Here is a 42,896-nt window from a genome sequence, read left to right on the forward strand (position 1 = left end):
CCGCTCGCCCCCGCCGAGGGGTTCCCGATCGGGGAGCCGGCGTCGCTGCTGACGCTCGCCCGCGCACGATCCGCCATCGCCGCCGCCGGATCCGTGCGGTGGTCGGGTGTCAAGTTCGGCTGGGCCGACCACGACGCCGCTGTCGCGCCGCGTCTCGCGATGATCGCGGCGGCCGCCCGGCTGTTCTCCGCCGGCCCGGGGTGACCGGGCTTTGGGGAGGAGAACTCCCGTTCGGGCGGAGATTTCACGGCTGAGGATCCGCCCCACCCGGAGTTCTCCTCCCCAGCGTGCGCCCCGAGTGAGAGCCCCGAGCGTGCGCGGGCGCCTCAGATCACGGCGAGGGCGTCGATCTCGACGAGCATCTCCTCGCGAGGCAGGCCCGTGAACACGGTGGTGCGCGCGGGCAGCACACCGCTCGTCGTGTGCTTCCGCACGAACTCGCCGTACGCGTCGTTCATGATCGGGAAGTCCGAGCGCTTCGTGAGATACACGCGCAGCATCACGACATCGTCGAACGTCGCCCCCGACGCCTCCACGATCGCGCGCACGTTCTCGAGCGTGCGCAGGGTCTGCGCGGCGACATCGTCGGGGAACAGGTACTCCCCGGTCTCGGGATCGACCGGACCCTGGCCGGACACCTGCACGATCGGGCCTTTGCGCACCCCCCTGCGAGAAGACGTGCGCGGGCGCGGGGGCGCCGGTCGTGAAGACGCGGGTCTTGGGCGTCGAAGTCATCGTGCGTCCTCTCGCTGGGCGGCGGGGCGCGCGGCCCAGCCCAGATCTGCGGACGCGCCGCCGGTCGCGTTCATGAGCTGCGGCAGCAGTGCGAGCACCTCGTGGGCGGGCAGCGACAGCGTCGGCACCGACACGGACGCGGCGGCGACCACAGCCCCGCCGCCGTCGCGGATCGGCGCCGCGATGCAGTTGATGAACGTCTCGTGCTCGCCGCTGTCGCGGGCGAAGCCGTCGGCGCGCACCCGCTCGAGCTCGGCGAGGAAGTCGGCGGCGTTGCGGATCGTGCGCTCGGTGAACGGCGCGTAGTCGATGCCCTCCGCGATCTCGCGGCGTACGGACGCCGGCAGGTCGGCGAGCAGCACCTTCGCGACCGCGGTGCAGTGCAGCGGCGCGCGCAGGCCCACGCGCGAGTACATCCGGATCCCGGAGCGCGCCTCGAGCTTGTCGATGTAGACGACGTCGCCCGATTCGTACGCGGCGAGGTGCACGGTCTGACCGGTGCGCTCGTTCAAGGCCTCCAGATGCGGGCGGGCGACCTCGCGCACGTCGCGCTGGGCGAGCGCGGCGCCGGCCAGCTCGAACAGGCGGCTGCCGAGCCGGTAGCGGTGCTGGGCGTCGTGGGTGACGAAGCGCTGCGCTTCGAGGGTCTGCAGCAGGCGCAGGATCGTGGACTTGTGCACGTCGAGCCGTGCGGCGCATTCGTCCAGGCTCTGCGCCCCGTCCTGGAGGGCGGTGAGCAGGTCGAGGGCGCGCGTGACGGTCTGGTTCATCGGCCGATCCCGGCGGCGACGCGGACGGTGGGTGCGGACAGGGCCATGCGATGAGACTATCCAGGGTCGCGCCACGCTGCAACGTCGATTGCGGACTGTGCAATCAGGGTGACATCATGGGCGGGTGGATGTCTCAACGCGTGCTGCCCGTCCGCCCTCCGTGCCGTTGCTGTCCGCGCGGGAGAAGTCGTTCCCCCCGGCCGCGCACGGGCGCTCGCTCGAGAGCTTCCTGGCGGGCGATCCCCGGCGTTCCGACTTCGCGACCCCGCTGCTGACGCTCGACCGCGGGGCGATGCAGCACAACGTCGCCCTGATGGCGGAGTGGGCGCGCGCGGCGGGCGTGCGGCTCGCCCCGCACGGCAAGACAACGATGGCGCCCGATCTGTGGCGCGCGCTGATCGATGCCGGCGCCTGGGGGCTCACGTTCGCCACGGCTTGGCAGGCGCAGGCGGCGCGAGCGCACGGCGTGCGCCGGATCCTGATCGCGAACGAGGTGGTGGATCCGATCGCCCTGCGCTGGATCGCCGACGAGCTGTCCGCCGACCCTGAGGTGGAGATCCTGTGCTGGGCCGACGGCGTGGACGCGGTCCACGCGATGGACGCGGCGATCGGCGATACGGCACGGCCGCTGCAGGTGCTGGTGGAACTCGGCGGCGCCGGCGGGCGCACCGGAGCCCGCGACCGCGCCACAGCCGGTGCGATCGCGGAGGCGATCGTCGCATCGCCCGTGCTCGAGCTCGCCGGTGTCGGCGGCTATGAAGGCGCCCTGGCGCACGACCGCGCGCCCGCGTCGATCGCCCGGATCGATGCCTACCTCGTCGCTCTCGCCGAGCTGCATCGCGAGCTGGTGGATGCCGGGATGTACCCCGAGGGGGTGCGTCCGGTCGTGAGCGCCGGCGGCAGCGCGTACTTCGACCGGGTGGGCGTGGTGCTGCCCCAGCTGTGCGCCGGCGCCGACGTGGTCGTGCGCTCCGGCGCGTTCCAGATCCACGACGACGGCTTCTACTCCGGCATCAGCCCGATGGGCCGCGAGATCGGCGACGAGCCGTTCCGCTCCGCGATGCATGTCTGGGCGCGGGTCCTGTCGCGTCCCGAACCCGGCCTCGCGCTGCTGGACTGCGGTCGCCGCGACGCCTCCTTCGACGAAGGCCTGCCCGTGGCGCAGCGACTTGCCGGGCGTCCCGGGGACGACGCTGTCCTGGTCGGCAGCGTCGTGACCGCGATGAACGACCAGCACCTGTTCCTGCGGCTCTCCGACGACGTCGCCGCCGCGGGCGGCGCGGATCGGCTGCGCGTCGGCGACGTCGTGCGCCTGGGGCTCTCGCACCCGTGCACGGCGCTGGACAAGTGGCGGCTGATCCCCGTCGTGGCCGACGCCGACGCCGACGATCCGGTCGTGGTCGCCGCCGTCGAGACCTGGTTCTGAGCGTGCCGGCGCGCAGCGGGTCGGGGTGGCGCCCATGGGCGAAGCCAGCGTGTCGCGGAGGAAAGCAACGGGCCCACGGGCCACAGGAGAGGGAGCACGATGACCGCTGATGTGATGGAGCTGCTGCGTCAGGATGCGGCGCTCGCGCTGCCCCGGCTGGCCCGGATCCCGGATCCCGTGCCGCTGCTGGCCGCGCTCGCCGCGGGCGGGATCCACGTGGTCGAGTTCGCGTTCACCACTCCCGATGTCACGGGGCTGATCGCCGCGAGCGCCGACGTCGACGGGGTGCGGGTCGGTGCAGGCACGGTCACGACGGCCGCGGACGCCCGCGACGCGATCGCCGCGGGGGCCGCGTTCCTGGTGACGCCCGGCGTGGTCGACGAGGTGGCCGAGGTGGCCCGCGCGCACGATGTCCCGGTCGTGATGGGTGCCCTCACTCCCACCGAGGCCATGGCCGGGCTGCGCCTCGGCGCGGCGGCGGTGAAGATCTTCCCCGCCGACACGGTCGGTGCGGGCTACTTCCGCCACCTCGCGGGGCCGTTCCCGCAGATGCCGCTGGTGGCTTCAGGCGGGTTGAACGAGCAGAACGCCGGGGAGTACGTGCGGGCCGGCGCGATCGCCGTCACCGCAGGGTCCAGCGTCGTCTCGGCTGCCGACGTCGCCGATGAGCGCTGGGATGCGGTCACCGCCCGCGCCAGGGCGTTCGTGACGGCCGCGCTGCGGGGGCGTTGAACGCGCAGCGACGAAGGAGCAGCGAGACGAAACGGGGTGACCACCGCGAGACGGCACTCCTGAAGTACGTTGCGTCACATGCAATCAGATTGCATCACAGGCGCAAGCCACTGCCGGCGCTGCCGGGCTGGGCCCATGAGCCACTGGCGTCCTGCACTCCGTGCGCTCGCGCATAATGAGCTTGTCGGCATGAGTGGAGGTGCGCGTGGTCGTGGACGGTGATCTGCCGCGCGCCCTGAACATCCGTGACGTGGCCCGCGAGGCCGGTGTCTCGTACCAGACCGTGTCGCGGGTGCTGAACGGCAGCGACCGGATCCGGGAGTCGACGCGAGAGCACGTGCAGAGCGTCATCGACCGCCTCGGCTATCGCCCGAACCCGGTCGCGCGGGCGCTGTCGACGAACCGCTCCCGGACGATCGGCGTCGTCACCGCGCAGAGCGCCCTGTACGGTCCCGCGACGGCGGTCGCTGCGATCGAGTTCGCCGCCCGCGACGCCGGCTACCGGCTCTCCATCGCGAACCTGCGCTCCGGAGACCCGGGGGAGGTGCGCTCGAGCATCGACGACCTGCGCAGTCACGCCGTCGAGGCCATCATCGTGATCGCGCCGCAGCAGCAGGTGCTGTCGGAGGTGGCCGAGATGAGCGTGGACGTGCCGATCGTCGCCCTCGGTCCGAGCGGCGAGCGCAACTCGATGGCGATGGACCAGATCGCCGGGGCGCGTGCCGCGGTGGCGCACCTCGCCGACCTCGGGCATGAGTTCATCGTGCACCTCGCCGGGCCCCAGGACTGGACCGAGGCCGAGGCGCGCATGGCCGGTTACCTGCGTGAGCTGGACGCCCGCGACCTGCGCGTGCGGGCCCCGCTGCTGGGCGACTGGAGCTCGCAGTTCGGCTACGACGCGGGGCTGAGCCTGCTGCGCATGCCGGACTTCACCGCCGTGTTCGCGGGCAACGACTCGATGGCGCTCGGCTTCCTGCACGCCTGCCGGGACCGGGGGGCGCGGGTGCCGGAGGACATCAGCGTCGTGGGCTTCGACGACATCCCGGACGCGGCGCACTTCTTCCCGCCCCTGACCACCGTGCACCAGGATTTCGTCGAACTCGGCCGCCGCACGATCGGCATGCTCCTGGCTCAGTTGAATGGCACCGAGACAACGGAAGAACCCCTGGTCCCGCGCCTGATCGTTCGGGAGTCCACGGCGGCGCCCCGCCCGTTCTGAACCGACCGCGGAACATGCCCCGGCGACGTTCTCGAAGATGCCGCTTGACAAATGTGACCGGTTCGCCACAAAATTTCTCCAGCGGGTGTGATCGGTCACACCCACCGCGACAAGGAAGTCCGGATCCCCCGAACCCCTTGCCGTCTGACAGCTCGACACCGGCCCGCCGGCGCCGAGCCCAAGAGATCCCAGCACCGACGCCCGCAGCGATGCGGTCGTCTCCTCCATGCCCCCCGTTCCGCGGGGCGCGTGTCCCGAACGGGCCGCCCGACTGTGCCACGGGCGTGCCCGCGCAGTGCTGAGTGCGCCATGGCGGCGTGCTCGACGAAAGGAATCGCATGAAGTTCAAGAGACTGGTCGTCGGCGTCGCAGCCGTCGCGCTCGCCCTGACCATGACCGCCTGCGCGGGAACCCGCGGCGGCGGAGGATCCGGCAGCACCGCAGAGGCCGGGGCGGCCAAGGGCTCGCTCGTCGGCGTCGCGATGCCGACGAAGACCTCGACCCGCTGGATCCACGACGGCGACGCCGTCAAGTCGGGTCTGGAGAAGCTCGGCTACAAGGTCGATCTCGAGTACGCGGACGACGACATCCCCACCCAGGTGCAGCAGATCTCGAACATGCTCACCAAGGGCGCGAAGGTGCTCATCATCGCGTCGGTCGACGGCACCGCGCTTTCCAGCCAGCTCGACCAGGCCGCCTCGAAGGGCGTCAAGGTCATCGCCTACGACCGCCTCATCAACGGCAACAAGAACGTCGACTACTACACGACGTTCGACAACTACAAGGTCGGCGTGCAGCAGGCGACCAGCCTGCTCGAGGGCCTCGGCGTGCTGGACAAGAACGGCAAGGACACCGGCAACGCCGGCCCGTTCAACATCGAGCTGTTCGCGGGAAGCCCCGACGACAACAACGCCACGTTCTTCTTCAACGGCGCGATGGCCACCCTCAAGCCCTACCTCGACAAGGGCGTGCTGAAGGTCGGCAGTGGCCAGACCGGATTCACCCAGGTCGCCACGCAGGGCTGGCAGGCCGACCTCGCCAAGAAGCGCATGCAGGACCTCATCGCGTCCACCTACTCGAACGGGCAGACCGTGAACGGCGTGCTCTCGCCCTATGACGGCCTCTCGATCGGCATCATCTCGGCGCTCACCGGCGCCGGCTATGCGACCGACAAGCTCCCGACCATCACCGGTCAGGACGCCGAGATCCCGAGCGTGAAGTCGATCATCGCGGGGCAGCAGTACTCGACGATCTACAAGGACACCCGCAAGCTCGCGGGTGAGGCCGTGAAGATGGCCGACGACGTGCTGAACGGCAAGACGCCCGAGGTCAACGACACCAAGTCGTACGACAACAAGACCAAGGTCGTCCCGACGTTCCTGTTCGAGCCGGTCGTGGTGACGAAGGACAACTACAAGGCGGCGGTCATCGACACCGGGTATTACACCGAGTCCGACCTGAAGTAGGCCCATCTTCCCCGGGGTGGTCGCGGACGCTCCCGCGACCACCCCCTTCGGCTCCGGAAGGAGTGCAAGATGAGCGACAACATCCTCGAGATGCGCGGGATCACCAAGACGTTCCCGGGCGTCAAGGCGCTGCAGGACGTCGCGATCACCGTGCAGCGCGGTCACGTGCACGCGATCTGCGGCGAGAACGGCGCCGGCAAGTCCACCCTGATGAAGGTGCTGAGCGGCGTCTACCCGCACGGGAGCTACGACGGGGAGATCCTGCTCGACGGCGAACCCGTGGCCTTCAAGAGCATCAACGAATCCGAGCACGCGGGTGTCGTGATCATCCACCAGGAGCTGGCGCTGAGTCCGTACCTGTCGATCGCGGAGAACATCTTCCTCGGCAACGAGCGGCAGTCCGGCGGGTGGATCGACTGGAACACCACGAACCAGGAGGCCGCCGCGCTGCTGGAGAAGGTCGGGCTCCGCGAGAACCCGGCCACCAAGATCGCCGACATCGGCGTGGGCAAGCAGCAGCTCGTGGAGATCGCGAAGGCGCTGTCCAAGAGCGTGCGGCTGCTGATCCTGGACGAGCCGACCGCCGCCCTCAACGACGACGACTCCGCGCACATGCTGGAGCTGATCACCCACCTCCGGGACGAGGGCATCACCTCGATCATCATCAGCCACAAGCTCAACGAGATCCGCGCGATCGCCGACGAGGTCACGGTCATCCGCGACGGGCGCAACATCGAGACGCTCGAGATGGCCCGCGACGACGTCAGCGAGGACAGGATCATCCGCGGCATGGTGGGCCGCGATCTCGCCAGCCGGTTCCCCGACCACACGCCGAAGATCGGCGCGGAGCTGCTGCGGATCGAGAACTGGACCGTGCACCACCCGCTCGATCACGAGCGCAAGGTCGTCGACGGCGCGAACCTGTTCGTCCGCGAGGGCGAGATCGTCGGGATCGCCGGGATCATGGGCGCCGGGCGCACCGAGCTCGCGATGAGCGTGTTCGGGCGCAGCTACGGCGTGAACATCTCCGGCACCGTGTACAAGCGCGGCCAGGAGATCTCCACCAAGACCGTCTCCGACGCGATCGCCCATGGCCTCGCCTACGCGACCGAGGACCGCAAGCGCTTCGGGCTGAACCTCATCGACGACGTCGAGCGGAACATCACGATCGCGGCCCTGGATCGGATCGCGAAGGTCGGCTGGGTCAACGAGAGCCGGGAGCGCATCGTCGCCGAGTCGTACCGCAAGAGCATGAACATCAAGACCAGCTCGGTCGAGGCCGTGGTCGGCAAGCTCTCCGGCGGCAACCAGCAGAAGGTCGTGCTGTCGAAGTGGATGAACACGTCGCCCGACGTGCTCATCCTCGACGAGCCCACCCGGGGCATCGACGTCGGCGCCAAGTACGAGATCTACGGCATCATCAACAGGCTCGCGAGCGAGGGCAAGGGCGTCATCGTCATCTCCAGCGAGCTGCCAGAGCTGATCGGTCTCTGCGACCGGATCTACACCCTCGCCGAGGGCCGCATCACCGCGGACGTGCCGCGGGCCCAGGCCACGGCGGAGAACCTCATGCGTTACATGACCCAGGAGAAGGAGGTTGGCACCGCATGAGCGGAACATCCATCACACCGAAGACCACGTCGTTCCGCGGTGCGGTCGACTTCCTCACCGGCCAGCTCCGGCAGATCGGCCTGTTCATCGCGCTGATCGTCATCGTGATCTTCTTCCAGATCACGACCGGCGGCATCACGCTCGCCCCGATCAACGTGTCCAACCTGATCATCCAGAACAGCTACATCCTGATCCTCGCGATCGGCATGGTCATGGTGATCATCGCGGGCCACATCGACCTGTCGGTGGGATCCGTCGTCGCCTTCATCGGCGCCGCGGCCGGGGTGCTGATCACCAAGATGGGCGTGCCCTGGCCGATCGCGGTCGTGCTCTGCCTGGTGCTGGGCGCGCTGATCGGCGCCTGGCAGGGGTTCTGGGTCGCGTACTTCAAGATCCCCGCGTTCATCGTGACGCTGGCCGGCATGCTCACGTTCCGCGGCCTCACCCAGATCACGCTGCAGAACACCGCGATCTCGCCGTTCCCGGACGGCTTCCGCGCGATCGGCGCCGGCTTCCTGCCCGATCTCGGCGGCGGCCAGACGGTGGTGGAGCCGCTCACGATCATCCTCGCGATCCTGGTCATCCTCTCCATGATCGGATTCGGGATCCGCGGGCGGATGACGCGGAGCAGGTTCGCCGTCGAGGACGAGCCGCTGTGGTGGTTCGTCGTCAAACTCGCCTTCACCAGCCTGCTGATCGCCCTGGTGGCGTACCTGCTCGCGAGCTACAACGGCACCCCGATCGCCCTCGTGATCCTGGGTGTGCTGACCGTGGTCTACTCCGCGATCATGGCCCGGAGCGTCTGGGGCCGGCACATCTACGCGATCGGCGGCAACCCGCTCGCCGCCTCCCTGTCGGGCGTGAAGACGCCGCGTGTCACGTTCACGCTGTTCATCAACATGGGCGTGCTGTCGGCTCTGGCCGGACTCGTGTTCACGTCGCAGCTGAACCTCGCCAGCCCCCGCAACGGCGACGGGTTCGAACTCGACGCGATCGCCGCCGTGTTCATCGGCGGGGCGGCCGTGACCGGTGGGATCGGCAAGATCACCGGTGCGATCATCGGCGGTCTGATCATCGGGATCCTGAACAACGGCATGTCGATCCTCGGAGTCGGCACGGAGTACCAGGCGCTCATCAAGGGCCTCGTGCTGCTCGCCGCCGTCGCGTTCGACGTGTTCAACAAGCGCCGTTCGGGGCGCTGAGCAGTCGTCTCACCGGCAGGGCCCCGGCGCGCGCGGAAGCGTGAGCCGGGGCCTTCGTCGTATGCCGGGCGGCGGATCCGGGGTGTCGCCGGCGGCTCACGACGCGCCGAGCTGCTCCGAGAGTGCGGCGGCGGCGTCTGCGACGTAGCGGCCGAGCGTCGCCAGGCGCTCGCCCATCCGGGTCTTCGGCGCACTCACATTGATCGCGGCGATGATGCGGCCGTTGAGGTCGAACACCGGCGCGGACGCCCCCACGACGCCCCCCTCCAGCTCCTCGTCGAGCAGCGCGTAGCCGCTCGCGCGGATCCGGGAGATCTCCTCGAGCAGCGACTCGAAGTCGGTGATCACCGCCTTGTCGGCGGGCGGGCTCGGCAGCACCGAGAACCCGGCCTCCGTCATCAGCGGATCCGCAGGTCCCACGATCGCGCGATCCTGCCCGTGCTCGGCGTACCAGCGCTCGAGAGAACCGCGATCCCAGTCGCTGAGCAGCACCCGCCCCGAGGGCGTGCGCCAGGCGGCGGTGGTGACGCCCTCCCAGCCGGTGGTGCGGAACTCGTGCGGGCTGAGCTCGCTCATGATCGTCAGCACGTTCCCGCCGCGCAGCACGCACAGGTGCGTGGTCTCCCTGGTCGACTGCGCGACGCGACGCAGGTAGGGGCGGCAGATCGCGACCATGCGGCTCTCCACCGTGCGCGCGGCGAGGGCGTACAGGCGGCCGCCGAGGCGGTACTGCGCGGTGGACTCGTCGCGATCGATCAGCCCGGATTCGGCCAGGGTCGCGAGCGCTCGTGAGATCGCGGCCTTGTCGCGCCCGGTGAGCTGGGCGACCCGCAGCACTCCGAGTCCGCCGTCGCGCATCGCCTCGGCGCCGCCCAGCAGCTCCAGGATCTCGACGTCGCGGACGAGGCCGGAGGAGTTCCGGCGGGGTTCGGGCTTGTCTGGCATGACGCGACTATAGACGTCAAGTTGCCATATACACAACATGGCTTGTGTGAATGACATCATGCGACCTAGCTTGGGGCTACCCGAACAGAGCCGCACTTCTCGACGAAGAGAAAGGATGCCGATGGATACGAGCTTCAGCTGGACGCGCTTCGTGAACTTCCTCGCGCAGCGCACGAACGAGATCCTGCAATTGGCGGGGGAGCACCTCGCCGTGGTGCTGATCTCGCTGGCGATCGCTCTCGTGGTCGGCATCGGGATCGGCGCGCTGGTATGGAATCGCCCGATCGGACGGGCCACGGCCCTGACCGCCGCAGGCATCGCGATCACGATCCCGTCGCTCGCGGTGCTCGCGCTCCTCTCGCCGATCCTGGGCCTCGGCTGGGGTCCGAGCATCGTCGCACTCGTCTTCTACGCGCTGCTGCCGATCATCCGCAACACGGTCGTGGGGCTGCGCGAGGTGCCGGCGCAGATCGTCGAGTCGGCGCGGGGGATGGGGATGGGCCGCACGCGCATCCTCGTCACCACCCAGCTGCCCATCGCGTGGCCGGTCATCATGACGGGCGTGCGGGTGTCGGCGCAGATGACGGTCGGCATCGCGGCGATCGCGGCCTACGTCGCCGGCCCCGGCCTCGGTCAGTACATCTTCACCGGGCTGAGCTCGATGGGTTCGTTCAACTCGGTCAACTACGCGCTGACCGGGACCGTGGCCACCATCATCCTGGCGCTGCTCATCGATGCCGCCTTCATCTTCGTGGCCCGCGCCACCACCTCGAAAGGGCTCCGCGCCTGATGTCCGACACCGTGCCCTCCCCGTCCGCGTCCACCGACACCGGCTTCCTCCGCGCGATCTCGTCGCAGTCCGCCGGGGTGTCCCTCGAGCTCGACGGCGTCACCAAGCAGTACCCCGGGCAGTCCGCCCCCGCCGTCGACGACTTCTCGATGCGCATCGAACCCGGTGAGCTGGTCATGTTCGTCGGCCCGTCCGGCTGCGGCAAGACGACCACGATGAAGATGGTCAACCGTCTCATCGAGCCCACCTCGGGCAGCATCCGCATCGACGGCAAGGACATCCTCTCGCTCAACCCGAACGACCTGCGCCGCCACGTCGGCTACGTGATCCAGCAGATCGGCCTGTTCCCGCACCGCACGATCGCGGAGAACATCGCGACCGTGCCGAAGATGCTCGGCTGGAAGAAGGATCGGATCGCCGAGCGCGTCGACGAGCTGCTGCGCACCGTGCAGCTGGATCCCGGGACGTTCGCGAACCGCTTCCCACGTCAGCTCTCCGGCGGGCAGCAGCAGCGCGCCGGCGTCGCGCGCGCCCTGGCCGCCGACCCGCCCGTCATGCTCATGGACGAGCCGTTCGGCGCGACGGATCCGATCACCCGGGAGAAGCTGCAGGCCGAGTTCCTGCGGCTGCAGGCCGACATCGGCAAGACGATCATCTTCGTGACGCACGACTTCGACGAGGCCGTCCGGCTCGGGGATCGGATCGCGGTGCTCAGCGACCGCAGCCGGATCGAGCAGTTCGACACCCCCGCCAACATCCTCGCCGCTCCCGCCAACGAGTACGTGGCCTCCTTCATCGGTCAGGGCGCCGCGATCAAGCGGCTCGCGCTCATGCCCGTCACCGCCGCCGCGCTCGGCCCGACCGCGGACGCCGCGGGCCCGCGGCTGCCGGTGACCGGCACGCTGCGCGACGCCCTCGACCTCATCGTGCTGACCGGCGCAGCCCGCATCACGGTGACCGACGACCAGGGCACGCCGGTCGGCACCCTCGACCACGCGGCGATCTCGCGCGCGCTCGGCACCACGGCGCTGCCGGCCGGAACCCCGACGGTGACGCCATGACCGCGACCATCGCCCTGCCCTCGGCCCAGACCCTCCGCACCCGGGCACGCGTGAACGCGGTGCTGCGGTACGCTGCCGCGCCCGTCCTGGTGGTGCTCGCGGTCTCGCTGCTGTTCTGGTGGATCTCGACCCTGCCGCTGGACTCCATCGAACAGCGCACGCTCAACCCCACCTACATCGAGGCGCGGATCAAGGAGCACCTGCTGCTCACGTTCGTGGCGTCGGTCCTGGTCGCGGTGCTCGCGATCCCCGCCGGGATCCTCGTCTACCGGGCGCGCTCCGCCTGGCTGCGCGGAATCTTCCTCACGCTCGGCAACATCGGCCAGGCCACCCCCGCCGTCGGCGTGGTGATCCTGCTCGCGATCGTCTGGCAGACCGGTTTCGCCACCGCGCTCGTCGCCCTGGTCGCCTACTCGTTCCTGCCCGTGCTGCGCAACACCATGGTCGGGCTCGAACAGGTGGGCGAGGACGTCAAGGAGGCGGCGCGCGGGATGGGCATGACGCGCAACCAGATCCTCGGACGCATCGAGCTGCCGCTGGCGTCGCCCACCATCCTGGCCGGCCTGCGCACCGCGCTCGTGTTCGCCGTCGGCACCGCGACCGTGGCGACCTTCATCAACGCCGGCGGGCTCGGCGACATGATCGTCAACGGCCTGAAGCTGCAGCGCTATCCGGTGCTGCTCACCGGCGCCGTCCTGGTGGCCGCCATCGCCGTCCTCATCGACTGGCTCGCCGGGATCGTCGAAGACCTCGTCCGGCCGCGGGGGCTGTGAGCCCGCTCGCACCCGTCCGCACTCCCCAGCTCGTACCCGCACACCCGCGTCTGCACCCGCACCCTGCACTGATCCGAAGGAGAATCATGTTCACCAAACGACACCTCGCCGCGACCGCCGCGATCCTGGTCACCACCGCCCTGCTCGCCACCGGCTGCTCGGGAGGCGGCGGCGCCGCCGCGAGCGGCACCAAGAGCGATGAGCTCAAGGGGCTCACCGGCGTGATCGGATCCAAGGACTTCTCCGAGCAGTACATCCTCGCCTACCTGACCAGCGATCTGCTCAACGCGCACGGCGCGAACCTGACCACGAACACCAAGCTCGTCGGATCCGCGAACACCCGGCAGGCGCTCATCGACAAGCAGTTCCTCGGGTACTGGGAGTACACCGGCACGGCCTGGATCACGTACCTCGGCAACACCAAGCCGATCACCGGCCCGAAGCAGCAGTTCACCGCGGTCGCCGACGCCGACCTGCAGAAGAACAGCGTCAAGTGGCTCGACCCGGCACCGCTGAACAACACCTACGCGTTCGCGATCCGCTCGGCGCAGGCCAAGAAGCTCGGCGTGAAGACCCTGAGCGACGTCGCGGCCCTGCCCAAGAGCGAGCAGACGTTCTGCATCGAGAGCGAGTTCTCGACCCGTGACGACGGCTGGCCCGGGCTGGCGAAGGCGTACGGCATCGACGTGCCCGCCTCGAACGTGAAGCTGCTCGACACCGGCGTCATCTACACCGCGACCCAGAAGGGCAACGACTGCAACTTCGGCGAGGTGTTCCAGACCGACGGCCGCATCAAGGCGCTCGATCTGACGGTCATGAAGGACGACAAGCAGTTCTTCCCCGTCTACCAGGGCGCGTTCACGATGCAGAAGGCCATCTTCGACAAGTACCCGAAGATCGCCGACGTCATGGCCAAGCTCTCCCCGCTGCTCACCACCGAGCAGATGCAGGAGCTGAACGCGAAGGTCGACGTCGACGGTCAGGAGCCCGCCGCCGTGGCAGAGCAGTTCCTGAAGGACAAGGGCCTCATCTGAGGCCCGGCAGCGAACCGGAATCGAATCAAGGAAGAAGAGGACGCCAGGAACAATGTCCACTCAGGAACGCCCGATCGTCGGATTCATCGGACTCGGAAGCATGGGCGGGGGGATGACCCGCAACCTGCAGGCCGCCGGCTTCGCGCTCGTGGTCAACGACGTCCGCCGGGAAGCCGCGGAGGAGCTCATCGCCGGGGGAGCGCGGTGGGCGGACAGTGCGGCGGAGGTGGCTGCGGCGAGCGATGTCGTGATCACGATGCTGCCCACACCTCGGCACGTCTCCGACGTGGTCTCCGGCGCGGGGGGAATCCTCGAGGGGATCCGCGACGGCGGCACCTGGGTGGACATGTCGACCTCGGTCCCGGAGGTGGCGGACGCCGTGCGCGCCGCCACCGCAGACCGGGGGCTGCACATCCTCGACGCCCCCGTCAGCGGGATGTCGGTGGGGGCGGCCCGCGGCATGCTGCAGATCTTCATCGGCGGCGACGCGGCCGATGTCGCCCGGCTCCGTCCGGTGTTCGAGGCGATGGGCGATCCGGAGCGGATCCTGCACGTGGGCGGCCATGGCGCCGGCTACGCCGTGAAGCTCATGATCAACCAGCTCTGGTTCTCGCACCTGGTCGCGACCGCGGAGGTGCTCGCGGTGGGGGTCAAGGCGGGCGTCGAGCTCGGCGTGCTCCGGGACGCGCTCATCGCGAGCCCCGCGAACAGCAACTTCCTGCAGCACGACGTGCTCTCGATCCTGCGCGACGGCGACTACGACGAGGGTTTCGCCCTCGCGCTGGCCTGCAAGGATCTCGGGCTCTCGGTCGATCTCGCCCGTGCCGTGGGGATGCCGATCGAGCTGTCCGGACTGGTCGATCAGATCTTCCGGCGCGCCAAGGCCTCCTACGGAGACCGGGCGGGTGAGATGCAGCCGTTCCAGCTGTACGAGGACCTGCTGGGTGTGCGGCTCCGCCTGGACGACGGCGCCTCGGCGCGCAGCGGCGCCTCCGCGCACAGCGGCGCCTCCGCGCACAGCGGCACCTCCGCGCAGACGGGACAGGCGGCATGATCTCCGAGACCGACCTGCTGGCGGCACTGCCGACCGGCCTGTACATCGACGGCGCGTGGCGCGACGCCACCGGCGGCGGCACGTTCGCCGTGACGGATCCCGCGACCGAGGAGGTGCTCGCCCGCGTCGCGGACGCGACCCCCGAGGACGGCCAGGCGGCACTCGCGGCCGCCGACCGCGCCCAGCACGACTGGCAGCGCACCGCCCCGCGCGAGCGGGCCGAGATCCTGCGCCGGGCGTTCGAACTGGTGACGGCCCGGGCCGACGAGTTCGCCCTCACCATGACCCTCGAGATGGGCAAGCCGCTTGCCGAGGCGCGCGGCGAGGTGGCGTACGGGGCCGAGTTCCTGCGCTGGTTCTCGGAGGAGGCGCCGCGGATCGCCGGGCGATACGCGACCGCGCCGGACGGCGTGAACCGTCTGCTCGTGGTGAAGCGCCCGGTCGGGCCGTGCCTGTTCATCACGCCGTGGAACTTCCCGCTCGCGATGGCCACCCGCAAGATCGCGCCGGCGATCGCCGCGGGCTGCACGATGGTGCTCAAGCCCGCGGCCCTCACCCCGCTCACCGCACTGCTGCTCACGCAGGTGTTCGAGGAGGCGGGACTGCCCGCCGGGGTGCTGAACGTGATCCCCACCGCGCACGCGGGGGCGGTGACCGGTCCGCTCATCAAGGACTCCCGGCTGCGCAAGCTGTCATTCACCGGCTCGACCGAGGTGGGCCGGCGACTGATCGCCGACTCCGCCGACCAGGTGCTCAAGGTCTCGATGGAGCTCGGCGGCAACGCCCCGTTCCTCGTCTTCGAGGACGCCGACATCGCCGCCGCGGTCGACGGTGCGGTGCTGGCCAAGATGCGCAACGGCGGTGAGGCCTGCGTGGCCGCGAACCGGTTCCTCGTGCACGAGAGCGTGGCCGACGAGTTCTCCCGCGCCTTCACCGCGCGCATGACTGCGTTCCATCCGGCCCGCGGGACGGATCCGGCATCCACGATCGGGCCGCTCGTCGACGCCGACACCAGGGACAAGGTCGCCGCCCTCGTCGAGGGGGCCGTGCAGGACGGCGCGCGGATCGCGCTCGGCGGTGCAGCGATCCCCGGACCCGGCTACTTCTACCAGCCCACCGTGCTCGTCGACGTGCCGGAAGGCGCGCGGATCCTGGACGAGGAGATCTTCGGCCCCGTCGCTCCGATCACGACCTTCCGCGACGAGGAACAGGCGATCCGGCTCGCGAACGCGACACCGTTCGGGCTGGTCTGCTTCGCGTTCACGCAGGACCTGAATCGGGCGCTGCGCTTGGCGGAGGAGCTGGAGACGGGCATGCTCGGCATCAACGCCGGCGTCGTGTCCAACCCTGCGGCGCCGTTCGGCGGGGTCAAGCTCTCGGGTCTCGGCCGCGAGGGCGGCATCGAAGGCATCGAGGAGTACCTCGAGACCTGTTACGTCGGCATCGCCGACCCGACCCGGAAGGACTAGCAGTGCAGCTCACCGACTTCGCGCCCTCCCTCTTCTCGCTCGAGGGCAAGCGGGCCATCGTCACCGGCGGCAACACCGGGCTCGGGCGGGCCTTCACCGTGGCGCTCGCCGCGGCCGGCGCCGACGTGTTCGCGCCGAGCCTCGCCCCCGACGACGGCACCACCGAGCGCCTCGTCGGCGCACACGGCCGGCGCTTCGTATTCGCCGAGGCCGACATCACCGCGCCAGGAACCCCGGAGCGGATGGTCGACTCCTGCGTCGCACAGCTCGGCGGTCTCGACATCCTGGTCAACTCGGCGGGGATCAGCCTGCTCGACGACGTGCTCTCCTTCGACCGGAGCAAGTGGGATCCGATGGTCGCGATCAACCTGACCGCCGCGTTCGACTTCGCGCACGAGGCCGCGCGAGTGATGATTCCGCAGGGATCCGGCAAGATCGTCAACATCGCGTCGCTGTTCTCGTTCCTCGGCGGCCGCCAGTCGCCCGCCTACGCGGCCACCAAGGCCGGGATCGTCGGATTCACCAGGGCCTACGCCGACGAGCTCGGCGAGCACGGCATCCAGGTGAACGCCCTCGCGCCCGGCTACTTCGCCACCGCCATCACCGAATCCACCCGCGCCGATGCGGCGAGCAACCAGCGCATCATCGACCACACCCCGGCCGGACGCTGGGGCGACCCCGCCGACCTCATGGGGCCGCTGGTCTTCCTGTGCAGCCGCGCCGCCGACTACGTCAACGGGCACACCCTGACCGTCGACGGCGGCTACCTCGTCCGCTGATCACCGCCGAATCCTGCCCTGAGAGAGAGACATGCCTGAATCCCGCTCCCCGCTGAGCACCGCCCAGATCGTCGAAGGCCTCACCGGCATCCTCGGAGCCGAGCTCGTCGACACCGATCCGACCGCCCTCCGCGACGCCTCCGTGGACCGGTTCAAGAAATACACCGCCGCGCGCGGCATCTTCGACGGACCGTTCCCCTCCGCGATCGTCTACCCGGCCAGCACCGAACAGGTCGCCGCCGTGCTGCGGTTCGCGAACGACAACCTCGTCGCGGTCGTGCCGCGCACGGGCCGCACCGCCACCGAGGGCGGCCTGGAGACCGTCGTCGCCGACTCGATCGTGCTCGACGGATCCCGCATGGACGCGATCCTCGACATCAACCCCGTCGACATGATGGTGACCGTGCAGTGCGGGGTGCCGCTGCAGCGGCTCGAGGATCTGCTGCGCGAACAGGGCCTGACCACGGGGCACTCCCCGCAGTCCAAGCCTCTCGCCCAGTACGGCGGCCTGACCGCGACCCGCTCGATCGGACAGTTCTCCACCTTGTACGGCGGCATCGAGGACATGATCGTGGGCCTGGAGGCCGTGCTCGCGGACGGCACCGTCACCCGCATCAAGAACGTCCCGCGCCGCGCGGCCGGGCCCGACATCCGGCACATCGTCGTCGGCAACGAGGGCGCGCTCTGCGTCATCACCGAGGTGACGGTCAAGATCTTCCGCTACCAACCGGAGAACAACCGCTTCTTCGGGTTCCTCCTCGACGACTTCGGCGCGGGTGTCGACGCGCTTCGCGAGCTCATCACGTCCGGATACCGCCCTTCGGTGTGCCGGGTGTACTCGCCCGAAGACGCCCGCCAGCACTTCAGTCACTTCTCCGACGGCAAGAACGTCGTCGTGCTCGTCGCGGAGGGCCCGCAGCCTCTCGCCGACGCCACCGCCACCGCAATCGAGCAGGTGTTCGCGGACCGGCCGCACGTGCGCGTCGACGACGCCCTGATCGAGCAGTGGTTCAGCCGCCTGAACTGGGATCAGAGCGCCATCGACCGGGAGCGCCGCGAGATGCAGGAGCAGCCGCACCTCGGCTACACCACCGAGGTCTCGGTCGACTGGTCGCGCACGGACGAGCTCTACCAGGCCGTGATGCAGCGGATCCGCACCGAGTTCCCGCATGCCGAGGATCTCACGATGCTCGGCGCGCACTCCTCGCACAGCTACCAGACCGGCACGAACCTGTACTTCGTGTACGACTACGACATCCGCTGCGAGCCGCGGCAGGAGATCACCGAGTACCACGAGCCGCTCAACGGCATCATCGTCGAGGAGGCGCTGCGGCTCGGCGGCTCGATGGTGCACCACCACGGCATCGGCAAGTACCGCACCCCGTGGACGCGTCAGGAGCACGGGAGCGCCTATGTGCTGCTGGAGCGACTGAAGACGGTCCTGGATCCGAACGGGATCATGAACCCGGGAACCATCTATCCGCTGGAGGCCTGACGCGTGGACTCGTTCCTCGTCGCCATCGACAACGGCTCGCAGAGCACGAAGGTGCTCGTCGTCGATCAGGACGGCCGGGTGCACGCCTCGGCACGGGTCGGCCTGCGCCCGTACGACACGAGCCCGCCCGGGCGTGCCGTGCATCCGGGCGACGACGTGTGGGAGTCGATCGCTGCCGCGAGCCGTGCGGCGCTGGGGCGTTTCACGGGCGACCGGTCCCGGATCGTCGGGGTCGGGCTCTGCACGATCCGGTTCTGCCGGGCGTACCTGCGCGAGGACGGATCCCTCGCGGAGCCGCTGCTGAGCTGGATGGACGAACGCGTCGGGCAGCCGTTCGAGCCGGCTCCGGGCGTGCGCTGGGTGACGTCGTCGTCCGGGTACGTCTCGCACCGGCTCACCGGCGAGCGCACCGACGCGAGCGCGAACCTGCAGGGAGTCTGGCCGATCGACCAGCGCACCTGGCGCTGGTCGGACGATCCGGCCGCCTACGAGCGCACCGGCATGCCGCGAGAGATGCTCTTCGCGCTGCGGGATCCCGGCGAGCGGCTGGGGCGCGTCACCGCTGCGGCAGCCGCCGCGACCGGGCTGCCGGAAGGGACGCCGGTGTTCGCGACCGCGAACGACAAGGCCGTGGAGGCGCTCGGCGCGGGCGTCGCGGATCCCGAGACGATGCTGCTGTCGCTCGGCACGTACGTCGCGGCCATGACGATCGGCCGGGGCGCGGAGCACGGCACGGCGTACTGGTCGAACTTCGCGGCGCGACCGGGCGTGCACCTCGCCGAGAGCCACGGCGTGCGGCGCGGGATGTGGACGGTGAGCTGGCTGCGCCGGCTGCTGCAGCCGGACGGCGCGGCCGACGGTGCGACGGACGGCACGGCCGGTGACGCCATGTACGACCTCGAGCGGGTGCTGGACGCGGAGGCGGCCCAGATCCCGCCCGGCAGCGACGGGATCGCCGCGGTGCTGGACTGGCTGGCGCCGACCGACGAGCCCTGGCGGCGCGGCGCGTTCCTCGGATTCTCCGGGGCGCAGGGGCGCGCGCATCTGTACCGCGCGATCCTGGAGGCGCTCGCGCTGACCATGGCGGACAACGTCGACGCGATGACCGCCGAGCTGGGCCTGCGACCGCGCGCGCTCGTGGTCACCGGCGGCGGAGCCGGATCCGCCACGATGCGGCAGATCCTCGCCGACGTGTTCGCGCTCCCGGTCCGCCGGGCCGAGCTCGACGACGCGGCGGGGCTGGGTGCCGCGGTGTGCGCGGCGGTCGGCGCGGGCGTGCATCCGGACTGGGACAGCGCGCTGTCCGCCATGGTCCGCCAGACCGCGGCGACCGACCCCGGCGAGGGCGTCACCGCCTACCGCGCGTTGCGCCCGTGGCATCGGGGGATCCGCAGCCGCGTCGCGGAGCTGTCGCAATGGTCGGTCGCGCACGGCGGGGCGCCGGAGCCCGCCGCCGAGCCGCACGGGATCCCGCGGAGTCAACAGGAGAGGGACGGGCAATGAACGACGACATCGACGGACGCTTCGCGCAGGGCTGGGGCGGCACAGCCCCGAACGGCGTGCATCTGAACGTGCTGCTGGCGCGCCGGGGTTCGGCGACGGCGGCGTCGATCACGACGGCGTTCACGGCGCCGCGACCGGGCTTCACGCCGATCCTCGCCTGCGTGGGCGAGAGCCAGCGCGACTACGTCACCGTGAACCCACCGACGGTGATCCTGTCGAAGTCGTTCGCCGAGGAGGGTGGCATGGTCGAGACGATGGTGTTCGGCGCCGCGCAGGTCGGCATCGCGCAGGGCGTGCTCGACGTCGTCGCGCAGGGAGCCATCGCGGCCGACCAGGACACGCTCGTCTTCGCCGCGCTCTGGATCGATCCGGCCTGCGACGACGAGACCGCGGTCAAGGCCGCCGCACGGGAGGCCGCCGCCGCCGCGGTCGCGGAAGCGGCGTCGGGCCTCCCCGCCGCCGTCCGCGAGGCACAGGTGGCTGGCCGCGACGCCCTCACCCACCCGTTCTACGGCGGGGACTGATCCGACATCGTCCCTCCGCCCGGGGCGGCATACACGCCTGACCCGTGTCTTTCCGCGCGTCCGCCGTGGCGGACGCTCGGCCTGATCCGAGGTGCCGCAGACCTGACGACATCACGATCCGGACTCGGGCGGCCACCCATGTCGTAGTGCCCTTGACTCGAGAAAGCCGCTGCCGCAGACTGCAATCTGCAACTAGTTCCAGAAAAAGCTGGAAAGCGCTCTCCGAATCGGCTACTGTCTCTCAGGACGGACCCGATCCGACACCGAATCAAGGGAGATCACATGCAGTACGCAAAGACGCGGCCGCTGGGGAAGCGGCTCGTGCTAGCAGTCGCCGGCATCGCCGTCTCGGCTCTCGCGCTGGCCGGATGCTCCGGAGCCAGCGCCGCGACCGGCGGCAGCGGTGCGAAGACCAGTATCCAGTTCATGTACGCGACCGGCGACGAGACCTGGAACTCGGTCGTCGCGGCGCTCGTCAAGCAGTTCAACGCCAAGAGCACGACGACGACCGTCACCGCGGTCCCGCTGCCCTCCGGCGCGGACTACGCGACGCAGATGAAGACCGTCGACGCGACGGGGCATTGGCCCGCGATCGTGGACATGCGCGACACCGCCACGTATGTCAAGGCGGGCAAACTCGCACCGATCCCGTCAGATGTCACTTCGCTGCTCACGCAGAACGCTTTCGCGAAGGCGGCGGACGGAAACGTCTACACGGTGCCCTACAGCGCCCTGAACGGCGAACTCGGCATCAACATCGTCTACAACAAGGACTACTTCAAGAAACACAAGCTGTCGGTGCCGAAGACGTACGGCGACTTCCTCACCCTGCTGAAGGACATCAAGGCGAACGGTGACATGCCGCTCGCCACAGCGGCGGCGGAGGTGTGGCCGTCCGACCAGCTCTGGAAGCCGCTGGCCGCCCCCATCTTCGCGAAGCACTCCGACCAGGGAGGATTCTGGAACGAGGCCAAGGCGGGGAAGGTGTCGATTTCCGATCTGCGGCAGCCGCTGGAGGAGCTGAAGAGCATCACCGACGACTACGTGCTGAAGGGGTGGCAGTCCACTGCCGACGCGCAGACCACGACGCTGCTCGTCAACGGGCAGGCCGTCATGGCGACCTCCTCTGCCGGTCTCGGTCGCCTGATGGACATCAACAAGGTCGACCCGAAATTCAACGCCGGCATCTTCATCATCCCCGACGCCGAAGGGAACATCCCGGTGCTGAAGAACAGCGTCGACGGATCCACTGCCGGTGGACTGGCGATCTCTGCGCAGGCGCAGAAGGACAAGAAGCAGTATGCCTCGGCCGTCGAGTTCCTGAAATTCTTCTACTCGGTGCCCGCTGCCAACCTCATGGAGAAGTCGGGATGGATCTCGCCCGACATCGCCGACTCCGCGAAGGTCACCCGCAACAGCTCGATCCCCGGCGCCTCCGACTACTTCGCGCTGTTGAAGAACCCGAAGCTCGTCTGGTACGAGAACAATCCCTCGTTCACGACGTTCAGCGCCTTCAACACCTTCTTCCGCCAGTCGCGCATCGCGATGCAGGACGGACAGGCCTCGATCGACGACACCATCGCGAAGGTGCAGTCGGAGTTCGACAAGGACGCAGCGGCGGGCTGAGCGCCGGGTGGGGGCGGGCCTCGCGCCTGCCCCACCTCGCCGCACCGGAATCCTTGCGAAGGAGAACAGATATGGACGGATCGACCATGACCACGCCACGCTCCGCGTCGGAAGTCGCGTCGGAAGTCGCGCCGGTGGCGGTCGCGCGCGTGCCACGACGGCGCCCCAGATTCGGGCGCGCACGCTGGGTGATGATCGCCTTCGTCGCGCCGGCGCTGGCGATCTACCTGCTGATGGTGATCGTGCCGTCTCTGCAGACGGTGCAGCTGAGCTTCACGAACTGGGACGGCATCAGCCCGACCTACGACGAGGTCGGCCTGCAGAACTACACGGAGATCCTCGCCAGCGACCGGTTCTGGAACGCGGTGAAGAACACCATGATCCTCGGTCTCGGCTCCGCGGTCATCATCAACGTGATCTCGCTCGTGGTGGCACTCATGCTCGACCGGCTGAATCACGCGACGGGGTTCTTCCGCACGGTCGTGTACCTGCCGGCGCTGGTCAGTGCCTTCATCATGGCGACGATCTGGAAGTACCTGCTCAACTACAACTTCGGGATCGCCAACTCGGTGCTGCGCGACATGGGGCTTCCGGGATGGGCGCGGGACTGGCTGGGCGACAGCGGGATCGTGATCGGGGTGCTGCTGTTCATCATCTGCTTCACGCTCGGCGGCAACACGACCCTCATCTACCTCGCCAACCTGCAGTCCGTGCCGCAAGAGCTCATCGAAGCCGCGCGCATCGACGGTGCGGGCGGATGGAAAGTGTTCTGGAATGTCACCTGGCCGATGATCGCGGGCGCGGTGACCGTCAACATGACACTGGCGATGATCGCGGGCTGGGTGATCTTCGATCAGGTCCTCGTGCTCACGACCGGCGGCCCGGGCTTCGTCAGCGAGACCATGGCGTTCTTCATCTACAAAGTCGGCTTCGGCGAATATCGCGCGGGCCTCGGCTCTGCCGCCGCCGTCGTGCTGTTCCTCGTCGTGATCGCCAGCACCGTCGCCGCCAACGCCTACATGCGCAGAAGGGAGATCCAGGCATGAGCACCACCGCCACCAGGGCTCAGGTACTCCCGCAGGGGAGCCGTGCGAGCCGCAAGCCGAAGAAGAAGTGGACCACCGGCGAGATCATCGTCATGGTCGTGCTGTCCGTGCTCGTCGTGATCGTCGCCGCGCCGGTGATCTACGCACTGCTGAACTCGTTCCGGTCCTACGCGGAGATCACGAAGGATCCGATGGGCCTGCCCACCTCCTTCACGCTCGACAACTATGTCGCCCTGTTCCAGCAGACCGACTACCTGCAAGCCGTGCTGAACACGCTCATCATCACCGTGAGCACCGTCGTGCTGCTCGTCGCGATCGTGCCGATGGCGGCGTACGGGATCGAACGAGTCGGTGGGCGCACATCGCGGTTCCTGTACATCCTGTTCATCGCCGGGCTGATGATCCCGTTCCAGGTGCGGATGATCCCTCTGGTCAAGGCCTTCAACGACGTCGGGCTGTACAGCACTCTCACCTCCGTGATCCTGGTGCACCTCGGCGGGGCCGCGAGCTTCGGGATCCTGTTGTACTGCAGCTTCATCAAGGGGATCCCGATCGAGGTCGAGGAGGCCGCGCACGTCGACGGCGCCGGGCGCCTGCGCACCTTCTGGGCGATCGTCTTCCCGATGCTGCTGCCGGTCACCTCGGCGTTCGTGATCATCCAGGCGCTCGGGCTGTGGAACGACTTCTTCGTGCCGTTGGTGTTCCTCGATTCCACGTCGGCGGGCACGATCAACGTGGCGATCAACAGGATGGTCGGGCTGCTCACCTCGCAGTGGCAGCTCATCTACACCGGGGCGATCCTGGCGATCATCCCGTCTGTCGCGATCTTCGCGGGCTTCCAGCGCTACTTCATCAAAGGCATGTCGGTCGGGGCGGTGAAGGGATGAGCGCCATCACCGCTCGGCGCACCTCGCCACGCCGCACCCCCCGAGTGGGCGGTCGGCTCGAACGTGCGCTCGGCTATGACGGCGTCATCGCGAGGCTGCTGCTCGGGGCGTTCGACTGGTTCACGGTGTCTGCGTCCTTCCTCGCCGCCCTCGTTCCGCTTGTCACGTTCACGACTCTCGTGGGCTGGCAGCTCACGCACCTCGCACTGTGGCTCGGGGCGCTCACGCTCCTGCCGCTCTACTCCGCGCTCGAGGCTCTGCTCGCAGCGGGGGCCGTGCTGCTGGAAGGATCCGTCCGTCCAGGCCGCGCGTACTGGGTCGCCTTCGCGAAGGCCACGCGCCGACGCTGGTGGGCGGGGCTCATCCCGAGCGCAGCGGTGCTGCTGCTCGGCTACGACCTCGCCATCGTGGGCACGGGCGCCGGAGCGCTGCTCGCCGGCTCCGTCGTGCTGGTGGTCGGCGGGATCCTCGCGATCGCCCTGGCGAGTACGGCGCCGGTCGGCGAGGCGGGGGCCCACCCGCTCGCGCAGGTGGCGGAAGCCGCCTATCGCATCGTGCGACGCCCGCATGTCGCGCTCACCTGGCCCCTGCTGGCGGGTGCGATCCTGGTCGCCTCGTCGCTGCCCGTGGTCGGCGGCATGCTCTGGCTGTTCGGCCCCGCCCTGTTCGGGGTCGCAGCTCAGGTCTGCAACAGGGCACTCGGCTTCGCGCCGGCGGTGCCGGGGTCCGACCGAGCGGAGGCGCATTCGTGACCGTCCTGGCGACATCGGATCGCGTGCGCGTCGGGTGTTTCGAGGTCCGCTGGAGTGAGGACAGCCCCGCCGTGCTGGGTGCGGAGAACGCGCTGCTCGGCCGCGACGACATCGTGCTCGTGGAGATCTTCACCGCCGCCGAGCAGCGCCGTCGCACCAGCCAGGCGTACGCCCGCTCGGCGGTCGGCGCGCGGCTGCGTGTGATCGCGGTCGACGACGTGGCTCCCCGCGCCGCGGGGCATGGCTGGACGGTGGTGGTGGTGCAGCGGGATCCCCTCACCGGCATCGAGGTGCGCAGCACGCTCACCGCGCCCGCATCCGTCACGGCCCTGCGCGTGCAGCACGAGCTGCGCAACGGCGGGACCTCCGAGGTCGTGCTGACCACGGTCGCCTCCGCCTCCGTCGGGTTCGGCGCGAAGGGTCTCGACGGTCTGGAGATCCTGCTCGCCGACAGCGAATGGCTCGCGGAGAATCGCTGGCACGGGCAGCCGCTGCGTGCGCTGCTGCCCGATCTGTCGCTGCCGGTCCACGCACAGGACGGCCGCGGCCGCGCGACCCTCACCAGCCACGGGTCCTGGTCGACCGGAGAACACCTGCCCATCGGCATCGTCCACGACCGCGACGACGGCGCCGCGTTCGCCTGGCAGATCGAGTCGGGCGCCGGCTGGCACGTCGACCTGAGCCAGGATCTCGGCGGTGCGACCGTGGGGCTGTTCGGGCCGACCGACCTCGAGCACCAGTTCGCCCACCGGTGCGCTCCGGGTGCGACGTTCACGACCGTTCCCGTGGCGCTCGCCGTATCCGGCGCCGGACCGGACGGCGCCATCGCGGCGCTGACCGGCTACCGCCGTGCGCTGCGCGCCGTGGAAGGCGCCGCGTCCTTGCCGGTCGTCTACAACGACTTCATGAACACCCTCATGGGGCAGCCGTCATCCGAGGCGCTGCGCCCGCTGATCGCAGCGGCCGCCGACGCCGGCGCCGAGGTGTTCTGCATCGACGCGGGGTGGTTCGCGGATCCGGCGCTCGGTGACTGGTGGTCGACGGTCGGGGAATGGCGCGAGGCGCCTGCGCGCTTCGATACCGCCGGCCTCGCCGGGATCACCGACGGGATCCGTGCGCGCGGCATGCGCGTGGGGCTGTGGCTCGAGCCCGAGGTCGTCGGGGTGGACAGCCCCACGGCTCGGCAGCTGCCCGAAGAGGCGTTCTTCCGGCGGTTCGGACAGCGCGTGCAGGAGCACGGCCGCTACCACCTCGACTTCCGCCATGCCGCGGTGCGGGCGCACCTCGACGAGACCGTCGACGTGCTCGTCCGCGAATATGGCGTGTCGTACCTGAAGCTCGACTACAACATCAACCCGGGTGCCGGCACCGAGAGTGAGGCCGCCGCTGCCGGGGATGGCCTGCTCGGGCATCTGCGTGCGTTCCGGTCCTGGCTCGTGGACCTGCAGCGCCGGCACCCCGGTCTGCTGCTGGAGAACTGCAGTTCCGGTGCGATGCGCGCCGACTACGCGCTCCTCGAAGTCACGCACCTGCAATCCACCAGCGACCAGCAGGACTTCCTGCGATACCCTCCGATCGCGGCCTCGGCACCCGCGTCGATCCTGCCCGAGCAATGCGGGAACTGGGCGTATCCCGCGGCGGGCATGACGGTGGACGAGACCGGCTTCACCCTGGTCACGGGGCTCAGCGGTCGGCTCTACCTGTCCGGCTTCCTCGACCAGCTCCGGCCGGAGCAGAAGCAGCTGCTCGCGGAGGCGGTCGCCCTGCACCGTGAGCTGCGGGATCAGCTCTGCGGATGCGTCCCGTTCTGGCCGCTCGGCTTGCCGGGGTGGGAGGACGACGCGGTGTGCCTCGGCTATCGACTCGCCGACGGCAGCGCGCTGCTGTTCGTGTGGGACCGGTCTGAGGCTGCCGGCGAGATCCTCCTTCCTGGAGTGTTCGGAGCCGCGGAGCGGATCTTCCCTGAGCGCGGACAGGAGTGGGCCCTGAGCGCGGAGTCGTCGGGGCTGCGCATCCGCACCGAGGGCGGGGTCTCCGCAGGAGTGCTGCGTCTGACCGGTCCCGGAGAGGCGGAGGCGCCGTGAGGGCGCTGCTGGCGATGGCGCCGGAAGCGTTCCCGTTCGTTTTCACCGAGACCGATCTGCACCGCCTGACGCGGCTCGTCGACGTCGATCCCTCGCGGATCCTGACGTCTTTCGCGCAGGCGGCCGCGAGCGAGCTCGACGAGGTCGAGCTGCTGGTCACCGGCTGGGGTGCGCCCTCGCTGGGAGCGAGCGAACTCGATGCGATGCCGAACCTCCGGGGGGTCGTGCACTGGGGTGGTGGGGTCGCTTTCCTGGACCCCGCGGCCGCGGAGCGCGGGATCGCCGTGTCCTCGGCGCGCGCGGCCAACGCGATCCCCGTCGCGGAGTTCACCGTCGCGATGATCGTGCTGGCAGCGAAGGACGCGTTCTGGGCGTCGCGGAGCTACGTGCAGCAGCAGCGGCGGATCGACCGCGAGCTCGAGCTCCCGCATGCGGGCCTGTTCGGCACGACCGTCGGGATCGTCGGCGCCTCCAGCATCGGTACGCGGGTGCTGCAGATGCTGCGGGACTATGACGTAGAACTCCTGTTGTTCGATCCGAGTGTCGGCCCCGAGCGCGCCGCGCAGCTGGGCGCCGAGCTCGTCGACGACCTCGAGGATCTGGCGTCTCGCAGCACGATCCTCTCCATTCATGCGCCGGAGCTGCCGCACCTGCGGGGGATGATCTCGCGCGAGGTGCTTTCAGCGCTGCCGGATCGCGCCACCGTGATCAACACCGCGCGGGGGGGACTCATCGACCAGGAGGCGCTCATCGCCGAACTCGAGACCGGGCGCATCCGTGCGATCCTGGACGTGACGGATCCGGACGTCCTCCCGCCCGGGCACCCGCTCTACACGCTGCCGAACGTGTTCCTCACCCCGCATCTGGCCGGATCCATGGGCAGCGAGCTGCGCCGCCTGGGATCCGCCGCGACCGCCGAGGTGGCGCGATTCGTCGCGGGGCAGCCGTTCCAGCACCCGATCGTGCCGTGACCGAGGAGGAACAGTGACGACCGTCCGCAACCCCGTGCTGCGCGGGTTCGAGCCCGACCCGTCGATCCTGCGTGTCGGCGACGACTACTACCTCGCGACCAGCACGTTCGAGTTCCACCCCGCTGTTCGGCTGCACCACTCGCGCGACCTGAAGCATTGGACCGTGCTCGGCCACGCTCTCGACGAGGGTTTCGACCTCCGCGGCGTTCCGGACTCGGGTGGCGTCTGGGCGCCCAGCCTCAGCCACTCGGACGGGCGCTTCTGGCTGGCGTACTCGATCGTCCGCACGATGGACGGTGATGACAAGGACATCGACAACTACCTCGTCACCGCGGAGGACATCCGCGGGCCATGGAGCGATCCCGTGCATCTCGGGTCGCGTGGGTTCGACTTCTCGTTCTTCCACGACACCGACGGCACGCACTGGATCGTCGGGGTGCAGTGGGACCAACGGCCCGAGCATCCTTCGTTCGGTGGCCTCGTCCTTGAGCAGTACCTGCCCGACGAAGGGCGCACCTCCGGCACGGCCACGGTCATCCATCAGGCACCCACCCTCATCGAGGGGCCGAACCTGTACCGCATCGGAGAGTGGTACCACCTGCTCATCGCCGCGGGCGGCACGGGGTGGAACCACGCGATCACGAGTGCCCGTTCCCGGCAGCTCCATGGACCGTACGAGCGCGACCCGGCGCCCTTCGTGCTCACCGCCCGCGACGCACCGGGAGCGCCGCTGCAGAAGGCCGGTCACGGCGAGCTCGTGCAGACCCCGAACGGAGAGTGGGTGCTCGCGCATCTCGCCGCGCGTCCGGTGCTGCACCTCGGCGAGCGATACAGCACGCTGGGCCGGGAGACCTGCCTGCAGGCCGTGCGGTTCGATGAGGACGGCTGGCTGCGCCTCGCGGACGGTGGGCACCACGGGGCGCTCGAGCCTGAGTTCGACGTCACGGAGGAGGAGTCCGCCGAAGAGGACCCCGCGGAATGGACGGAGGACTTCGGCGCACCGCTCGACACGCGCAGATGGTCCACGTTGCGCGCGCCGCTGTCTCCGGAGACCGCGGACCCGTGGACACGTCCCGGGTGGCTGCGCCTGCGAGGAGGGCACTCGACGGCGTCCGTCTTCGACCAATCCATGCTGCTGACGCGCGTGCGCGAGCACAGGGCGAGGTTCGAGACCCGGTTGGACGCGAACCCTCGTTCCGTCCGGGAGTCGGCGGGCGTGATCGCCTGGTACGACCGGCGCAGCTGGATCCAGCTCCAGCTCACCTGGGACGCGGAGAACGGCCGGCATCTGCGGGTGGTCTCCCGTGACGAGGGGCGGACGGCCCGTTCAGAGCCGATCGCCGTGCCGAGCGGTGCGCTGAAGCTCAGAGCCGACCTGGAAGGCGCCGAGCTGCGATTCTCTTGGGCCTCGCCCGAGCGCGACGAATGGGACCCCGTGCCGGGGACGTTTGCCGCCTGGACGCTGTCGGATGATCATGGCGGCAGGCTCCGCTTCACCGGGATGCTGCTGGGCCTTCGCGCGGACGACCTCGACGGGCGAGGCTGGTCGGCGGACTTCGGGTGCACGCATGTGCGGTTCGATCCGGGGGAGTGAGCGGGCGGCTCGCTCCGCCGCAGGACTCAACGCGGTGCGGGTCCCGTCGATCCGCGCACGATGAACTCGACCGGCAGCACGACGGATCCGCCGAAGGGCTCTCCGATCGCAATCCTCCCGGCGAGGTCTCCGACCTCGCGGAACGGCGCGTGCACGGTCGTCAACGCGGGCGTCAGGTCGGCGACGAGCGGGGTGTCATCGAACCCTATGACGGACACGTGCTCGGGGACCGACAGCCCGGCCGCGCGCAGGCTGCGCCCCGCCCCGATCGCGATGTGGTCGGTGTGGCAGACGAACGCGGTCACATCGGGGTGTTCCGGCAGGAAGGCGGCGATCGCCGTCGCGGCAGCATCAGGGTCGTTCTCGGTCGGTACGAGCAGGGCTTCGTCGATCTCGATCGCGCCCCCGTCCAGACCGGCGCGGTACCCGCGGAAGCGCTGCTCCTCCGTCGACATGCCCGCGGTCATCCCCACGTACGCGATGCGACGGTGCCCGAGCCCCAGGAGGTGCTCGACCGCGCTGCGCACGCCCCCCGTGTGGTCGTAATCGATGTTCGCGATGTCCGGCCGATGAGCGACCGGCGGGCGGCCGCACAGGATCAGTTGAGCGCCCACCCGACCGAGAGAGTCGGCATAGCTGGCGACGCGTTGCTCGTCCTGCTCCGCGGTGGACGCGGATCCGACGAGCAGCACCGTCCCGACGCGCTGTTCGGCGAGCGACTCGATCAGCGCACGCTCCCGCTCGGTGTCGCCGTGAGTGGTGCAGAGCATGAACAGGTGACCGTCTTCGGTCACGACCTGCTCGGCCGCCGCGGCCATGGTGGCGAACGTGGGGCCCACCATCACGGCTGAGACGAAGGCGACGCTGCGCCGGCCCACGCCCATCATCGACCTCGCGAGGCCGTTCACCACGTAGCCGAGCTCTTCTGCAGCGGCGAGCACGCGATCGTGACTGGCGGCCTTGCCCTTCGAGCGGCCGGCGAGCACGCGCGAGGCGGTCGCCGGGGAGACTCTGGCGAGCCGTGCGACGTCGACGAGATTGGCCTTGCCTGAGCGTTCGGGGCCGGGGGACGCGCCGCGGCGCTCGGGGCTCTCGGTGGTCGACATGTTCACATCTGCAATCTACGACGTTCTTGGGCATCGCCTGTTGACCGGAGGTCACGTGTTGACTAACGTATGCAACTAGTTACAGGATAGCGCTTTCCGAATGGAGATGGGTGACCTTCTCCGAACGACCACGACGATGTGAATGGATGGCAACGATGCACGAACTCAACAGGCGCTCGCTCTTGACCGCCGCTGTCGCAGGAGCGAGCTTCTTCGTCGCGAGCTCTGCGATCGCGACGCCGGCATATGCGCTCGCCGGGCGCAGGGTCCCTGCGACCGCAACGACGGGTGTGGCGGTCACGGAGAGCGCCGATGCCGCCGGTTTCGCGCACCCGGGCGTGGGAGTGAGCGCGGCCTCATTGCGTACCGCACGGGACATGGTGGCGAGCCGCGTCGAACCATGGGCGACCTACTACGACGCGATGGTGCAGACGCCGTACGCCAGTCGCACATTGAGATCCAAGAACGGAACCAAGGTCGTGGACCAACCCGGCCACCCGTACTTCAATTCGTCTGGCATCCAGTCCAAGTTCATCGAAGATGCCTTCGGCGCGTACACCCAGGCGATCTTGTACGTCCTTACCGGTGACGCGGTCTTCCGCGAGAACGGCATGCGGATCCTGCGGATCTGGTCGCACCTCGATCCCCAGCAGTACGCGGTCTATCCCGACGCCCACATTCACACCGGCGTTCCGCTGTACCGGATGGTCGCGGCCGCCGAGATCTTCCGATCGACCGACTTCCCCGAGGGGTACACGTCCTACGACATCGCCTGGAGCGATCAGGACTCCGCCGACTTCACCCGCAACCTGATCGTCCCGGTCACGGATACGTTCAACTATGGCAACACCTGGTATCTGAACCAGCACACCTACCCGCTCATCGGCACCATCGCCGGCTACATCTTCACCGGCAACAGGGCGCGATATGACGAGGCCGTGGAATGGTTCACCGTCAACGCGACCACGACGAAGCCGGAGCAGAACGGAGCGGTCGCCGCCATCTTCCCCCTGATCGCTGCCGACGACCCCATCAACACCTACGGGCACGCGTTCGTCCAGCACCAGGAGATGGGCCGCGACCAGGCGCATGGCTGGGACGACATCAACACCGTGGGGACCCTCGCCCGCCTGCTCGGGGTGCAGGGAACCAGGGTCGATCCTGTGCACGGCACGGTGTCGACGTCCGAGGGGAGCGTGACGGCCTACGAATTCCTCGATCATCGCATTCTCAAGGCCGCTGACGCGTTCACCTCCTACATGCTCGGCTACACCGTCCCATGGGTCGACACGGCCGGTCACGGCGGGGTGCTGTCCCAGGCGTACCGCGGACGTCTGTTCAACCCGATCGATGAGCTGTACACCGTCTATCGCTACACGCTCGGCCTCGACATGACGATGGAGGCGCTGCATCTGCAGGAACTGCACGACAAGTCGGATGGGCCGTTGTTCTACTGGGGTACAGCACCGTACAACAGCTGGAACAGCAACCCCGACTACGCCCCGGAGTTCTGGCTGTCGCTGCCCGCCGCCCTCGCCGGGCAGACGCGCCCGGTCGCCGCCGATGACAGGATTCATTTCGCCACGCGGAGCGCGGCTGTCGACGGCGGCCCGTTCACCGTGATCACGGAGAACGGCACGGAATATCTGCAGGTGAACCCGCCGCACAACGGCCGGACGCTCGCGGTGCGCACCCTGCTCTACGCGAAGACGACCGGGTTCAGCCCGGTAGGGATCCGGCTGCGGACCAGAGGGCCCGCCCGCATCGCCGTCGGGCAGGATCCGGCGAAGGCACTCGAAGTGCTCGTGCCCGACACCGGCGGACAGTGGCGCTATGTCGCCTTCGACACCGACCCCGACGCGCTGTTCGGCATCGATCTGGGGGGCGACAACCTCGCGTACCTGCACTTCTCGGCCGACAACGCCCGCCCGATCGACCTCGATCACATCGACCTGAACACCAAGACAGATCTGGCGCTCCCTCAGTTCCCGGCCGGCACGAAGCTCTCGGTGATCGGCATCGCCGGATCCCCACTGCAACGCAGTCTCGCAGCCGAATATCCGGGACCCGGGCGGCTCACCTACTCGGCCACAGGCTTGCCGAGGGGCGCCGTTCTGGACGCGAGCAGCGGCCAGCTGAGCTGGGTGCCCGATGCAGGGGCCGTAGGGACGCACACGTTCCCGGTCGTCGCGGACGACGGCACGTCGGTGGTCGTCCACACGACGGTCGTCGTGGTCGCCGACGGTCGTGACGCGGCGATGCAGGCCGCACTCTCGGGGTACGACTCCGACGCGGCGTACGTGTCGAGTACCGTTGCCGCCCTCAACGGTGCCAGGTCCTCGGCCGAGGCCGCGGCAGCCTCGGCGGATGACGGTGCTTTTCTCGGCGCGCTCCTGCAGGTGCAGACGGCGGTGGCCGGGCTGCAGCTGCTCACACCACGCCTGGATTCGGACCATTCGGTCGACTACCGCGGCATCGTCTCGACGTATCCGACTTCGGTTCAGGCGCGCGCCATCCTGGACGACAACTTCGCGACGTACACCGGAGATCTTCGCGCGCCGTTCACCCTGGACTTCGGGCCCGGCTTCCTCATCGCGCCCGACGCATTCGGGATTCGGGCGCGGTTCGGATTCGCCAACCGGTCCCAGGGCGCGAACGTCTATGGATCTGCGGACGGCAGCACATGGACGTTGCTCACCTCGAGGATGACGACCGACACGACCGACCTCGGCTACCCGATGGAGAATATCCCGGTACGGGACGACGTCAAGGGGCAGCGCTATCGCCTCTTCAGGATTCAGGTCGACGCCCCGGGCGTTCCGACGGATCCCGCATATCCCGGGATCTCGTCGTTCAGCGAGGTGCATATCTTCGGCATCAGAAGCGAGCGGGCGCAGTGATGCTGCCTTCGCGACTTTCGACGCGGTGGGCGCGATGATCTCCCCCGAGTGCGCACCCGCAGGAGTCATCGTTCCCGGCCGGCTCTTCCGTGACGACACGGGAGCGACGGCGCAGTTGCACGGTGTGGGCATTCACCAGTTCGACGGAAGGTTCTACGCGTGGGGTGAGGACAAGACGCGGGGGAGTCTTTTCACCGGCATCGCCTGCTATTCGTCGGTCGATCTTGCGACCTGGACGTCGCACGGCCACGCGCTCGCCGCGGACCGGTCGATCGCGGAACTCGGGCCGGACCGGGTCATCGAACGACCCAAAGTGCTGCGCACGACGCGCGGCACGTATGTGATGTTCCTGCACATCGATACGGCGGACTACTCCTTGGCGCGTCTCGGACGGGCTGTCGCGGATCGCCCCGAGGGGCCTTACAGCTACCTGGGCAGCGAACGTCCGCTCGGCAACGTGAGCCGCGACATCGGCGTGTTCCAGGACGAGGACGGCACAGGCTACGTGCTCAGCGAGGATCGCGAGAACGGACTGCACATCTACCGGCTGACGCCCGACTTTCTCGGCGTGGAAGAGATCGTGTCGACCACGCTCGCCCTGCCGGGTGGTCATCCTGCTGGCGCGCACGGCTATGAGTCGCCGACCTTGGTCTCGCACGAGGGCCTCTACTACCTGTTCGGGTCCGATCTGACCGGCTGGTCCATGAATGACAACAAGTACGCGACCGCGACCGCACTGGAAGGTCCATGGAGCGACTGGTCCGATTTCGCACCCGCGGGGTCGGCGACGTTCGACTCTCAGACGTCGGTCGTTCTCCCGGTGCGGGGGTCGGAGCAGACCTCGTTCGTGTACATCGGCGATCGATGGATTCGCGACGACCTCTCCCATTCGCCGCCGGTCTGGCTGCCGCTGCATCTCGGTGACGGCACGGCGCGACTCGAATGGCGACACGAGTGGAGAATCGAGCCGGGGACAGGGCGCATCTCCTGAGCACACGCCGCTTCCTGGTGGTCGGCGTGGGTGGCCGTCAGACAGCCACGTCTCGCAACGCATCCCGAACCGTTCTTAGGGAATCGGCTACGGATCCACGCGCCCGATTTCCAAAATCCGCAGGAATCCGCGTGTTTCCCTGATCGAGCTCCCAGCCAATGCATAGGCTTCGAATCCGTGCCCGAAACGATTCCGCGCCACTATATGCGCAGGGCCATCGCGGGTGCTAACGTCCCCCTGTCATCCCCCACACCCGACGATGAGACAGGGGACCCGAATGGCCCAGAATTCGCAGGAGACGGACACGTCTCTGCAACGAGCGATCGATTATCAGGAGCACGCGCTGCAGGCCGGTGGTGTGTCCAAAGCAGGATCCACCCTGATGGCTGTGGCCGGGAGCGCGCCCGCCTACTCCATCGCCGCCAGCACCGCGCTGCTGATCGGCGCCGCCGGCGTCGGCGCCCCCGCCGCACTGCTGTGGTGCGGCATCCCGATGCTCGGCATCGCGTTCGCGTTCAGCCACCTCGCCCGGGTGGACAGCCACGCCGGCGCGTCGTTCTCGTGGGTCGCCCGCGGCCTGCACCCGATCCTCGGGTTCCTCGCCGGATGGGCTGTCGTGATCTCGGCGACGATCTTCATGGTCGCGGGGGCCCTGCCCGCCGGCCAGATGACCGTCGCGCTGTTCGCGCCCGATCAGGCGAACAACACCCTGCTCGTCACGCTGGTCGGATCCATCTGGTTCCTGGTCATGGCGGCGGCGGTGATCTTCGGCGTGCATACGACAGAGCGCGCGCAGTGGATCATGTCGATCATCGAAGTGGGGATCCTCGTGGTGTTCGCCGCGATCGCGATCCCTCGTGCGATCACCACCTACCACCACGGCGAGACCTTCTCGTGGGACTGGTTCGGCTTCGGTCACCTCAGCAGCGGTGGCGTCTTCGTCGCAGCGGCTCTGATCGCCGCGTTCTACTACTGGGGCTGGGACGTCACCGCCAACCTCGGCGAGGAGACCAAGAACGCGCACAAGACGACGGGTGCTGCGGGCATCCTCGGCATCGTCATCGTGTTCATCCTGTTCGAGATCTACACCACCACCACCCTGGTGATGCTGCCCGGCAAGACCATCGAAGCCAACAGCGGCAACGTGCTGACCGTGCTCGGCGACGCGATCATGCCCGGCATCGGCGGCAAGATCCTCATCGTCGCGGTCGCGTTGTCGACCATCGCCACGCTGGAGACCACGCTCGTGCAGGTCAGCCGCACCCTGTTCGCCATGGGCCGTGACCGTACGATCCCGTTCGCGTTCGGCAGGATCAACCGCAAGTGGAAGACTCCGGTGTTCGCGACCCTGGTCGTGGTCATCGTCTCGCTGCTGCTGTTCGTGCTCGCGAACGTCTTCGGAGACAGCGTCGGCCAGATCCTCGGCTGGGCGATCTCGTCGATCGGCCTGCAGATCGCGTTCTATTACTCGCTCGCCGGTTTCGCGCTGATTGTGGGCTTCCGGAAGGTGTTGTTCACCTCGGTGAAGAACTTCCTGCTGATCGGCCTGTGGCCGTTTTTCGGGGCGGTCTTCATGATGTACATCTTCTTCGCGGCGATTCCGAACAACGAGCCCGTCGTGAACATCCTCGGTCTCGGCCTGATCGTGATCGGTGTGATTCCGCTGGCGATCTTCTACCCGAAGGCGAAGGCCGCGTACTTCTCGCGGCGCCCGCTCGAGGTCCCGGAGGACTTCTCCGCGTAAGCGCGTGCAGGGACAGGAGGGCGAAGTCGAAAATCGCACGGAGTTCCTTCTGTTCCTGCAGGGGCAACGCGTCTAGGATCGCTGGCGAGCACGGCATACGGGCCGGGCCGGATTCAAAGGAGTTCCGCATGGCTGACTGGGCCGCTGACGTCAAGATCTACCGTCCCGACGCCGACGATGCTGCGATCGAGGGTCTGCTCAAGACCTACCGGCTTGTGATGAGCAGCCAGGATTCGGCGTACGTCGCTTTCTCGGACAAGGACGAGGTCGAGACCGTCAAGACCAACTTCCTCAAGAAGAAGCTCGGACTCACCGAGTCCGACGAGGCGCTCGACGCCGCGCTCGCCGAGGTCAAGGAGACGATGAAGGCCGACCGCACCAAGAGCCGCATCACGGTCTACTACCTGCTGGCCGAGAAGTTCGGCAAGCTCGGTCAGTTCCACTGACCTTCGCTTCTCCCGCGTTTCAGAACGGCCGCATCCGCGTGAACGGATGCGGCCGTTCTGCTGCCGGCGTTCTGGTGCGACTGCGCGCCGTGCCGACCGCACAGCCCGGTTCGTCGGTGGCCCGGGGGAGGATGGCGGCATGCACACGTTGAACGACCTCGCCGGGGCGAGCGGAGCACGCGCATGATCCTCGCAGGTTTCGTCCTGCTCGCGACCGGGCTCTGCGATGTCCTGCGCCGGTTCCTGCACGGGCGGGCGTTCTGGATCGGGACCGCGGTCGCTGCCGTGCTGGTGCTGGTGCTGGGAACGCTGGGCGGGGCGTATCTGTTCGCGTTGATCGGGATCGCCTGCGCGGTGCTGTGGGCGTGGCTGCTCCCGCTCGAAGGGCGGCCCCGGCTGTCGTTCTGGCCGGCGGTGCTGCTCGCGGTCGTGGTGGTGGTCTCTGTCGTGCTGATGCCCGCGCGTGCGGTGACGGGACTGTTCGCGGGCCGCTGGCTCGCGACGCCCCTGGGGCCGATCGGCTTCGACCTGTTCATCCTCGCGATCGGGGTGTTCGCCCTGCTCCTCGAGACAGGCAACGTGATCGTGCGGGCCGCGCTCGTCGGCGAGGAGGCCGAGCTCCCCGCGGACGTCGCGTCCGGGGACGGTCCTCCGGCTGAGGCGGTGCACGGACTCGTCCCGGCGCTGGGCCTCGATCCCGGTGCGCCGACCGGCCCCGAACCGACGGCGCCCGCGCCCGCCGCGGATCCGGGTTTCCGCGGCGGACGCCTGATCGGCCCGCTGGAGCGGGTGATCGTGCTGCTGCTGACGCTCTTCGCCGCCTACCCGCTGCTCGCGGCCATGCTGGCGGCGAAGGGGATCGTGCGGTTCCCGGAGATCTCCCGCGACGGCGCGAGCGGCGCCAGGGCCGAGTACTTCCTGGTGGGCAGCCTGGTCAGCTGGGTCGTCGCGCTCGGCGGCGCCCTGCTGCTGTGGTGGGCCGCTCGCGCGGGCTGACCGCCTCAACGACCCCGAGCGGCTCAGTCCTCGTTCTTGCGCCCGCGCGCGAGCGCCCAGGCGCCGACCCCGACGCCGACGAGCACGACGGTGCCGATCCCGAGCCCGATCCACAGGCCGCTGTCGCCGCCCGCCGTCGCAGCCGGTGCATCCGGTGCCGTCGTCGCCGATCCCGCCGGCCCGCACTTCGGCGCAGCGGATCCTGTCGTCGTCGTCGCCGTCGAGCCATCCGGCGCGTAGGTGAAGGTGTAGCTGCCCGAGATCGGATGCCCGTCCGAGGACACCACCCGCCACAGCACCTCGTACGTCCCGGCGGCGCCCGGCGTCACCGGGGACGACACGGCGGGACCGTTCAGATCCGGGCACGCGGTCTCGTAGTACTTCTTGTCCGGACCGATCACCTGGATGACGGCCGCCCCGTCCGCGCCGAGCGGATCCGCGCTGAAGGTGAGCGTGACGGCGTCGAGGGTCTTCACCGTGGAGTTCGCGGCCGGATCCGTCTGCTCGAGCGTGTCGTGCGCGCTCGCGGCCGATGCGCCCGCCGTGGCGAGGACCACTCCGACGCCGAGCGCCGCCGCGAGCGCCGTCAGGCGAGTGCGGATCCTCATGCGTTCCTCTTCCGCCGGCCGAGTGCGAATCCGCCGAGCAGCACGCCGCCTGCCGCGACCACGAGCGCCGCGATGCTCAGACCGAGGGCGAGGCCGTCCTGTCCGCCGCTGGATTTCGGCGCGGCTGCCTCGTGCGTGCTGGTCGCGGTCGTCACCGCGGCACCGCCGTGGTGGTCGGCCGGGGGAGCGTCGTTCACCCACAGCACCGGTGCGGGCTCGAGCGCGTCGTCCTTGGCGGCCTGTTCCGGAGTGGCTGACCACTCCACGACCTTGCCGTCGGAGTACGTCTGGGTCGCCGGGATCACGATGTGCCCGGTGTCCGGCACCGGCCCCAGCGACAGCGTGAACGTCTGGAACTGACCGGGCGCGATCCCGCCGGCGTCTGCGGTGAAGGTCACCTCGGTGACGGCTTCGCTGATCGTGTTGCCTTCGACCTTCACCGGCTTCGCCAGCGTGGTCTTGACGGCGGTGCCGGTCCATCCCGCGGTGGGCTGGTAGCTCACGCTCGTGAAGGGGGTGTCGGCGGGCAGGTGGATGTCGAGCTTGACCGTGCTGGCCGAGGCGGACTCGTTCGGCACGCGGAAGGTGAGGTATGTCCAGGATCCGGCCGCGGCCTGGTTCGGTGTCGCCGTCACGTGCGCGGAGGCGGCGAGCGGTGCGGCGAGGGCGAGCACGGCGCCGGCGGCGAGGCCGGTGAGCACGCGCGAGAGGGTGGTGTTTTGCATGGTGAGCGTTCTTTCTGAGGTCGTGCGGGTGCGCCGACGGCGCGTGAGCGGCGCAGACGTCGATGCGGGAGGAATGGGGTCAGGCCGCGAGCGGCGGACCCCTCCTCTGAACGACGGTCAGAGCGAAGCGGGACCGGAGCACGGGGGCATCGACGTGCGGGGCCGGAAGCGCGCGGTGTGCGGCTGCCGGCGGTGCGACGAGGAGCCGTGCGACGAAGTTCCAGCCGGTCAGCTCGAGCAGGGCTCGGATCGTCTGCTCGCCGCGGCCCAGCGCGAGCACCGTCAGCACTGCGGCTATCGCATGCGCGACCCACATCGCGGGCTGCGCGTGATCCGGGTGCACGACAGCCGCGTTAAGGGCTGTCGTGCCGAGGGCGCCGGCGAGATCGGCGCCGTGCAGGTGGATCCCCGGATTCTGCGTCAGCGATCCGGATCCGGATCCGACACCGATCAGCAGCAGCCCGTGGAACGCGAACTGGCTGAGAATCACGGCGAGCGACAGCCGCGCCCAGCTCAGCGTCCGCCCGGCGAGCGCGATGCACACCGGCGCCGCGAACAGCAGCGCGAGCACGATCCCGATCAGCGGTGCGGGGGAGCCGTCGGCGGTGGAGTGCGAGACGGAGGCCACGAACGTCGCGACCAGGGCGGCGGTGAGGCCCCGGACCGTGCGACCCGCGCGCGTTCCCAACACGCCTCCAGCGTACCGGCGCGTCCGCCCCGCCTCCGCCCCGCCCTGCCTCCGCCCTGCCCCCGCCCCGCCCCGACCAAACCGTCCCATCTGACCGCGAGACTGCAACTCGGACGCGAGACTGCAGCACGTAGCCGCAGTCTCGCGGCGCAGATGCAGTCTCGCGGGTAGGGAGGTCGGCTCGCGGGCGCGGGCGCGGGCGAGGCGAGGCGTGCCGGGTTCCGGGTGGGCAGGACCCGGCGCGGGGAGGGGACCGCGACGGCGCTGGTACCCTGATCCGGTGTCGAAACCTCCTCTGACGACCGCGGCACCGGCCATCGACCCCACGTTCTCCAACGTGTGGGATGAGCTGGTCTGGCGCGGACTCGTCCACGTGTCCACGGATCCTGAGGCGCTGCGCGCCCTGCTCGCAGGTCCCGCGATCACGTATTACTGCGGCTTCGACCCGACCGCTCCGAGCCTGCACCTCGGCAACCTCGTGCAGCTGCTCCTCATGCGCCGGCTGCAGCTCGCCGGGCACAAGCCGCTCGGCCTGGTCGGCGGATCCACCGGGCTGGTCGGCGACCCCCGTCCCACCGCCGAGCGCACGCTGAACACACGCGAGACGGTCGCGGAGTGGGTGGATCGCCTGCGCCGGCAGGTCGAGCGCTACCTCAGCTTCGAGGGCGACAACGCGGCGCGGATGGTGAACAACCTCGACTGGACGGCGCCGATGAGCGCCATCGACTTCCTGCGCGAGATCGGCAAGCACTACCGTGTCGGCACCATGCTGAAGAAGGACGCGGTCGCCGCGCGCCTCAACTCCGACGCCGGCATCAGCTACACCGAGTTCAGCTACCAGATCCTGCAGGGCCTCGACTACCTCGAGCTGCACCGCCAGTACGACTGCGTGCTGCAGACCGGCGGGTCCGACCAGTGGGGGAACCTCACCAGTGGCACGGATCTCATCCACCGCGTCGAAGGCGCATCGGTGCACGCGATCGGCACGCCGCTGATCACGAACAGCGACGGCACCAAGTTCGGCAAGAGCGAGGGCAACGCGATCTGGCTCGACGCCGAGATGTGCAGCCCGTACCGGATGTACCAGTTCTGGCTGAGCACCGCCGACGCCGACGTGATCGAACGGCTCAAGGTCTTCACCTTCCTCACCCGTGCCGAGATCGAGGAGTACGCGGCGCTGGTCGAGGCCGAGCCGTTCCGCCGCGCCGCGCAGAAGCGGCTGGCCCTCGAGGTCGTCGCCACGGTGCACGGAGCCGACGCGACGGCCGCAGCGATCGCGGCGTCCGAGGCGCTGTTCGGGCAGGGCGACCTCTCCGCACTCGATGCCGCCACGCTGCGCACCGCACTGGAGGAGCTGCCGAACGCCCAGGTCGCGAGCGGATCCTCGGTCGTCGATGCGCTCGTCGCCGCGGGGCTGGTGTCGAGCGCCTCCGAGGCCCGCCGCGCGATCGCCCAGGGCGGCGTCTCGGTGGACGGCGAACGGGTCGAGTCCGACGACGCGACCGTGCCGCTCGGCCTCCCCGGCGGAGTGTCGGTGCTCCGCCGTGGCAAGAAGACGCTCGCGGGGCTTCTCCCCGCCTGACCGCTGCTCGCGTTCGCCCCCTCCTGCCGCCCGCGCCTCCTCGAGGCGACGTCGGTGCGAGGGGGCGGCGGCGCTCGGATCGCCGTTGGGTACTGTCGAACGCATGCCGTTCACGCCGAGTCACGCGATCGTCGCGCTGCCGTTCGTGCGCACACCGCTCGCGCCCGCGGCGATCGCGGTCGGCGCGATGGCACCGGATCTGCCACTTTTCACTCGCGGTGTGCTCCTCGATTACGGCGTCACGCATGACCTGCGCTGGCTCCCGCTGACCGCGCTCGTCGCCCTCGTCCTGCTGCTCGTCTGGCGTGTCGTGCTGCGGCCCGCCTGTCGTCCGCTCGCGCCGCGCAGCCTCGGCGCGCGGCTTCCGGACGAGTGGGATCGCGGTGCGCGGGACGCGCTGCGCGAGACGTTCGGCTCGGCAGGCCGCACGGCGCTGCTCGTCATCGCCCTGGCGGTGGGCATCGTCTCGCACATCCTGTGGGATGCGTTCACGCACGAGGGGAGGTTCGGCACGGGGTTGATCCCCGCGCTGGATGCGTCGTGGGGACCGCTGCCCGGTTACAAGTGGCTGCAGTACGGATCCGGGATCGGCGGCGTGATCGTGCTCGCCATCGCCGGTGCGGTCTGGCTCCGTCATCGTGTGCCGCAGCCGGTCGACGCGGCGCCGTTCGTCGTCCGAGTGACGTGGTGGCTGTCGCTGCCGGTGGTGCTGATCGCCGCGGTCGTGGCGGGCTATGCGCTGTACGGCCCGTTCACGACGGAGTTCGCGCCGCAGCATCTCGCCTATCGCACGCTGCCGATCGCGGCAGGGGTGTGGGGAATGCTGTCGCTGTTCCTCGTGGTGGCACTCCGGCTCGTGTCGGCGCGGCGCCTGTCTGCAGACGCGGGCGCGAAGGAGCGCTGAAGGCACGCGGAGAGGCGGGCGACACGCCCGGGCGGGGCGCGGAATTTGCCGGATCCGGCGGATCCGCGTAACTTATTACTTGTTCGCCCCAAGCGGTAGAGCGAAGGGCCGGAAGGCCTGACTCCCCAAGCGGCGAACAACCATCCACCTTCTTCTTCGGAAGCAGGATCCCTCTCACAGGTTCTCCCTGTGGCGGGCTCGAGCGCGTGCGCTTGACGGGGTGGCCGTCCGCCGGGATCGTCGATTTGACAGTCTGGCCGGGAGGACTAAGCTAGAGAAGTTGCCTCGGAAACGAGATGACGAATCCGGTTCTGATCCTCACGGTGCGTCGATTTGACAGCCTGAGCGACACGGATAAGATAGAGAAGTTGCCCTGAAGGGAAGGCCGAGAGGCCCGAACGCAGGAGCATCCGATCCTTGAGAACTCAACAGCGTGCACTTGTCAAATGCCAATTTATTCCTCGTTCCAGTCTTTGGGCTGGTTTGAGAAATTCCTTTGGATCAAAGACCAGCTCTCTTTTTTGGGGGTTGGCATTCGGATGAAGTCAGCAATGATGTCATCTCTTTGGTCAGTTTCAAACTCGCAGGTCGCCGGTTTTCCCTGGTGGTCCTGTTTTTTTCTTTTACGGAGAGTTTGATCCTGGCTCAGGATGAACGC

At 69.0% G+C, this 42,896-nt stretch carries 37 protein-coding genes and 2 pseudogenes (1 of these 39 cut by a window edge); 31 read left to right on the forward strand and 8 right to left on the reverse strand.

Annotated features, from left to right (window positions below; genetic code table 11):
* Window positions 1-204: the 3' end of a DUF4862 family protein gene (locus ABD882_RS18265; protein WP_345188905.1), read on the forward strand. It extends 747 nt beyond the left edge of the window; only the last 204 of its 951 coding nucleotides appear in the window; its start codon lies beyond the left edge, outside the window; the stop codon is at window positions 202-204.
* A gap of 122 nt (window positions 205-326) precedes the next feature.
* On the opposite strand, the pseudogene ABD882_RS18270 reads toward ABD882_RS18265, so the two are convergent.
* Window positions 327-735 (reverse strand): annotated as a pseudogene (locus ABD882_RS18270) (RidA family protein).
* Window positions 732-1,505 (reverse strand): IclR family transcriptional regulator, encoded by a 774-nt coding sequence (locus ABD882_RS18275; RefSeq protein WP_345188906.1) that lies wholly within the window; start codon window positions 1,503-1,505, stop codon window positions 732-734. The pseudogene ABD882_RS18270 and the gene ABD882_RS18275 overlap by 4 nt, the downstream one beginning before the upstream one ends.
* A gap of 124 nt (window positions 1,506-1,629) precedes the next feature.
* Here ABD882_RS18275 and ABD882_RS18280 point away from each other — a divergent pair, with 124 nt between their 5' ends.
* From ABD882_RS18280 to mmsB, 6 genes are all read left to right on the forward strand, one after another.
* Window positions 1,630-2,931 (forward strand): alanine racemase, encoded by a 1,302-nt coding sequence (locus tag ABD882_RS18280; protein WP_345188907.1) that lies wholly within the window; start codon window positions 1,630-1,632, stop codon window positions 2,929-2,931.
* Window positions 2,932-3,030: 99 nt separating this feature from the next.
* Window positions 3,031-3,663, forward strand: a complete 633-nt coding sequence (locus tag ABD882_RS18285) for a bifunctional 4-hydroxy-2-oxoglutarate aldolase/2-dehydro-3-deoxy-phosphogluconate aldolase (RefSeq protein ID WP_345188908.1) — start codon at window positions 3,031-3,033, stop codon at window positions 3,661-3,663.
* 205 nt (window positions 3,664-3,868) lie between these two features.
* On the forward strand, window positions 3,869-4,882 hold the full coding sequence (locus ABD882_RS18290) for a LacI family DNA-binding transcriptional regulator (RefSeq protein WP_345188909.1): 1,014 nt from the start codon (window positions 3,869-3,871) through the stop codon (window positions 4,880-4,882).
* 338 nt (window positions 4,883-5,220) lie between these two features.
* The gene (gene chvE / locus ABD882_RS18295; RefSeq protein WP_345188910.1) at window positions 5,221-6,348 is read left to right on the forward strand and encodes a multiple monosaccharide ABC transporter substrate-binding protein; all 1,128 of its coding nucleotides are present in this window, start codon (window positions 5,221-5,223) and stop codon (window positions 6,346-6,348) included.
* 69 nt (window positions 6,349-6,417) lie between these two features.
* A complete protein-coding gene (gene mmsA, locus ABD882_RS18300; protein WP_345188912.1) occupies window positions 6,418-7,959 on the forward strand; it encodes a multiple monosaccharide ABC transporter ATP-binding protein in 1,542 nt (513 codons plus the stop codon).
* Window positions 7,956-9,161, forward strand: coding sequence for a multiple monosaccharide ABC transporter permease (mmsB, locus tag ABD882_RS18305; RefSeq protein ID WP_345188913.1), 1,206 nt, complete (start codon window positions 7,956-7,958; stop codon window positions 9,159-9,161). The genes mmsA and mmsB overlap by 4 nt, the downstream gene beginning before the upstream one ends.
* Window positions 9,162-9,257: 96 nt before the next feature.
* On the opposite strand, the gene ABD882_RS18310 is transcribed toward mmsB, so the two are convergent.
* Window positions 9,258-10,106: an IclR family transcriptional regulator gene (locus ABD882_RS18310; RefSeq protein WP_345188914.1), complete on the reverse strand. Its 849-nt coding sequence runs from the start codon at window positions 10,104-10,106 to the stop codon at window positions 9,258-9,260.
* A 121-nt stretch (window positions 10,107-10,227) separates the two neighbouring features.
* Between ABD882_RS18310 and ABD882_RS18315 the strand changes: the two genes are divergently transcribed.
* From ABD882_RS18315 to ABD882_RS18395, 17 genes and pseudogenes are all read left to right on the forward strand, one after another.
* Window positions 10,228-10,896: an ABC transporter permease gene (locus ABD882_RS18315; RefSeq protein ID WP_345188915.1), complete on the forward strand. Its 669-nt coding sequence runs from the start codon at window positions 10,228-10,230 to the stop codon at window positions 10,894-10,896.
* Window positions 10,896-11,957, forward strand: coding sequence for an ABC transporter ATP-binding protein (locus tag ABD882_RS18320; RefSeq protein WP_345188917.1), 1,062 nt, complete (start codon window positions 10,896-10,898; stop codon window positions 11,955-11,957). Before ABD882_RS18315 ends, ABD882_RS18320 begins: the two co-directional genes overlap by 1 nt.
* The gene (locus tag ABD882_RS18325) at window positions 11,954-12,730 is read left to right on the forward strand and encodes an ABC transporter permease (RefSeq protein WP_345188918.1); all 777 of its coding nucleotides are present in this window, start codon (window positions 11,954-11,956) and stop codon (window positions 12,728-12,730) included. The genes ABD882_RS18320 and ABD882_RS18325 overlap by 4 nt, the downstream gene beginning before the upstream one ends.
* An 86-nt stretch (window positions 12,731-12,816) precedes the next feature.
* Window positions 12,817-13,764 (forward strand): glycine betaine ABC transporter substrate-binding protein, encoded by a 948-nt coding sequence (locus ABD882_RS18330; protein WP_345188919.1) that lies wholly within the window; start codon window positions 12,817-12,819, stop codon window positions 13,762-13,764.
* A 10-nt stretch (window positions 13,765-13,774) separates the two neighbouring features.
* Window positions 13,775-14,818: pseudogene (locus ABD882_RS18335) on the forward strand (NAD(P)-dependent oxidoreductase); the annotation flags it as partial.
* Complete coding sequence (locus tag ABD882_RS18340; protein WP_345188920.1) at window positions 14,815-16,287, forward strand: NAD-dependent succinate-semialdehyde dehydrogenase; 1,473 nt, start codon at window positions 14,815-14,817, stop codon at window positions 16,285-16,287. The pseudogene ABD882_RS18335 and the gene ABD882_RS18340, both read left to right, overlap by 4 nt.
* Before the next feature lie 2 nt (window positions 16,288-16,289).
* On the forward strand, window positions 16,290-17,066 hold the full coding sequence (locus tag ABD882_RS18345; RefSeq protein WP_345188921.1) for an SDR family oxidoreductase: 777 nt from the start codon (window positions 16,290-16,292) through the stop codon (window positions 17,064-17,066).
* A gap of 31 nt (window positions 17,067-17,097) precedes the next feature.
* Window positions 17,098-18,561 (forward strand): FAD-binding oxidoreductase, encoded by a 1,464-nt coding sequence (locus tag ABD882_RS18350; RefSeq protein WP_345188922.1) that lies wholly within the window; start codon window positions 17,098-17,100, stop codon window positions 18,559-18,561.
* Window positions 18,562-18,564: 3 nt separating this feature from the next.
* Window positions 18,565-20,064, forward strand: coding sequence for an FGGY-family carbohydrate kinase (locus tag ABD882_RS18355; RefSeq protein ID WP_345188923.1), 1,500 nt, complete (start codon window positions 18,565-18,567; stop codon window positions 20,062-20,064).
* Window positions 20,061-20,588 (forward strand): formaldehyde-activating enzyme, encoded by a 528-nt coding sequence (locus ABD882_RS18360; RefSeq protein ID WP_345188925.1) that lies wholly within the window; start codon window positions 20,061-20,063, stop codon window positions 20,586-20,588. The genes ABD882_RS18355 and ABD882_RS18360 overlap by 4 nt, the downstream gene beginning before the upstream one ends.
* A gap of 282 nt (window positions 20,589-20,870) precedes the next feature.
* Window positions 20,871-22,214: an ABC transporter substrate-binding protein gene (locus ABD882_RS18365; protein WP_345188926.1), complete on the forward strand. Its 1,344-nt coding sequence runs from the start codon at window positions 20,871-20,873 to the stop codon at window positions 22,212-22,214.
* An 86-nt stretch (window positions 22,215-22,300) separates the two neighbouring features.
* The gene (locus tag ABD882_RS18370; protein ID WP_345188927.1) at window positions 22,301-23,260 is read left to right on the forward strand and encodes a carbohydrate ABC transporter permease; all 960 of its coding nucleotides are present in this window, start codon (window positions 22,301-22,303) and stop codon (window positions 23,258-23,260) included.
* The gene (locus tag ABD882_RS18375) at window positions 23,257-24,147 is read left to right on the forward strand and encodes a carbohydrate ABC transporter permease (protein WP_345188928.1); all 891 of its coding nucleotides are present in this window, start codon (window positions 23,257-23,259) and stop codon (window positions 24,145-24,147) included. The genes ABD882_RS18370 and ABD882_RS18375 overlap by 4 nt, the downstream gene beginning before the upstream one ends.
* On the forward strand, window positions 24,144-24,899 hold the full coding sequence (locus ABD882_RS18380; protein WP_345188929.1) for a hypothetical protein: 756 nt from the start codon (window positions 24,144-24,146) through the stop codon (window positions 24,897-24,899). Before ABD882_RS18375 ends, ABD882_RS18380 begins: the two co-directional genes overlap by 4 nt.
* Window positions 24,896-26,983, forward strand: a complete 2,088-nt coding sequence (locus tag ABD882_RS18385) for a glycoside hydrolase family 36 protein (RefSeq protein ID WP_345188930.1) — start codon at window positions 24,896-24,898, stop codon at window positions 26,981-26,983. The genes ABD882_RS18380 and ABD882_RS18385 overlap by 4 nt, the downstream gene beginning before the upstream one ends.
* Window positions 26,980-27,954, forward strand: a complete 975-nt coding sequence (locus ABD882_RS18390; protein ID WP_345188932.1) for a hydroxyacid dehydrogenase — start codon at window positions 26,980-26,982, stop codon at window positions 27,952-27,954. Before ABD882_RS18385 ends, ABD882_RS18390 begins: the two co-directional genes overlap by 4 nt.
* Before the next feature lie 13 nt (window positions 27,955-27,967).
* Window positions 27,968-29,548 (forward strand): glycoside hydrolase family 43 protein, encoded by a 1,581-nt coding sequence (locus ABD882_RS18395; protein WP_345188933.1) that lies wholly within the window; start codon window positions 27,968-27,970, stop codon window positions 29,546-29,548.
* 26 nt (window positions 29,549-29,574) lie between these two features.
* Here the strand turns inward: ABD882_RS18395 and ABD882_RS18400 are convergent, their stop codons facing one another.
* Window positions 29,575-30,654 (reverse strand): LacI family DNA-binding transcriptional regulator, encoded by a 1,080-nt coding sequence (locus tag ABD882_RS18400; RefSeq protein ID WP_345188949.1) that lies wholly within the window; start codon window positions 30,652-30,654, stop codon window positions 29,575-29,577.
* Window positions 30,655-30,800: 146 nt separating this feature from the next.
* Here ABD882_RS18400 and ABD882_RS18405 point away from each other — a divergent pair, with 146 nt between their 5' ends.
* The 5 genes from ABD882_RS18405 to ABD882_RS18425 all read left to right on the forward strand — a co-directional run bounded on the left by ABD882_RS18405 (window position 30,801) and on the right by ABD882_RS18425 (window position 37,731).
* Window positions 30,801-33,554 (forward strand): Ig domain-containing protein, encoded by a 2,754-nt coding sequence (locus ABD882_RS18405; protein ID WP_345188934.1) that lies wholly within the window; start codon window positions 30,801-30,803, stop codon window positions 33,552-33,554.
* A 34-nt stretch (window positions 33,555-33,588) separates the two neighbouring features.
* A complete protein-coding gene (locus ABD882_RS18410) occupies window positions 33,589-34,545 on the forward strand; it encodes a family 43 glycosylhydrolase (RefSeq protein WP_345188935.1) in 957 nt (318 codons plus the stop codon).
* Between the two features lie 277 nt (window positions 34,546-34,822).
* Window positions 34,823-36,289, forward strand: coding sequence for an APC family permease (locus ABD882_RS18415; protein WP_345188936.1), 1,467 nt, complete (start codon window positions 34,823-34,825; stop codon window positions 36,287-36,289).
* A gap of 128 nt (window positions 36,290-36,417) precedes the next feature.
* Window positions 36,418-36,735 (forward strand): DUF2853 family protein, encoded by a 318-nt coding sequence (locus tag ABD882_RS18420; RefSeq protein ID WP_345188937.1) that lies wholly within the window; start codon window positions 36,418-36,420, stop codon window positions 36,733-36,735.
* Window positions 36,736-36,918: 183 nt separating this feature from the next.
* Window positions 36,919-37,731: a hypothetical protein gene (locus ABD882_RS18425; RefSeq protein ID WP_345188939.1), complete on the forward strand. Its 813-nt coding sequence runs from the start codon at window positions 36,919-36,921 to the stop codon at window positions 37,729-37,731.
* A gap of 23 nt (window positions 37,732-37,754) precedes the next feature.
* Here the strand turns inward: ABD882_RS18425 and ABD882_RS18430 are convergent, their stop codons facing one another.
* The 3 genes from ABD882_RS18430 to ABD882_RS18440 form a co-directional block, all read right to left on the reverse strand.
* Complete coding sequence (locus tag ABD882_RS18430; RefSeq protein ID WP_345188940.1) at window positions 37,755-38,339, reverse strand: copper resistance CopC family protein; 585 nt, start codon at window positions 38,337-38,339, stop codon at window positions 37,755-37,757.
* Window positions 38,336-39,064, reverse strand: coding sequence for a YcnI family copper-binding membrane protein (locus ABD882_RS18435; protein ID WP_345188941.1), 729 nt, complete (start codon window positions 39,062-39,064; stop codon window positions 38,336-38,338). Before ABD882_RS18435 ends, ABD882_RS18430 begins: the two co-directional genes overlap by 4 nt.
* Window positions 39,065-39,143: 79 nt before the next feature.
* Window positions 39,144-39,755: a hypothetical protein gene (locus ABD882_RS18440; protein ID WP_345188942.1), complete on the reverse strand. Its 612-nt coding sequence runs from the start codon at window positions 39,753-39,755 to the stop codon at window positions 39,144-39,146.
* 277 nt (window positions 39,756-40,032) lie between these two features.
* Between ABD882_RS18440 and tyrS the strand changes: the two genes are divergently transcribed.
* On the forward strand, window positions 40,033-41,334 hold the full coding sequence (tyrS, locus tag ABD882_RS18445) for a tyrosine--tRNA ligase (RefSeq protein ID WP_345188944.1): 1,302 nt from the start codon (window positions 40,033-40,035) through the stop codon (window positions 41,332-41,334).
* Between the two features lie 103 nt (window positions 41,335-41,437).
* On the forward strand, window positions 41,438-42,238 hold the full coding sequence (locus tag ABD882_RS18450; protein WP_345188945.1) for a DUF4184 family protein: 801 nt from the start codon (window positions 41,438-41,440) through the stop codon (window positions 42,236-42,238).
* Between the two features lie 454 nt (window positions 42,239-42,692).
* Here ABD882_RS18450 and ABD882_RS18455 read toward each other — a convergent pair.
* Window positions 42,693-42,896, reverse strand: a 204-nt coding sequence (locus tag ABD882_RS18455) for a hypothetical protein (RefSeq protein WP_345188946.1), incomplete at its 5' end; no start/stop codon positions are given.

Source organism: Microbacterium panaciterrae (assembly GCF_039541635.1).
GTDB lineage: Bacteria > Actinomycetota > Actinomycetes > Actinomycetales > Microbacteriaceae > Microbacterium > Microbacterium panaciterrae.

What these genes read in the sequence shown, in the direction of transcription:
- ABD882_RS18275 (WP_345188906.1), bottom strand. Translation starts at nt 1,505, where the DNA reads ATGAACCAGACCGTCACGCGCGCCCTCGACCTGCTCACCGCCCTCCAG.
- ABD882_RS18285 (WP_345188908.1), top strand. Translation starts at nt 3,031, where the DNA reads ATGACCGCTGATGTGATGGAGCTGCTGCGTCAGGATGCGGCGCTCGCG.
- chvE (WP_345188910.1), top strand. Translation starts at nt 5,221, where the DNA reads ATGAAGTTCAAGAGACTGGTCGTCGGCGTCGCAGCCGTCGCGCTCGCC.
- mmsA (WP_345188912.1), top strand. Translation starts at nt 6,418, where the DNA reads ATGAGCGACAACATCCTCGAGATGCGCGGGATCACCAAGACGTTCCCG.
- mmsB (WP_345188913.1), top strand. Translation starts at nt 7,956, where the DNA reads ATGAGCGGAACATCCATCACACCGAAGACCACGTCGTTCCGCGGTGCG.
- ABD882_RS18310 (WP_345188914.1), bottom strand. Translation starts at nt 10,106, where the DNA reads ATGCCAGACAAGCCCGAACCCCGCCGGAACTCCTCCGGCCTCGTCCGC.
- ABD882_RS18315 (WP_345188915.1), top strand. Translation starts at nt 10,228, where the DNA reads ATGGATACGAGCTTCAGCTGGACGCGCTTCGTGAACTTCCTCGCGCAG.
- ABD882_RS18320 (WP_345188917.1), top strand. Translation starts at nt 10,896, where the DNA reads ATGTCCGACACCGTGCCCTCCCCGTCCGCGTCCACCGACACCGGCTTC.
- ABD882_RS18325 (WP_345188918.1), top strand. Translation starts at nt 11,954, where the DNA reads ATGACCGCGACCATCGCCCTGCCCTCGGCCCAGACCCTCCGCACCCGG.
- ABD882_RS18330 (WP_345188919.1), top strand. Translation starts at nt 12,817, where the DNA reads ATGTTCACCAAACGACACCTCGCCGCGACCGCCGCGATCCTGGTCACC.
- ABD882_RS18340 (WP_345188920.1), top strand. Translation starts at nt 14,815, where the DNA reads ATGATCTCCGAGACCGACCTGCTGGCGGCACTGCCGACCGGCCTGTAC.
- ABD882_RS18350 (WP_345188922.1), top strand. Translation starts at nt 17,098, where the DNA reads ATGCCTGAATCCCGCTCCCCGCTGAGCACCGCCCAGATCGTCGAAGGC.
- ABD882_RS18360 (WP_345188925.1), top strand. Translation starts at nt 20,061, where the DNA reads ATGAACGACGACATCGACGGACGCTTCGCGCAGGGCTGGGGCGGCACA.
- ABD882_RS18365 (WP_345188926.1), top strand. Translation starts at nt 20,871, where the DNA reads ATGCAGTACGCAAAGACGCGGCCGCTGGGGAAGCGGCTCGTGCTAGCA.
- ABD882_RS18370 (WP_345188927.1), top strand. Translation starts at nt 22,301, where the DNA reads ATGACCACGCCACGCTCCGCGTCGGAAGTCGCGTCGGAAGTCGCGCCG.
- ABD882_RS18375 (WP_345188928.1), top strand. Translation starts at nt 23,257, where the DNA reads ATGAGCACCACCGCCACCAGGGCTCAGGTACTCCCGCAGGGGAGCCGT.
- ABD882_RS18380 (WP_345188929.1), top strand. Translation starts at nt 24,144, where the DNA reads ATGAGCGCCATCACCGCTCGGCGCACCTCGCCACGCCGCACCCCCCGA.
- ABD882_RS18400 (WP_345188949.1), bottom strand. Translation starts at nt 30,654, where the DNA reads ATGTCGACCACCGAGAGCCCCGAGCGCCGCGGCGCGTCCCCCGGCCCC.
- ABD882_RS18405 (WP_345188934.1), top strand. Translation starts at nt 30,801, where the DNA reads ATGGCAACGATGCACGAACTCAACAGGCGCTCGCTCTTGACCGCCGCT.
- ABD882_RS18410 (WP_345188935.1), top strand. Translation starts at nt 33,589, where the DNA reads ATGATCTCCCCCGAGTGCGCACCCGCAGGAGTCATCGTTCCCGGCCGG.
- ABD882_RS18415 (WP_345188936.1), top strand. Translation starts at nt 34,823, where the DNA reads ATGGCCCAGAATTCGCAGGAGACGGACACGTCTCTGCAACGAGCGATC.
- ABD882_RS18420 (WP_345188937.1), top strand. Translation starts at nt 36,418, where the DNA reads ATGGCTGACTGGGCCGCTGACGTCAAGATCTACCGTCCCGACGCCGAC.
- ABD882_RS18425 (WP_345188939.1), top strand. Translation starts at nt 36,919, where the DNA reads ATGATCCTCGCAGGTTTCGTCCTGCTCGCGACCGGGCTCTGCGATGTC.
- ABD882_RS18430 (WP_345188940.1), bottom strand. Translation starts at nt 38,339, where the DNA reads ATGAGGATCCGCACTCGCCTGACGGCGCTCGCGGCGGCGCTCGGCGTC.
- ABD882_RS18435 (WP_345188941.1), bottom strand. Translation starts at nt 39,064, where the DNA reads ATGCAAAACACCACCCTCTCGCGCGTGCTCACCGGCCTCGCCGCCGGC.
- ABD882_RS18450 (WP_345188945.1), top strand. Translation starts at nt 41,438, where the DNA reads ATGCCGTTCACGCCGAGTCACGCGATCGTCGCGCTGCCGTTCGTGCGC.